A 56264-nucleotide genomic window follows, 5' to 3' on the forward strand; every position below is an offset into this window, starting at 1 on the left:
TTCCGGCCCGCGAGCAGCGGCAGGAGCGTGAGCTTGTCGAGCGCCTCGCTCGCGGAGTTCGCGTGCACGGTCGCGGCGCCGGGCACGCCGGTGTTGAGCGCGAGGACGAGGTCGAGCGCCTCGGCGTCTCGCACCTCGCCGACCACCAGTCGATCGGGCCGCATCCGCAGCGCTTCCTTGACCAGCCGACGCAACGTGATGGCGCCGGTGCCCTCGAGGCTCGCCTGCCTCCCCTGGAGCGCGACGAGGTCGGGCCCCTCCACGGCAAGCTCGAACGTCTCCTCCACCGTGATGATGCGCTGCGACGAGGCGCACGCCGCGAGCAGTGCTCCCAGAAGCGTCGTCTTGCCCGCATGCGTCGCACCGGACACGATGACGCTGCGCCCGGCCCGCATCGCGTCGCCGAGAGTTCGAGCGACCTCGGCGGGCAGCGCACCCTGTGCGACGAGAGCGTCGAGGGAGCGGTGCCCGGGAAGGAACTTGCGGATGTTGACCGACCACCCGCCCCGCACCACGTCGGCGATCGCGACGTGCAGCCGCGAGCCGTCCGTCAGCGACGCGTCGACGAAGGGCTGGCTGATGTCGACGCGGCGGCCCGTCGACTGCAGCATCCGCTCGACGAGGTCGCGCACCACGGCGTCCGTCAGCCGGAGTCCGGTGCGTTCGGCGACGCCGCCGCGGGCGATGTGCACCCCTCCTCCGCCGTTGATCCAGATCTCCTCGATCACCGGATCGTCCAGCAGCGGCTGCAGGGGGCCGTATCCGCTGACCGCGGCGATGACGTCGCGGACCGAACCCGCCTCGTCGTCGATCAGCGCCTCTCCCCGTGCCAGCGCGAGATCGTTGTGGCGACGCACCTCGGCCTCCGCGACCCGACGGGCGGCCGCGGGCTCGACCGACGGATCGGTGCCCTCGCGCCGCAGGCGGAGCCGGACGCGTTCGGCGACGGCGAGAGCGGGTGGATTCACGCCGAGCATCCTCGCAACAATTCCCCGCGCCCCGCGGAAGTTATCCACAGGGTGGTCGCGACCCGGCGCGGGTCCGCGGACTGCGGGTCGATCCCCAGAATCACGGGCCTCGCCGTTCAGTAGACTGTTGCCACCGCGCGGGAGTGGTGGAATTGGCAGACACGCAGGATTTAGGTTCCTGTGCCCCAGGGCGTGTGGGTTCAAGTCCCACCTTCCGCACCGATCGGCCGCACCCCCGCGCGTCCGACATGCCTCACCGCCGCCTATGACGATCGACGGGAACCCTCAAGTGTTCGAACTCATGCTTCACGCTCCCACAGCGTTCCTGCCGGACTGGCTCAGCCCGGCGAACATCATCGAGTGGGCGGGCCCCTGGGCTCTCCTGGTGGTGTGCTTCATCATCTTCGCGGAGACCGGTCTGCTCGTCGGGTTCCTCCTTCCCGGTGACACCCTCCTGATCATCGCTGGACTGCTCACCCACACGAACAACGTCTTCGGCGTGAACATCTGGGTGGTGTCACTGCTTATCGCGGTCTCCGCCTTCGTGGGAGGCGAAGTGGGGTATTTCATCGGACACAAGGGCGGGCCGGCGATCTTCGAACGCAAGGAGTCCGGACTCTTCAGCAAACGGAACGTCGAGCGCACCAACGCCTTCTTCGAGCGCTTCGGAGGTGTGACCGTCATCCTCGCCCGCTTCGTTCCGATCGTGCGCACCTTCGCCCCCGTCGCGGCCGGTGTCGGCCACATGCCGTGGCGCCGCTACACGCTCTACAACTTCATCGGCGCCATGATCTGGGGCTTCGGCCTCACGATGATCGGCTTCCTCATCGCCTATATCCCGTGGATCCGCGACATCGTCGTGGAGTACATCGACCTGATCCTGTTGGCTGCGGTGGCTGGTACCGCGCTCGTCACCCTGTACCACTACCTCGCCGAGCGCTACAAGGCGAGGAAGGCGGCCGCCGCCGGGGAAGACGTCACGACGGACGCCATCGAAGCGGAGGAGCTGGCGCTCGACCCCGAGGTCTTCGACCGCGCGCCCGACTTCGACGGCGACGGCAAGCACTGACGCACGACCGCACACAGAGCGGATGCGGGGCCTCGGGCCGCGGCATCCGCTCTCGTCGTCTCAGCCGGTCTTCTTCTTGGGCGCGGGCTTCTTCGAGCCCTCGTCCTTCGACGCCCGCTTCTCCTTCGACTTCGCGACGCTCGCCCGCAGGGCCTCCATCAGGTCGATGACCTCGCCGCTCGTGCCCTCCTCGGCCTCGCCGAAGGCATCCGACGCGTCGAAGCCCTCGCCCGCGTCGATCTTGGCGTCGATGAGGGTGCGGAGCTCCTTCTGGTACTCGTCGACGAACTCCTCGGGGTCGAAGTCGCTCGAGTAGCTCTCCACGAGCGACTGCGAGAGCTCGAGCTCCTTCTTCGAGATCCGCACGTCCTCCTTCAGCGCCGGGAAGTCGACCTCGCGCACCTCGTCGGCCCACAGCAGCGTCTGCAGCACCAGCACGTCGCCGCGCACCCGCAGCGCCGCGAGCCGGGTCTTCTGCCGCAGCGTGAAGCGCACGATCGCGGTGCGGTCGCTCTGCTCGAGCGTCTTGCGCAGCAGCACGTACGCCTTGGGCGACTTCGAATCGGGCTCGAGGTAGTAAGGCTTGTCGAGCGTCAGCAGATCGACCTGCTCGGTCGGCACGAACTCGACCACGTCGATCTCGCGGCTCTTCTCCGACGGCAGGGCCGCCAGGTCGTCCTTCGTGAGCACCACGGTGTGCCCGTCGTCGACGTACGCCTTGTCGATGTCGGAGTACGCCACCGTCTCGCCGCAGATCTCGCACGTGCGCTGGTAGCGGATGCGCCCGCCGTCCTTGTCGTGCACCTGGTGCAGCGGCACGTCGTGGTCCTCCGTCGCCGAGTAGACCTTGACCGGCACGTTCACGAGGCCGAAGGTCAGCGCGCCCTTCCAGATGGTTCTCATGCCCCCAGTGAACACCAGCCGCACGAGCCGCGACCAGCCCTTGACTACGCTGGCCTCATGGTCGCAGAGGGTCAGATCGTCCAGGTCGAGGGTCGCCGGCTGCGCGTCACGAACCTCGACAAGGTCGTCTACCCCGAGACCGGCACGACCAAGGGCGAGATCATCGCCTACTACTCCGCCATCGCGCCGCAGCTGCTCCCGCTCGTCGCCGGACGCCCCGTCACCCGCAAGCGCTGGGTCGAGGGCGTGGGCACCGCGGATGCTCCGGCTGACGCCTTCTTCACGAAGCAGCTCGAGCCAGGCGCGCCCGACTGGATCCCCCGCCACGCGATCGAGCACTCGGACGGCCCGAAGGACTACCCGCTGGTCGAGGACGTGCCCACCCTCGTGTGGCTGGCGCAGGTGGCGGCCATCGAACTGCACGTCCCGCAATGGCGGTTCGCCGACGACGGGCTCCCCGGTCGCCCCGACCGCCTCGTGCTCGACCTCGACCCGGGCCCCGGCGTCGGCCTCGCCGAGTGCGCGGTCGTGGCGCGCATGGCCCGCACCCTTCTGACCGGCATCGGTCTCGACCCGCAGCCGGTGACGAGCGGGAGCAAGGGCATCCACCTGTACGCCGCGCTCCCGGGGGCGCAGACCAGCGCCGAGATCTCGGCCGTGGTCAAGGAGATCGCCCGGCTGATCGAGAACGAGCATCCCGACCTCGCGACGAGCACCATGTCGAAGGCAGTCCGCGGCGGCCGCGTGTTCCTCGACTGGAGCCAGAACAACGGCAAGAAGACCACGATCTCGCCGTATTCGCTCCGAGGTCGGTCTCGCCCGTGGGTCGCTGCGCCCCGCACCTGGGAGGAGCTCGACGACCCGGACCTCGCGCACCTCGAGTTCGACGAGGTGCTCGCCCGTGCGGCTGCGGGGATTGCACCCCTCCCGACGCTCTCCGCCCCCGCGGAAGCCGCGCCGATCCCCACGGAGCCGGCGCCCCCGCCGCTGGCGCCCCGTGCCGCACCGGCGCGGCGGCGGAGTACCCGGACCGCGGCCACCCCGCTCTCCTCGGCTCCGCCGCTCGCCCCCGGCGCGACGGCCGCCGGCATCCGCCCGATGCTCGCCGAGAACGGCACCCCGGCGATCGCACGGCGCCTGAGCACGCCGTCGTGGGTGGAGGTCAAGTGGGACGGCATCCGCGCGATCGGCACCTGGGATGCCGGACGGATGCACCTGCACGCGCGCAGCGGCACCGACATCACGGCGCGCTACCCCGAGCTCACCGCGGACGGTGCGCCCTTCCTCCCCGCATCCGACGCCGTGGTCGACGGCGAGGTCGTCGCGTTCGATGCCGAGGGCCGGCCGAGCTTCTCGCTCCTGCAGAACCGGATGCACCTGACCCGGCCGCGCGAGATCGAGCGGGAGGTCGTCCGCACCCCCATCGTGTACATGCTCTTCGACCTGCTCCGCCTCGACGGACACGACCTGACCGCCCTGCCGCTGCGTCAGCGGCGGAGTCTGCTGGAAGAGCTGGTCGCCGACCTCGACGCGCCGATTCAGGTGCCGCCGGTCTTCGACGACGTCGACGCGGCCCTCGCCGCCAGCGGCGAGTTCGGGCTGGAGGGAGTGGTCGTCAAGGACCCCGCCTCCCGCTACCGTCCCGGTACACGCTCCCCCGCGTGGCTCAAGCTCAAGCACACCCGCACGCAGGAGGCGGTGATCGTCGGCATCCGCCCCGGGAAGGGCGATCGCGAGCGCACGCTCGGCTCGCTCCTGCTGGCCGTGCGCGACGAGCCCGGCAGCCCGCTGCGCTACGTCGGCCGGGTCGGCTCGGGGTTCACCGACCGCATCCTGCGCGACCTGCTCGCGCAGCTCGATCCGCTGCGGACGAACGAGCCGCCCCTCGACGGCGTCCCCTCGCCCGACGCCTCCGACGCCCAGTGGGTGCGCCCCGAGCTCGTCGGCGAGGTCGAGTTCGCCAACTGGACGCCGGACGGGGTGCTGCGGCACGCCCGCTGGCGGGGTCTGCGTCCGGACAAGTCGCCCGACGACATCGTGCGCGAGAGCTGACCTCGGCGTCAGGCGTGGTGCGGGGCGCAGTCCGGCGACTCGGCCGCCTCGATCTGGAAGGTCGAGTGCGCGACGTCGAAGTGCTCGGCGAGGCAGCCCTGCATGTCGGCCAGGAGCCGGGTCGAACGGCCGTCCGCGAGCAGCGCCGGGTCGACCGTCACGTGCGCGCTGAAGACCGGCGCCCCGCGGGTGAGCTGCCACACGTGCACGTCGTGCACGCTTCGCACGCCCTCGTATCCGAGCAGGTGGGTGCGGATGTCACTGACCGCCGTCCCCTTCGGCGCGGACTCCGACAGCACCGAGAACACCTCCCGGAGCAGCGAGACCGTTCGCGGGATGATCATCACCGCGATGAACAGCGAGGCGATGGCATCCGCCGGCATCCATCCCGTGCTCACGATCACGATCGCGGCGACGATCACCGCCGCCGAGCCGATGAGGTCGCCCATCACCTCGAGGTACGCGCCGCGCACGTTGATGCTCGTGCGCTGCGCCCGGCTCAGCAGCCACATCGAGACGGCGTTCGCGAGCAGGCCCACGACGGCGACCGCGAGCATGAGCGGCCCCGCTACCTCGGTGTCCGTGGGGTCCACGAGACGGCCGACGGCCTCGACGCCGACCCAGCCGGCGAGCAGGATCAGGATCACGGCGTTGATGAGGGCGCCGAACACCTCGGCGCGCTGATAGCCGAAGGTGCGTCGATCGTCGGCCGGGCGTGCGGCCACGGCCGCCGCGATGAGGGCGATCACCAGGGCGGAGGCGTCGGTGAACATGTGCGCCGCGTCGGCGAGGAGCGCCAGCGACCCGGTGAGGACCGCGCCCACGACCTGCACGATCATGATGGTCGCGGTGAGGCACAGCGAGATCGTCAGCAGGCGGCGATGGCTCGCCGAGCGGATGCCGTCGGGACGCGGCGCGTGGTCGTGCATGCCTTCAGGCTAGACCGGGTTCCGGCCTTCGTCGGCGGTTTCCGGCTAGTCGGGAAGGGTAACGAGAACCAGTCTCAGCACGGTGCCGCGGCGCGTGTTCAGAGCTCGGCGAGGAGGGGCACCAAGTGCTCGAAGGCCCGGGCGCGGTGGGACTGCGCCTGCTTCTCCTCGTCGGTGAACTGACCCACCGTGCGCTCCGCGTCGGCGGGCTGGCCGTCCGGGATGAACACCGGGTCGTAGCCGAAGCCGCCGTCGCCCGCGGGCTCGTGCGCCAGACGCCCCGGCCAGTTCCCGACCACGACCCGCTCGCGGCCGTCCGGGGTCACGAGGGCGATGGTCGAGGAGAAGTGCGCGGTCCGATGCGGGTCGGCAATGTCGCGCAGCTGGTCGAGCAGGAGGGCGAGGTTGGCGGCAGCATCCTTCCGCTGTCCCGCCCAGTAGGCCGAGAAGACGCCGGGGGAGCCGCCCAGCACGTCGACGCAGATGCCCGAGTCGTCGGCCACCGCCGCAAGGCCGGTATGCGCCGAGGCGGCCCGCGCCTTGATCAGCGCGTTCTCGGCGAAGGTCACGCCGTCCTCCACCGGCTCGGGACCGTCGTAGCCGACGATCTCGAGATCAGGGCGCGTGCGCGCGACGATCTGCTGGAACTCGGCGACCTTGTGCGGGTTGTGCGTCGCGAGCACGACCTTCATGGTCACTCCGCCGCCAGCGCGGCGAGCTGGCGCGTGCGCAGGTCCGCGCATCCGTTCACACCGAGATCGAGCAGCGCGTCGAGCTCGCGCTTGTCGAACGGCGCCCCCTCGGCCGTGCCCTGCACCTCGACGAACAGGCCGCGGCCCGTGACGACGACGTTCATGTCGGTCTCGGCCCGCACGTCCTCCACATATGCCAGATCGAGCATGGGCTCGCCGTCGATGATGCCCACCGAGACGGCGGCGACCGAATCCCGCAGCGGAGTGGAGTTCTTCCCGATGAACTTCTTGTCGCGACCCCACTCGATCGCATCCGCCAGCGCGACGTACGCGCCCGTGATCGCCGCCGTGCGCGTGCCGCCGTCGGCCTGCAACACGTCGCAGTCGATCACGATCGTGTTCTCGCCCAGCGCCTTCGTGTCGACCACGGCGCGCAGCGCCCGGCCGATGAGGCGGGAGATCTCGTGGGTGCGCCCGCCGATGCGGCCCTTCACGCTCTCGCGGTCGTTGCGGCTGTTGGTCGCGCGCGGGAGCATCGCGTACTCGGCGGTCACCCACCCCTTGCCCTTGCCGGTCAGCCAGCGCGGGACGCCGTTGGTGAACGAGGCGGTGCACAGCACCTTGGTGTTTCCGAAGCTGATCAGCGCGGAGCCCTCGGCGTGCGAGCTCCATCCGCGCTCGATCGTGATCTCCCGGAGCTGATCCGGGGTGCGGCCGTCGGCGCGGACGATGTCAGACATGGAGTTCCTTCGGTCGGATGCGGGGACGCCTCAGCGGCGTTCGGACAGGGATTCGGGAAGGTGGATCACGCCGGTCTGGACGAGCTGCACGTCGCGGACCTCATGGCCCATCAGGCGGTTCGCGAGCGCGGTGAAGTCGGCGGCGGAGTCTCCGGTCGCCTCGTAGACGTACCGAGCCGTCGCATCGGGCGACGCGAGCGAGTCGCCGCGCACGAGCTGGCGGTACACGTCACCGGCGGTCTCATCGTCGCTGGAGACGAGAGTGACCCCCTCCCCCATCACGTAGCTGATGGCACCGCGGAGGAACGGGTAGTGGGTGCAGCCCAGCACGAGCGTGTCGACGCCCGCGTCGCGCAACGGCGCGAGGTACTCCTCGGCGGTCGCCAGCACCTCGGGCGTCCCGGTGATGCCGGCTTCGACGAACTCGACGAAGCGCGGACAGGCGGCGGTGAAGACCTGCAGCTGCTCGTTCACCTCGAGCATGTCCTGGTAGGCCCGGGAGCCGATGGTGCCGACCGTGCCGATGACCCCGACGCGGCCGTTGCGGGTCGTGGAGACCGCCCGCCGGACGGCCGGACCGATGACCTCGACGACGGGCACGTCGTAGCGCTCGCGGGCGTCGCGCAGCATGGCGGCGGATGCGGTGTTGCACGCGATGACGAGCATTTTCACACCCTGGTCGACGAGGGTGTCGAGCACCTCGAGGGAGTAGCGCCGCACGTCGGCGATCGGCTTCGGCCCGTAGGGCGAGTGCGCGGTGTCGCCGATGTAGACGAACGATTCGCGGGGCAGCTGGGCGCGGATGGCCCGTGCCACCGTGAGCCCGCCGACACCGGAGTCGAAGATACCGATCGGCGCGTCGTTCATGACTCCCCAGCCTACTCGTGCGCAGGACCGCGGCCGCCTCGCCTCACTAAGCTGAGCGGATGACGACCTCGACGGCGCTGCTCACCGACCGCTACGAGCTCACGATGCTGGCGGCATCGCTGCGGGACGGCACGGCCTCGCGCCCGAGCGTGTTCGAGCTCTTCTCCCGCCGCCTCTCCGGCGGACGGCGATTCGGGGTGGTCGCCGGCACCGGCCGACTGCTCGGCCTGCTCCGCGACTTCCGGTTCGGCGACGACGAGCTGCGCTTCCTCCGCGACAACGACGTGGTGGATGCCGTTTCCCTGCGCTACCTCGAGGACTACCGCTTCTCCGGCACGATCCGCGGCTACCGCGAGGGCGAGCTCTACTTCCCCGGGTCCCCCGTGCTGACGGTCGAGGGCAGCTTCGCCGACGCCGTGGTGCTCGAGACGCTCGCCCTGAGCGTGCTCAACCACGACTCCGCGGTCGCGACCGCCGCGTCCCGCATGAGCCTCGCCGCGGGTGAGCGCCCGCTCGCCGAGATGGGCTCCCGGCGCGCGGCGGAGCGCTCGGCGGTCGCCGCGGCGCGGGCGGCGTACATCGGCGGCTTCGGCTCGACGAGCAACCTCGAGGCAGGCCGCACCTGGGGCATCCCGACGATGGGCACCGCCGCCCACTCGTGGACGCTGCTGCACGAGTCCGAGGAGGACGCCTTCCGCTCGCAGATCGAGAGCCTCGGCACCGGCACCACGCTCCTCGTCGACACCTACGACATCCGCACGGGCGTCGAGACCGCGATCCGCGTCGCCGGCACGGGTCTCGGCGGCGTGCGGATCGACTCGGGCGACCTGCCGATCGTCGCCGCGGACGTGCGGGCGCAGCTCGACGAGCTCGGAGCCACGTCCACCCGCATCACCGTGACGAGCGACCTCGACGAGTACGCCATCGCCGCGCTGGCTGCATCCCCGGTCGACGCCTACGGGGTCGGCACCTCGGTCGTCACCGGGTCCGGGTATCCGACGGCGAGCATGGTCTACAAGCTCGTCGCCCGACAGGATGCCGCGGGCTCCTGGATCGGCGTCGCCAAGGCCTCCGCCGACAAGGCGTCGCACGGCGGGCGGAAGGCGGCGTTCCGCACCCACGAGGACGGCGTCGCCAGTGCGGAGACCATCCTCGTCGCGGACGGATTCGAGCAGCTGGAGTCTCCGAGCATGACGGCAGACGGCCGGCCGCTGCAGGTCACGCTCGTCGACAACGGCGACATCGACGACGCGCACGAGGGCGTCCCGGGCACGGCTGCCGCGCGGGCGCACCACCTGCGGGTGCGGGAGGAGCTGCCCGTGCGCGCTCTCGCGCTGAGCAAGTCCGACCCGGCGATCCCGACGGTCTACGTCGACGTCGCCTGAGCGCGTCGGTCAGCCGACCATCGACTCGTAGATCTCCTTGCACGTGGGGCAGATCGGGAACTTCTCGGGGTCGCGCCCGGGGGTCCACTTCTTGCCGCACAGCGCGCGCACCGGCTTCCCGGTGATCGCGGACTCGAGGATCTTGTCCTTCTTCACATAGTGGGAGAAGCGCTCATGGTCGCCCGGTTCGAGGTTCTCCTCCCGGAGGAGCTCTTCCAGTTCGCGATCAAGCGTTGTCACGCCGCCCTGATCGGGGCTGTCCAGCGGAGTACTCATTCCAGGATTCTAGCCGTGACCCGGCGCGCGCGGGGCGGAGTCATGCCGTCTCGACGAACTCCATGAGCCTCGCGCCACTGCGCTCGAAGATGTACCCGCCGACCGCCGCGCCCACGGCGAAGACGCCGAGACCGACGCCGAGACCGGTCCAGAACGTCGCTGCCGAGGCGGCGTCGCCGTCGATGACCGTCGACCCGAAGAGCCAGATCGTCGGAGCGCTCACGATCACGGCTCCGAAGAAGGCCGCGGCCGGACCGTAGATGCCGTGCGAGGTCGGCCGCTGGGGCTGCTGGAACGGGCTGTCGCCCGGTCGCGACACGGCGTACGGCGCGACGGCCGACACGATGCTCGAGATCCCGAGCGCGGAGAACAGCAGGCTGGCCGCGACGCCGGTGAAGGGCAGCAGCAGGTGCCAGTCGTCGATGATCATCAGGGTCAGGGGCACCGAGATCGCGAGCACCGGGATCGCCACCAGCAGCACCGGCACCAGCCGGCCGAGACGATCGGGGAGCCCGCGGACGCCGCTCGCCACGTGCGTCCAGAGGGCGGTGGAGTCGTAGGCCACGTCGTTGTGCGGCAGCCACCCGAAGAACAGCGCCATCACGGGGACGGGCACGAGAGCCGCGATCTCCAGCGGCACGCCCGCCACGAGCAGCGGCAGCACCGTGAGCACACCGGCGATCGGGACCACGATGACGTTCACGATGTATCGCCGGTCGCGGAGCCAGTAGACGAGGCTGCGCGCCGCGATGGCGCCGAACGCGTTCGAGGGGAGCAGACCGAACCAGCCGAGGCCCGTGCGTTCGCGCGCGGCGACCGGTCGCTCGGTCGTCGTGAGGAGGAGGCGGACGAGCCAGGACCACAGCGCCCAGAGGGCGACGGCGGTCACCACCGCGACGGCGGCGCTGACCCAGGCGGCGGCCTCGTCGTCGATCGGGAACAGCGCTCCCGGAGCGGCACCGAAGGGAGTCTCCGCCATCACGTCAGTCAGAGCGAGGAGCGTGCGCGGCACGTGACCGTCCCACCGGAACGACGCGAGGAAGACGGCGACGGGGAAGGCCACGACCAGCACCGCGAGCGCGAAGATCGCCGTGAGCTCTCGCGAGCGGCGTTCGGGCAGGAGCACCGCGTTGACGGCCATGCCGATGCGCGCCACGAGGACCGTGCTCAGCATGCCGAGGAGCGTCAGCAGCACTGCGAGGGGCCACGGGGCGCCCAGCGAGACGGCGGTCGCGCACGTGGTCGCCGACACCGCGAGCACCGCGAGGCTCGGGACGCTGACGAGCGAGGCCAGAGCGAGGATCCCCGGCATCCGCCGCTCGTCCACGCCGAAGACGGCGAACCGCCGCGGATCGAGCGGGTCGGCGGCGCCGACGAGCACCGGGCCGATCAGGAAGCCGAGCATGATCGCGGCCCCGCCCAGCACCGTCACGGTGCGGGCGACCGCGAGGGGCGCGTCGGTGAGGGTGTGCACCGCGAGGCAGACGAGAACCGTGATCGCGACGACGACGACCAGGGAGACGATCGACCGCAGCCGTCGCTCCCCCCGCAGGGAACCGACCAGCAGCGCGAGCCTCAGTCGGAGAACGTGTGCAGCCACTCGAGCCCCTCCACCTCGCCGATGCCGCCGGAGAGCTCGACGAAGCGCGCCTCGAGGGTCTGCCCTGCGCGCACCTCGTCGATGGTGCCCTCGGCGAGGACTTCGCCGTCGACGATGATCGCGACCCGCGAGCACACCCGCTCGACGAGATCCATGCCGTGGCTCGAGAGGATCACCGTGCCGCCGTGGGCGACGTAGGCCCGCAGGATGTCGAGGATGACGGCCGAGGACACCGGGTCGACGGACTCGAACGGCTCGTCGAGGACGAGCACGCGCGGCGAGTGGATCATCGCACCCGCGAGCATGACCTTCTTCGTCATGCCGGCGGAGTAATCCGACACCACGCGCCCGAGCGCGTCGCCCAGGTCGAACGCGCGGGCGAGGTCGGCGGCCCGCTTCTCGATGACGTCGGAGGAGAGGCCGCGGAGGAGCCCGTAGTAGTAGAGCAGCTGGCGGCCGGTCAGCCGGTCGAAGGTGCGCAGCCGGTCGGGCAGCACTCCCATCACGCGCTTGGCCGCGAGCGGGTCGGACGCCTGGTCGATGCCGCAGATGGTCACGGAACCCGCGTCGGCGCGCAACAGGCCCGCGACGATCGAGAGGGTGGTCGTCTTGCCCGCCCCGTTCGGACCCACGACGCCGTAGAACGACCCGGCCGGCACGGTGAGGTCGATGCCGTGCACCGCGTGGTTGTCGCCGAAGTGTTTGACCAGGCCCCGGATGCGGATCGCCTCGGCGGCGGAGCCGAGGTCGGCGGAGGGAGCGGGGGCGGGGGCCGGCGCGGCCCCGACATCGGATGCCGTCGGCGCGGCAGCATCCGTGCCCTGCGGCTCGGCGGCGACGGGCTCTTCCGCGGCGGGCTCCGCGACGACAGGGTCTTCGACCACGGGCTCCGCCACGACCGGCTCTTCCGCCACGACCGGCTCTTCCGCCACGACCGGCTCTTCGACCACGGGCTCGGCGACGAGGGGCTCCTCGACGACGCGCTCCTCGACGGGCTCGGGCTCGGCGCCGACGGGCTCCCCGGCCGGCTCAGGCTCGGCGACCGGCTCGGCGATGACCGGCTCTGCAGCCACGGGCTCGGCGACGGGCTCGGCGACGACCGGCTCGGGAGTCGCGATCGGCGCTTGCGCCGAGGAATCCGCGGGGGTCTCGACCGTCGGCAGCTCGCGGATCTCGTCGATCTCGACCGGAGCCGCGGTCTGCTGTGTCTCATCCGTCAACACGGAATCGGCGGCGGTGACCGTCTCGTGCTCGGCCGCGGCGCGGGCGGCCGCCGTCTTCGCCGCCGCGGTGCGGGCCGCGGCCGTCTTGGTCGCCGCGGCGCGCGAGGCGGCCGTACGCGCGGAGGTCTTCGCCGCGGACGCCTTCGCCGCCGCGGTCTTCGCCGCCGCCGTCTTGGCCGCACTGGTCCGCGCGGCCGTGCTCTTCGCCGCGGCCGTCTTCGCGGAGCCCGTCGACGCGGCCTTCTTCGCCGCCGCGGTCTTCGCCGCCGGCGCCTTCGCACCCTCGACATCCGCGCCGGTCGACTTCGCCGCGGTCTTCGGGGTCGTCTTCGGGGCGGACGTCGTTCCCGCGGTCTTGGCCGCCGCCGCCTTCTTCGCCGCCGCGGTCCTCGCCGCAGCGGTCTTCGCCGCCGTGCCCGCGGCACCGGCGCCCGTCGTCCGGGGCGCACGCGGCGTGCTCGGCACGTCGAGGCGCGGGGCCGCCGGCTCGGCGATCAGGTCCGCCGACGGAGCCGCCTTCTCGGCCGACGCGCGCGGCGCGGCCACGGACGCCTCGACTGCGGCATCCTGCGCCGCAGGGCGCTCCGTCGCGCTCGGGGCGGCCGGAGTCCTGCTCGCCGGCGCCTTCCCGGCCGAAGCCCTCCCGGCCGGGGTCTTCGCAGCCGGGGTCTTCGCGGCAGGGGTCTTCGCGGCAGGGGTCTTCGCGGCAGGGGTCTTCGCGGCAGGCGCCTTCTTGGCTGGAGCCTTCTTCGCCGGCGTCTTCGCGTCGCGCGACGGGGTCGTGAGCTTCCCCGCCGACGCGTCGGAGGCGGTCGCGGAGTCGTCCACCTGTTCGGTGCGGTCGTCAGGGGAAGCAGTCACCGTCCTACGGTACCAACGGCGCCTGAGTGCCGCGGGCGAGCCGTCACATCCCTGTGGGAAACCGATACGCACACCCCCTGGAACCCCGTCGTCCGAGCCTGTACGTTCGGTGTGGAGACGGTCACGAAATGGCAACGGGGTCACCCGGGCCGTCTGCTTCCCAGACTCCATCGCTACCATGAAAGCGGCACGAAGAAGTGTCCGGTCGGTGAACCGGCCATGAACACACTTTCCTTTAGGAGCACTCGTGACTCTTCAGACCGTCATCCTCGCAGCCGGAATGGGCTCGCGCCTGGGCCGTGCGCTGCCCAAGCCGCTCACCGAGCTGAGCGACGGACGAACCATCATGCGCCAGCAGCACGACAACATCCGTGCCGCCTTCGGCTCCGATGCCCGGATCACCACCGTCGTGGGATACCGCGCAGAGACCATCATCGAGGCGTTCCCCACGGCGAACTACGTGCACAACGAGCGCTACGACGAGACCAACACCTCCAAGAGCCTGCTGCGCGCCCTCGCGGCGACCGGCAAGGGCGGCGTGCTGTGGATGAACGGCGACGTGGTGTTCGACCCGATGATCCTGGGCCGTGCCGCCTCGTTCATCGAGCGCGATCAGTCCTTCGTCACCGTCAACACCTCCAAGGTCAGCGACGAAGAGGTCAAGTACACCGTCACCTCCGAGGGCTACATCAAGGAACTCTCCAAGACCGTCAAGGGCGGACTCGGTGAGGCGGTGGGCATCAACTACATCTCCTCCGCGCAGAAGAAGGCGTTCATGCGCCAGCTGCAGCGCGTCGAGGACCAGGACTACTTCGAGCGCGGCCTCGAGCTCGCGATCGCCGAGGACGGCCTGCTCCTCGAGCCGATGGACGTGTCCGACCTGTACGCGGTCGAGATCGACTTCGCGGAAGACCTCGAGCGGGCGAACCTGTTCGTCTGATCGTCGTCGCACTCCCGGGAGCCGCGTCCCCCTCGTCAGGGGCGCGGCTCCCGGCGTATTCGCGGCATCCTTTCCTAGGATCGGGACATGGCGCCCAAGGTTCACAAGATCCACTCCCTGCCCGACGACTCCCCCTGGGAGAAGGGCGTCCCGCCGGTCGGATCCTCCGAGCATCCGTTCGTCGTCCGCGGCCTCGACCGCGTGCTGTCGATCCAGCGACCGCTCGTCCTGGCGCACATCCGGAGCATTCGGCTGCGCAATCCTCAGGCGTCCCCCGCGGAGATCATCCGGATCCTCGAACGCCGCTACCTCGCGGCCGTCACCTCAGGTGGCGCTGCCGTCGGAGCGACCGCGGTGGTGCCCGGCATCGGCACCGGCGTCACCCTCGCACTCTCGGGGGTGGAGACGCTGGGCTTCGTCGAATCGACCGCCCTGTTCGCGCAGTCGGTCGCCGAGGTGCACGGCATCGCGATCGCGAACCCCGACCGCGCCCGAGCGCTGGTCATGACGCTGATGCTCGGCAAGGAGGGCGTCGACCTGGTCAGCCAGCTCGCCGGACAGCTCGCCGGCCGAGGCGGCTCGCGATCGGCGTACTGGGGCGAGCTCGTGACGAAGTCGCTGCCCCGAGCGGCGGTGGGTCCGCTGGCCGACCGCCTCAAGGGCGTGTTCATCAAGCAGTTCGCCACCCGGGGCGGAGCGTCGTTCATCGGCAAGGCGCTGCCCTTCGGCGTCGGCGCCGCCATCGGCGGAGCGGGCAATCACCTGCTCGGACGCCGGGTTCTCACCACCTCGCATCGGGCGTTCGGCGCTCCTCCCTTCACCCTTCCTCCCGAGCTCGAGCCCGTGCCGGGTGCCGAGAAGGTCGAGCTGCGGATGCTCCGGGGCGCGCGCTTCGCCGGATCGGCGGTCGTCGGCGCGGCCGGAACGGCGGCCCGCGGCGTGGGCTGGGCCGGGCGCAAGGTCGGGGAGCTGACCACCCGCCGCGGGCGGCACGGGAGCGACGACGAGCTCGAGGCCGAAGGGGTGCAGGGCACCCATGAGCTCCCCCGCGACCCCGGCTCCGACTCCGCGCCGAGCTGACCGGACCGCCGGGCGGGACCGCGGACCCCGCCAAAGGATCCGGCGACCCGTTGTGCCGAGCATCCAACGGAGCGCGCCGACCCGACGCTAGGGTGGAATCCGTGACGGACAAGCCCGACCTCTTTACCACCGCCGGCAAGATCGCGGACCTGCGCGCTCGCTACACCGAGGCCGTCGTCGACGCGGAAGCGACGGCGAAGCAGAAGCAGCACGCGAAGGGCAAGATGACCGCCCGCGAGCGCATCGAGCTGCTCGTCGACCCGGGGAGCTTCGTCGAGTTCGACGAGTACGTGCGCCACCGCACCACCGCCTTCGGCATGGACCGCTCGCGCCCCTACGGCGACTCCGTGGTCACCGGCGTGGGCACCATCCACGGCCGCACCGTCGCCGTGTACTCCCAGGACTTCTCGACCTTCGGCGGATCCCTCGGCGAGGTCGCGGGCGAGAAGATCGTCAAGGTCATGGAGTTCGCCCTCGCGGGCGGCATGCCCTGCATCGGCATCCTGGACTCCGGCGGCGCGCGCATCCAGGAGGGCGTCGTCGCCCTCGGCAAGTACGGCGAGATCTTCCGCCTGAACACCCGCGCCTCGGGCGTCATCCCGCAGATCTCGATCATCATGGGCCCGGCCGCCGGCGGCGCCGTGTACTCCCCCGCCCTCACCGACTTCGTCATCATGGTCGACAAGACGAGCCAGATGTTCGTCACCGGCCCGGACGTCATCAAGACCGTCACCGGCGAGGACGTCGGCATGGAGGAGCTGGGCGGGGCCTACACGCACAACACCCGTTCGGGCGTCGCGCACTACCTCGCCGAGGACGAGGACGACGCGATCGACTACGCGCGCACCCTTCTCGGCTTCCTCCCCGACAACAACATGGCCGAGCTGCCGAGCTACGAGAGCGCGTTCGAGTTCGAGACGACGGATGCCGATCGCTCGCTGAACACGGTCATCCCCGACTCGGCGAACCAGCCGTACGACATCCACACGGTCATCGAGCACGTCGTGGACGACGGCGACTTCCTCGAGGTGCAGCCGCTGTTCGCGCCGAACATCGTGATCGGCTTCGGCCGCGTCGAGGGGCGCTCGGTCGGCATCATCGCCAACCAGCCGTCGCAGATGGCCGGCACGCTGAACATCGAGGCCGGCGAGAAGGCCAGCCGGTTCGTGCGCTTCTGCGACGCGTTCTCCATCCCGATCGTGACCCTGGTCGACGTCCCCGGCTACCTGCCCGGCACCGACCAGGAGTGGACAGGAGTCATCCGCCGCGGCGCGAAGCTGCTGTACGCCTACGCCGAAGCGACCGTCCCGCTGGTCACCGTGATCCTCCGCAAGGCGTACGGCGGCGCGTACATCGTCATGGGGTCCAAGCAACTCGGCGCCGACATCAACCTCGCCTGGCCGACTGCCGAGATCGCCGTCATGGGCGGCCAGGGCGCGGTCAACATCCTCTACCGCGGCGAGATCAAGCGCGCCGAGGAGGCCGGTGAGGACGTCGCCGCCGTGCGCACACGCCTCGCCAACGAGTACACGTACAACGTCGCCTCTCCGTTCCTGGCCGCGGAGCGCGGGGAACTCGACGGCATCATCGAGCCGGCCACCACGCGTGTCGCGATCGCGAAGGCCCTGCGCTCCCTGCGGGGCAAGCGCCAGGAGCTGCCGCCGAAGAAGCACGGGAACATCCCGCTGTGACCGAGGCCGAGCACGAGACCCCCGCTCTCGAGATCCTCCGCGGCGCGGCGACCGAGGAGGAGCTCGCGGCGTTGATCGCCGTGGTGGGCGACGCCTACGCCGAGGAGACGTCCGCCGCGGTCGCCGAGCAGCCGGTGGTGTCCGCGTGGGAACGTACGCAGCGCCCCCTTCGCACGCCGCTCCGCCGCGACATCCCGTGGGGTCGCTTCTCGCGCTGAGCCCGCCCCGAGCGGCAGGAAGACCGGGTCAATCGGTCTCGGCGGGCGGCTCGTCGGCCTCTCGCAGCAGCAGGGTGGAGGCTCTCGGCGTGAGGATGCCGTCCAGCACCACGCACGCGGCGCCCACCGCTCCGACGTCGTCGCCGACCACCGTGCCGACGACCGGCACCGATCGCAGGGCGCGGGTCGCGCTCGCCCGCTCCACGAGGGGCGGGATCACCTCCAGGTAGGTCGCCGACAGCGGCGACCAGAACGGGCCGCCGAGTACCACCCGGTCGACGTCGAGCAGATTCGACAGGTCGGCGACGAGCACCGCCGTGTGCCCGGCGGCTCGGCGCATGACCTCGACGGCCGCCGCGTCCGCGGCCTCCACCTTGGCGCAGAGCTGGGCGAACCGGGCCTCGTTCGCACGGATCTCGCTCGATCCGCGCGCCTGGTCGCTCAGGACCCCCGCGCGGATCGCGGACCGCACGATCGCCTCCGGCGTGCACGTCACGGCGACGCAGCCGCGCGAGCCGCAGCCGCACGGGGCACCCTCGGGGTCGACGACGATGTGACCGATCTCGCCCAGGTTGCGCGTGCGCCCGCGGATCACGTCGCCGTCGAGCGCGAGCGCCGCGCCGATGCCCGTCCCCAGGTACAGGAAGACGAAGGAGTCGTCGGCCGGGCCGCGTCCCGTCCACAGCTCGCCCACGGCGGCCGCCGCGGTGTCCTTCTCCAGCGCGACCGGGAACCCCGTCGCCTCCGCCAGGCGCTCACGCAGCTGCACGCGCTGCCATCCGGGAAGCAGGGGCGGCGCGACGACGGATCCGCCGTCGGCGTCCACCGGCCCCGGCGCCGCGACGCCGACGCCCGCGATGCGCCGGGGATCGACGTCGGAGGCGTCGACGACCTCTCCGACCAGCCCCGCCATGGCTTCGATCGCCGCGTCGGGCTGCCCCTCGGGCGTCTGCGCCGTGGTCCGACGCACGACCGCTCCGGCCAGATCCAGCAGCACCACCGTGATCAGCGCCGGGTCGAGGTGCACCCCCACCGAGAACCGGCTCTCGGCCACCAGGCGCAGGATCGTGCGCGGCTTGCCCGGGCCGGTGATGCGGCGTCCCGCCTCGGCGATGAGCTCCTCGTCGAGGAGACGCCGGGTGATGTTGGTGACGGTCTGGGCCGACAGCCCGGTCGCCTCGGCGAGCTCCGTCCGGCTGAGTCCCGCGGGCGAGCGCCGAATCGCCTCCACGATGACCGACTGGTTGAAGTCGCCCATCCGAGGCAGATTGGTGCCGCGCCGGATTCCCATCGTTCGATTGTCGCCTACCCGGCCGCTCCCGTGTCCCCCAAAATACCTACAGACAAGGATGCGCGCGCCCGGGAAACCGAAGGGGACGCTTCGCGTTTCGGTCGATCTCTCTGTCCCAGGGTAGACAGACAAGGGTCGGCCACCGGCGGCTGGTTTTCGGGTAACTGAGCCGCTTGGCGAGGGGCGGGCGGCTTCGCCGCCCCTCGCCCATTCTCTTCCTCGACTCCGGCTTCCACTCCCCCAGCCGGAGCCGAGGAGACGTCCTCGCTCAGCGGTCGTCGGCCACGGGCGGGATCGTGCCGTCCGAGGCGGTGCCGTCCGAGGCGCGCGGGATCTCGTGCCAGACGTCGACGGAGTCGTCATCCGGCGTCGATCCGGATCCCACGCGTCCGACCACCGTGACCGCGGTGCGATCGTCGTGAGCGGCGCGGATGATGAGGCGACCGGCGTGCGCGTCCGCGAGGACGTCGGCGAGCTCGTCGCGGATCTCGATGCGCCGCTCCTCGTCGATGCCGTCGAGGCCGCCCTCGTCGAACACCGTGACCACGGCACCGCGGCGGCGTGCCGCCTCGATGGCGTCGCGGACCGCGTCGTTCAGCAGGTCGGCGCCGCGGAGCTCGTCGCGCAGGCGCCCCTCGGCCAGACGGGCTTCGAGGCGCTCGGACTCGGTGAGCGAGCCGCGCGAGGCGACCACCCGGCTGAGCACCGGCCCCGCCACGGCCAGGGCGAACTGCGTGCGCAGCCGGCGTTCGCGCTGACGGACGAGCTGGGTGGCGTGCCAGGCCGACACGGCCTGCTGGATCTCGGCCAGCCGCTCGGTGTCGCGGATCGCGCGGTCCCAGAACATGACCAGGAGCTGGGCGACGACCACCCACATGATCGACCCGATGCCGCCGAGGTCCAACGTCTTCAGGAAGCTCATGTTCAGGGAGGCTCCGGCGATCAACAGGAGCAGGACCGCCCAGCCGATCCAGAACCGGCGGCGCACGATGCAGACGACGCTGATCAGCCCCACCGCGCCGATGTACCAGGTGGCGAACGGAAGCACCCGGTCGGCGGGAGCGAGGGCGGCGCCGACGGCCGCGGGAACGACCACGGACGCCCCCAGCGCCGCCAGCGCCGTCGACAGAGGCATCTTCACCGACGACGGCGAGCCCAGGATCGCGAGGTTGATGACCACGAGGAACACCGCGATGGCCAGCACCATCATCAGCGGCTCGCGCGGCTGGCTGATCCACCAGATGGCCCGGGCGGCGTAGTACAGGGCGAAGCCCACGGCGAGCGAGGTCGCGACACTGCGCACGGTCCGATTCACGACGGCATCCACTCCAATGTCACGACGGTGCCGTCATCGCCGGAGTCGATCCGCGCGGTGCCGGCGACGCCCGCCATACGGGCGAGGATCGACGCGCGGATGCCGAGGCGGTCCTCGCCGATCCCCTCCAGGTCGAAGCCGGGCCCGGCGTCGATCACGATGACGCGGATGCCGTCGTGCTCCTGCTCGGCGACGACGTGGAGGCCGCGGCCACCGGCGTGCGTCACGGCGTTGCCGATGGCCTGCCGGGCCGCGAGCACGAGAGCGCGGGCCACACGGCCGGGGATGACGCCCGACCCGCCGCGCTCCTCGACGACCGCGTCGACCCCGAGCTCGGACAGCGCCCGGCGCAGCTCCACCACGACCTGGGTCTGCGCGACCGGTTCGTCGCTGCCCTCCTGCGCCACGGCGGCCTCGGTGTTGGCGAGGCGGGTGAGCGCCTCGCGGGCCATGCCGACGGCCAGCTCCTTGGCGCGATCGCTCTCGGCGCGCTCGGCGGCGATGAGGGCGGCCAGCACGCTGTCGTGCATGAGCGCGGACATCGCGACGCGCTCCTCCTCCGCCGCTGCGGCGGCCGCCGCGGAGGCGTACGAGGCGACGGCGCGCCCGCGCGCGTCGTCGACGCCGGCCGCGACGGAGCGGAACATCCATCCGAGCGAGATGAGCACGAAGCCGAGGATCAGCGTGAACGAGACGTCGAAGGCTGTCGAGATCCAGAACGCCGGCGCGAAGCCGCCCTGCACGAGCCGCACGTAGCCGTAGACCAGCGGGACGGCCACGCCCACCGCGAACTGCACGCGCAACGGGAAGGCGAGCAGCGCGGCGACCACGCTCACGTTCACGAGGAAGAAGATCCACGGCTGACTGTCCGCGGAATCGCCCGCGGCGACGGTGGGCCAGGCGGCGAGCGCCACCACGTAGGCGATCGCGAAGGTTCCGGAGGCGATCCGCACGGCGCGTCCGATCGCGCAGGCGACGAGCATGGCGAGCAGCGGGACGAAGACCACGATGAGAATCGTCAGCTGACCGGCGTGCATGTCGTCGAGTGCGGCCAGGGCGGTGAACAGGGCCCACCCGCCGAGCACGGCGGACCCGATCGCGACGACGGTCGCGAGGATGCGCTCCATGCGCTTGCTCGTGAAGCGCTCGATCTCGGTCTCGGCGCTGCCCGGAGAGGGGATCTGCGTCCACGCCTCTCGGATGCTGAGCGACTCAGCGGCCACTCGATGCCCCGTCGGGCGTGACGATGCCGTCTTCCATGGCGCGCCGGAGCAGATCGACCTTGGTGGGCGCGGGGCGTCCGACCTCGACGTATTTCACGCGGATGCGCGTGATGTTCTCCTTGGCGGTCGAGTAGGCGACGCCCAGTCGCTCGGCCACGGCCTTCAGCGGCAGGCCCGCAGCGTACAGGCGCAGCACCTCCCGCTCGCGGGTCGAGAGCTGCGCATCGGCGAAGGCGCGGTCGCCGTCGACGGCGCTCGCCCACTCGACGTTGTTGAGCGCCTCGCCGTGCGCGACGGTGCGGATCGCGTCGAGCACGTCGTCGAGCGCCGACGACTTGCTCACGACTCCGGCGGCGCCGGCGGCGAGCGCCTCCCGGACCGCGGCCGGGCGGTCGGCGACGCTGTGGATCACGACGCTCGCCCCGTCGGCGACGAGGGACGTGACGTTCTCGGTGACCGTGGTCCCGTCGCCCAGCGTCAGATCGAGGACGACGACCTCGGCGGGAGCCGCCCCGGACGCCGCGCGCCAGTCGAGATACGACACGACCGTGCTCCCCGAGAAGACGATGGTCTGACCGTCGCGGGCACAGGCCGCCTCGAGTCCGAGGCGGACGGACTCGTGATCGTCGATGAGTGCGACCGTGCTCATGCCGACAGCCTAGTGACTCCCCGTCGCGCGTCGGGGAGCGACCCTCATCGGGTGAGGAGCGCGACGACCTCGAAGTGGTGGGAATGCGGGAACAGGTCGAACCCGCGGAGCCGGTCGACGTTCCATCCGAGACCCCGGAACGTGCCGAGGTCCCGCGCCAGGGCGACGGGGTCGCAGGCGACGTACGTGATCGCCTCGGGACTCAGCGTGTGGATCGCCTCGACGACCTGGCGCCCGGCGCCCGCGCGCGGCGGGTCGAGCACGACCGTGCCGGTCCGCCCGCCGCCGGTGCGCGAGGCGAGGAAGCGCTCGACGCGCGCCGTGACGGCGGTGACCTCGAGCGGGGCGAGGTTGCGCCGCGCATGCTCGGTGGCGCGGGGACTGGACTCGACGGTGACGATGTCGGTGGCGCCGAGGTCGGCGAGCGTGGCCGAGAAGAGCCCCACGCCGCCGTACAGGTCGTAGTGCGTGCGCGCGGACTCGGTGTCGACGTGATCTTCGAGCAGTCCGTACACGGCGGCGTCGAGGACGGATGCCGCGCGCGGGTGCACCTGCCAGAACCCGGTCGCATCGACCTGGAAGCGGCGGTCGCCGACGACCTCCTCGATCACCTCGGGCGTCGGGCGTCGGCGGAAGCCGCGGGCGACCCGGGCGGGACGCTCGGTCTCCGCCCGCCGGATGACGCGCACCTCGCCGTCGGCGGGCTCGACGAGCTCGATCCGGCCGGGAGCCTCACCGCGGAGGGCGAGCGCCGCCTCGGCGATCGCCGGACGGGCGAGCGGATGCGATGACACGGGGATCACGCGGTGGCTGCGCGCCGCGAACGGACCGGCCTCCCCGTCGTCCCCCACGTGCAGCGTCACCCGCGTACGCCACGCCGTGCCGTCGCCGGACTCGACGGACTCGATCTCCGGCGCCTCGAGACCGGGGCCGGCGAACCGGTCGAGGGCCTCCGAGAGGACCTGCCGCTTGAGCACGCGCTGGTGCGCGAGGTCGATGTGGCCGAGATCGGCGCCGCCGGGACGATCGGCGGGATCGCGCGCGACGTCCGCCTCCGCCCAGAAGTGCGGTCGGCGGTGCTCGCTCGCCTCGAGCACCTCCACGGTCTCGGCCCGCCAGAAGCTGCGGTTGTCGGCATCCGCCCCTCCCACGGGTGCGAGGAGACGCGCCCGGACGCGCTCACCCGGGATGGCGTCGGAGACGAACACGACGCGACCCTCGTGGCGGGCGATGAAGGTGCCGCCGTGCGCGATCCCGGTGATGTCGAGGTCGAGGAGGTCTGCGGCGGAGGAAGTCATCCTTCGAGGATACGGTGGTGGACATGCGCGTCTGCCTGGCCTCCACGTCTCCCGCCCGCCTGATGCTGCTGCGGCAGGCCGGGATCGAGCCGCTCACGCTCTCCCCCGACGTCGACGAGGACGCGGTGGCGGCGGCTGCGGCGGCGTCTCGCGGCGGCGCGCTGCCTCCCGAGGAGCTCGTGCTGCTCCTGGCGCGCGCGAAGGCCGGCGACGTCGCCGGGCGCATCGCCGCCGAGCACCCCGGGTTCGACGGCATCGTGATCGGCGGCGACTCGATGTTCGCCCTCGACGGTCAGGTCTACGGCAAGCCCTACACCGCGGAGGAGGCGACCCGGCGCTGGGCCGGGATGCGGGGAGCGACCGGCATCCTCCACTCCGGGCATTCCGTGTTCCGCGTGGCTCCGGGCATCACGCCGGTCGAGCAGACGGCCACCGCCCAGGCCTCCGTCACGTTCGCCGACGACGTCACCGACGAGGAGATCGCGGCCTACGTCGCCTCGGGCGAGCCGCTGCTCGTCGCCGGCGCCTTCACGGTCGACAGCCTCGGCGGCGCGTTCATCACGCGCGTGGAGGGCGACCCCTCCACCGTGGTCGGCATGTCGCTGTCGACGATCCGGCGACTGGCCGGGTCGCTCGGCGTCGTCTGGACCGATCTGTGGTCGAGCCCCACCGGTCGCTGAGGTCGTAGACTCCCGTCCACGTTCTCCTCTCTTTCTTGTGGGGAGTCGTCAAATGGATCGAGGGGCTTCTCGCTAGGCTGGCAACCATGCCTGCTATCGCCAAGGTGCTCATCGCCAACCGCGGCGAGATCGCCGTCCGCATCATCCGCGCCGCCCGGGACTCCGGCATCGCCTCGGTCGCCGTCTACGCCGACCAGGATCGCGACGCCCTGCACACGCGACTCGCCGACGAGGCCTACGCGCTCGGAGGCGCCACGAGCGCCGAGACCTACCTCCAGATCGAGAAGATCCTCTCGGTGGCCCGCCGCGCGGGCGCCGATGCCGTGCACCCCGGTTACGGGTTCCTCGCCGAGAACGCCGAGTTCGCGCGCGCCGTGATCGACGCGGGGCTGACCTGGATCGGCCCCTCTCCCGAGGCCATCGAGGCCCTGGGCGACAAGGTGACCGCGCGTCACGTCGCCGAGAAGGTGGGCGCGCCGCTCGCGCCCGGAACTCCCGGCCCCGTGGAGACGGCCGAGGAGGTCGTCGCGTTCGCGCAGGAGTTCGGGCTTCCCATCGCCATCAAGGCGGCGTACGGCGGCGGCGGCCGCGGTCTCAAGGTCGCCCGCGAGCTCGACGAGGTCGCCGAGCTGTTCGAGTCCGCCACGCGCGAGGCCGTCGCGGCGTTCGGCCGTGGCGAGTGCTTCGTCGAGAAGTACCTCGACAAGCCCCGTCACGTGGAGACGCAGTGCCTGGCTGATGCCGAGGGCAACGTCGTCGTCATCTCGACCCGCGACTGCTCGCTGCAGCGCCGTCACCAGAAGCTCGTCGAGGAGGCGCCCGCGCCGTTCCTCACCGACGAGCAGAACGCCCAGCTGTACGCCGCGTCCAAGGCCATCCTCCGGGAGGTCGGCTACGTGGGCGCCGGCACGTGCGAGTTCCTCATCGGCGCCGACGGCACGGTGTCGTTCCTCGAGGTGAACACCCGCCTGCAGGTCGAGCACCCCGTCTCCGAGGAGGTCACCGGCATCGACCTCGTCCGCGAGCAGTTCCGCATCGCCGCCGGCGGCGTGATCGACTACGCCGACCCGGAGCCGCAGGGCCACTCGTTCGAGTTCCGCATCAACGGCGAGGACCCGGGGCGCGGCTTCCTCCCCCAGCCGGGTCCCATCCACGTCTTCAAGACCTTCGGAGGCCCCGGCATCCGTCTCGACTCGGGCGTCACCGCCGGCGACTCCGTCTCGGGCGCCTTCGACTCGCTGCTGGCGAAGATCATCGTCACCGGCAAGGATCGCGAAGAGGCGCTGGAGCGCTCGCGGCGCGCGCTCGACGAGTTCGAGGTCGCGGGGCTTCCCACGGTGCTGCCCTTCCACCGCAAGGTCGTCCGCGACCCCGCCTTCACCGGCGAGGACGGCGGCTTCGGCGTCTACACGCGCTGGATCGAGACCGAGTTCGACAACGACATCCCGGCGTGGGACGGCGAGCTGGAGGCCCCGGCGCCCGGCACCGGCCGGCACACCGTGGTCGTCGAGGTGGGCGGCAAGCGCCTCGAGGTGAGCCTGCCCGACCGCGTCGCCGTCGCCGCAGGCACCGCCGGCCGACCGGCCGTGGTGCCCCCGTCGCGCCGCAGCCACGCCACGACCGCGAATGCGGGCGCCTCGGGCGACGCCGTGAAGTCGCCCATGCAGGCGACGGTCGTCAAGGTCGCCGTGGCGGAGGGCCAGCAGGTCGTCAAGGGCGACCTCGTCGTGGTGCTCGAGGCCATGAAGATGGAGCAGCCGCTGCAGGCGCACAAGGACGGCGTGGTCGGCAACATCAACGCGGATGCCGGAGCCACCGTCTCGGCCGGGCACCAGCTGCTCACCATCAGCTGACCGGCCGCAGAGCACGAGAGAGGCGCCCCACCCGTGAGGTGGGGCGCCTCTCTCGTGCGGGCCGGATCAGGAGATGTTGAACAGGTGCATCGCCCGGCTGGCGTCGGTGATGCTGCTCGACAGCGACGGATAGGCCGCGAACACCCGCGAGACCTGATCCACGGTGAGTCGCCGCTCGACCGCGATGGCGATCGGGTAGATCAGCTCGGACGCCTTGGGCGCGACGATCACGCCGCCGATCACCGTGCCCGAGCCCTTGCGGGCGATGAGCTTGACGAAGCCGTCCTTGATGCCCATCATCTTGGCGCGCGGGTTGGCGGCGAGCGGCAGCTTGTAGACCATGCCGTCGGCCACGCCGTCCTCGACGTCCTTCTCCGAGTAGCCGACCGTGGCGATCTCGGGGGCGGTGAAGATGTTCGACGTGATCTTGATGAGGTCGAGCGGGATCACGATGTCGCCGAGGGCGTGGAACACGGCCGTCCGCCCCTGCATCGACGCGACCGACGCCAGGGGGAAGAAGTTCGTGCAGTCGCCGACCGCGTAGATGTTGGGCACCGACGTGCGCGCGACCTTGTTCACCCGCACGTGGCCGGTCTCGGTCAGCTCGACCCCGGCCTCGGCGAGGCCGATGTCGGCGGTGTTCGGGATCGAGCCCACGGCCAGCAGGCAGTGGCTCCCCTCGATCGTCCGGCCGTCCGAGAGCGTCGCGATGACGCCGTCGGCGGTCGCCTCGACCCTGTCGGCCCGCGACTTCGACAGCACGGTCATGCCGCCGCGCTTGAAGACCTTCTCGAGCACGCGCGCGGCATCCTGGTCCTCGCCGGGGAGCACCTGGTCGCGGCTGGAGATAAGGGTGACCTGGGCCCCGAGGTTCATGTACGCCGAGGCGAACTCGGCGCCGGTCACGCCGGAGCCGACCACGATGAGGTGCTCGGGAAGCGCCTTCATGTCGTACAGCTGGGTCCAGGTGAGGATGCGGCGCCCGTCGGGCTTCGCGGAGTCCAGCTCGCGCGGGCGCGACCCCACGGCGACGACGATCGTGTCGGCCTCGACCCGGTCGAAGTCGGTGCCGCCCTGCCCCGTCGAGACGACGATCGCGTCCGGTCCCTCGAGACGGCCGTGACCCGAGAGCACGCGCACCCCGGCCTCGAGGAGCGTCGCCCGCATGTCCTCGGACTGCTGACCGGCCAGCGCCATCAGGCGCTTGTTGACGGCCGCGAGGTTGATGGCGATCTCGGGCTTCAAGGGCGTTCCCTTCTCGCCCTTCGCGTAGAACTGCACGCCCAGGTCGGTCGCCTCGGAGATCGCGACCGCGGCGTCGGCCGTCGCGATGAGGCTCTTGGACGGCACGACGTCCGTGAGGACGGCCGATCCGCCGACCCCCACGCGTTCCACCAGCGTCACCTCGGCTCCGAGCTGGGCGGCCGCGATGGCCGCCTCGTAACCGCCGGGACCGCCGCCGAGCACGGCGACGCGCTGAGTGCGCTCGAAAGGAGTGGAAGTCGAAGACATGATCCCCATTCTTCCGCAATCCTGGCAGCCGAGCCTGCACCTTCCTAGAGTGGAATCCATGTCCGAGACCTACACCCACCCCCTGGACGACCCGAACGCGCAGCCGTTCGAGGTCGCCGCCACCGCCGCCGCCGACATCGCCCGGCTGACCGGCGTCGAGAAGCACGACATCGCCCTCACGCTCGGCAGCGGCTGGGGCAAGGCCGCGGACCTCATCGGCGAGACCGTCGCGACCATCCCCGCGACCGAGGTCACCGGGTTCTCCAAGCCCGCTCTGGAAGGGCACGTCGGCACGCTGCGCAGCATCCTCACCCCCGGCGGCAAAAGGGTCCTCGTCATCGGCGCCCGCACGCACTACTACGAGGACCACGGCGTCCGCCGGGTCGTGCACTCGGTCCGCACCGCGGCGGCGACCGGGGCGTCGATCATGGTGCTCACGAACGGCGCCGGCGGCATCCGCGAGACCTGGAAGCCCGGGCAGCCGGTGCTCATCAGCGACCACATCAACCTCACCGCCGATTCCCCGCTCGAAGGCGCGACCTTCGTCGATCTGACGGATCTGTACGCCCAGCGCCTGCGCGACATCGCCCGCACGGTGGACCCGAGCCTGGACGAGGGCGTGTACACGCAGTTCCGGGGCCCGCACTACGAGACGCCCGCCGAGGTGCAGATGGCCAAGCACATCGGCGGTCACATCGTCGGCATGTCGACCGCGCTCGAGGCGATCGCGGCGCGCGAGGCGGGCATGGAGGTGCTCGGATTCTCGCTGATCACGAACCTCGCCGCCGGGATCCAGAAGACCCCGCTCAGCCACGCCGAGGTCATCGAGGCCGGCCGCGAGGCGGAGCCGGTGATCTCGGCCCTGCTGGCCCGCGTGGTCGAGGCGCTGTGAGCGACGAGCGGCTCGCCCAGGCGCGCGCCTGGATGCGACAGGACCCCGATCCGCAGACCCGCGACGAGCTCGCCGGTCTGGTGACGCGCGCGGCCGGCGGAGACGCGGCCGCCGCGGCCGAGATCGACGACCGCTTCCGCGCACGCCTGGCCTTCGGCACGGCGGGGCTGCGGGGCGAGCTGGGCGCGGGCAGCAACCGCATGAACCGCGTGCTCGTGACGCAGGCGGCGGCGGGGTTCGCGGCCTACCTGCGCAGCCGCGCGGGCGGGGCCACGCCGACGGTCGTGATCGGCTACGACGGCCGCCGCAACTCCCGCGTGTTCGCGACCGACTCGGCCGAGATCTTCGCGGGGGCGGGGCTGCGCGCGATCCTGCTGCCCCGTCTGCTGCCGACGCCGGTGCTCGCCTTCGCCGTGCGCCACCTGGGCGCGGACGCCGGGGTCATGGTCACGGCGAGCCACAACCCGCCGAACGACAACGGCTACAAGGTCTACCTGGGCGGAGCGGATGCCGGCTCGCAGATCGTGGCGCCGGCGGATGCCGAGATCGCCGCGTTCATCCAGCGCGTCGCCGATGCCGGCGACATCTCGGTGCTCCCGCGCTCGACCGGCTACGAGACCGCGTCCGAGGCCGTCGTCGACGCGTACGTCGCTGCGACCGCGGCCGTCGCGCCGGCGCCCGCCGGCGCCGCCGGACTGCGCTGGGTCTACACGGCCATGCACGGCGTCGGGTGGGAGACCTTCGCGCGCATCGTCACGGAGGCGGGCTACCCCCGCCCCGCCGTGGTGCACGAGCAGCTGGCCCCGGACGCCACGTTCCGCACCGTCGCGTTCCCGAATCCGGAGGAGCCGGGGGCGATGGACCTGGCCTTCGAGCGGGCCCGGCGCACCGGCGCCGAGTTCATCCTCGCGAACGACCCCGACGCCGACCGGCTCGCGGTCGCGATCCCCGACGCACAGGTCCCCGGCGGATGGCGCCGTCTGACCGGCAACGAGGTGGGCCTGCTCCTGGGCGCCCGCGCCGCGCGGGCCGCCGCCGGGACGCCCGGCGCCTCGCTCGCCTGCTCACTCGTCTCCTCGCCGGGGCTGGGGGCGGTGGCCGCGCACCACGGACTCGACTTCCACGAGACGCTCACGGGGTTCAAGTGGATCTCCCGGGCGCCGGGCATCGTGTTCGGATTCGAGGAGGCCCTGGGCTATCTCGTCAACCCGGAGACCGTGCGCGACAAGGACGGCATCTCCGCCGCTGTCGCCGTGCTCGGCCTCGCCGCCGAGGCGCGCGAACGAGGCTCCTCCCTGGCCGATCTCCTGACCGAGCTCGGCGACACCTACGGTCACTTCTCCAGTGGTCAGGTCTCGGTGCGCGTCGACGACCTCTCGATCATCGGACGGGTGATGCTGGCTCTGCGCACCCTGCCGCCGCAGCACATCGCCGGCCGCGCGGTCGCGTCGGCGGAGGACCTGCTGCGCGCCGAACCCGGTCAGCCCTCGGGCGACGTGCTGCGCTATCGACTCGCCGACGGATCCCGCGTGATCGTACGGCCGAGCGGCACCGAGCCCAAGCTCAAGGTCTACATCGACGCCCGCGCCGAGTCCGCCGAGCTGGCGCGGGCGGCCGTCGCCGACCTGGAGGCCGGAGTGCGGGAGCTGCTCGCCGAGCGTTCCTGACCCGCGGTCGCCCGGAGGCATCCGCTCCGCGCGGGCCCTCCCGGGCGACCTCCGGCTAGCATCGGAGCATGCCGACCCGACACGTGATCATCACCGCGCACAACGGCGTGCACGCGCGACCCGTGGCCGAGCTCGTCCGTCTCGCCCAGGCGCACGGCGCCCCCGTCTCCCTGCGCACCGCCGAGGGGACGCGCGTCGATCTCCGGAGCGTCCTGGCGGTGATGGACCTCGCCCTCGGCGCGGGAGACGCCGTGGACCTCGAGACGGCCGACGCGCCCGGGGCCGACCGCCTGCTCGACACGCTCGTGCGGGTGCTGTCGCCCGGCCGCTGAGTCAGCCGTCGATCACGGCCACGAGCTCGTCGAGGAACGCCTCGAACGTGGTCGCCCGGCGGACGATGCGCTGCACGCTCTCGCGCTCGCTGAAGACCTCGACGAGCTGCTCGAAGACGGTCTGGAAGGCTGCGCGGTCGCCCTCGCTGAACGCGGCGAGCGCGACGACCTGCACGCGTCCGTCGGCCCAGGCGGCGGAGCCGTCCGCGACGCCGATGGCGATCGCCGTGCGCGCGGCCGTCATCTGCAGGGCGTGCGGGACGGCGAGCGCATCCGTGAACGCCGTCGACGACATCCGCTCCCGGGCGATGGTGTTCTCGACGTAGTCGTCGTCGATCACGCCGGTGCGCACCAGGAGCGCGCCCAGGCGACGGATGATCGCCTCCTCGCCCTCATCGGGCAGGGGGTGCAGGAAGGCCTCGGCGTCGAAGTACTGCGACAGCTCCTCGCGCAGATGCGTGAGCCGTCGCCCGCGCCGCAGCCGGCCCGCGGCCTGCTGCACCCGCTCCACGTCGGCATCCGAGAAGAACGGATGGATGCGCACGAAGCGGTCCCCCGTCTCGCCCGGCTCGATCGTGCTGAGCACGAGGTCGGTGTCGAAGGAGGACCAGTCGGGGTCGACGCTCGTGACGACGCTCGTCACCTCGATGGAGGCCCCGAGCGAGCGCGCGACGCTGGAGCGCAGCAGCTCGTGCAGCTCGTAGTACCCCGGGCAGACGATCGTGGCGGTCAGGATCGACGCGGCCTTGCGGCTGCGCTCGAGCCGACCCCCGACGTGCATCGCGATGTAGGCGATCTCGTCGTCGTGCAGAGGCGTTCCGAGCCGGTCGTGCAGTCCGGAGGCGATCGAGACGGCGACCTCGAAGATCATCGGGTAGGAGGTCTTGAGGGAGCGCGTGAGCGGGTTGCGGGCGTAGGCCTGCCCCTGGGATCGCCGGAGAAGGTTCTGCACGTGCAGCGCCAGGCGCAGCACGAACGCATCCTCCAGGAGGTCGACGTCGTACTCGGCCGCGGCGCGGCCCAGCTCGGCGCGGACCGCCTCCTCGACGCGCGGCTCGACCCCGCTGCGCGCCACCTCGCGCGTCGTCTCGGCCCCGGGGGCGACGACGCGGGTGAGCACGAGCGAGGCGAGGTGGCGGCTGTCGCCGTCTCCCAGATCGACGCCGAAGTGCTCCGTCGCCAGGCGCGAGATGACGGCGCCGACGCGCGGGATCTCCTCCGGCCCGCTCTCGCTCTCCGCACGGATCGCGTAGCCGGCCGCGACCCGGTCGGCCGCGATCGCGATGTGCAGCAGGACGTCGGAGATGGCCAGCTCGTTGACGAAGTAGCCGAGCGCGCCCAGCTCGCCCACCAGCGCCGACTTGAAGGGGCCGACGGCGTGCGCGGCGACGCCGTTGCCCGCGAGCGCGCGGCGGAACGTCTCGGGGTGGAACGACGCGGCATCCATCTCGTCGTGCGCGAGCCGGCTGATCAGCCGCCGCTGCTCCTCCTCCGTGCCGCGCAGCCGGATGACCTCCCGGTCGCGCTCGAGCACGAGGGCGGTGCCCTCGAGGAGACCACGGACCCGGGCGAGATCGGCCTCGAGCGTGGCCTCGCTCACGTGCATCCGCTCGGCGGTGACGTAGACGTCCAGCCCGTCAGGCTCGTCGAGGAGCCTGCGGACCAGGGCGTGCAGCCGGTCCCGCGGCGTGGAGTCGCCCCCGGATCGGGCGCGGAGCGCATCGCGGGCGCTCGGTCCGGCGCGGTACCCCGCGGGCCCGGACTCGACCGCGTCGCCGTCGACCCGCGCGTTGAGCGCCGCGACATAGGAGCGGATGCTGCGCGGCGTCACCCCGACGTGGTCGGCGAGCGTGGCGGCGGTGAGCCAGGAGTCCTGACGCAGGAGGGCGGTGAGGAGCTGGTCCTGGCGCTGACGCGACATGGTCCTCCCTCTCCTGCTGCTGTGCGCGACCGCTCTGTCCGCCGCCTTCCCATGATGTCAGTGATCCGGACGCGCGGGGCGCGGAAGCGAGGTTCCGGAGGGGCGGAAAGGAACCTGTTGGCGACGCGCCGAGCGGGTTTCCCAGACTGTTCTCAGGAAGGTGGCATCGATGAGGATCCTCGTGGTGTGCGGCGCGGGAGCGTCGAGCACGTTCGTCGCGCAGAGGCTGCGACGTGCGGCGGCCCACGCGGGCCTCGACTGGGATGCCGCCGCCGGGACGGAGAACTCCGTCTTCCCCGGGGCTCAGGACGTCGTGCTGCTCGGACCGCATCTCGCGGACCGGGTGGATGCCGTCCGCGACAGCGCCGGGGCGCCGGTCGCCCTTCTGCCCGCGGACATCTTCGCCGACCGCGACGGAGATCGGACGCTCGCCCTCGTGCGCGCGCTGGTCGCCGACGCGGAGACCACCCCGAAAGGAACACCATGACCGTTTCACGCACCGTTCGGATCGGCTCCTCCCACGGGTTGCACGCCCGCCCCGCGAAGCTGTTCGCGCAGGCCGCGAAGGACTCCGGCATCCCCGTGACCATCGCCAAGGACTCCGGCAAGGCCGTCAATGCCGCCAGCATCCTCGGTGTGATCGCCCTCGCGATCGAGCACGGCGATTACGTGACGCTCAGCGCCGACGGCGACAACGCCGAGGGCGTGCTCGACACGCTCACCGAGCTGCTCACCACCGACCACGACCAGGACGCGGCCGGATGAGCGAGCTGCGCGGAGTGGGGATCGGACTCGGCGTCGCCCAGGGTCCGGTCGTCCGCATGACCGAGGCGCTGCCCGCACCGGACCGGACGCCGAGCAGCCTGGGCGCCGATGCCGAGCGCGCGCGGGTGCGCGAGGCCGTGGCCGTCGTCGCGCAGGAGCTGACCGCCCGCGGCGAAGCCGCCGGGGGCTCGGCGCAGGAGGTGCTCGAGGCACAGGCGATGATCGCCGAGGACCCGACCCTCCAGGACGAGGTCGACGCCCGGATCGACGAGGGCTTCACCGCGGAATGGGCGGTGCACGACGCGTTCGCCGGCTTCCGGGCGACCCTCGAGGCGGTCGGCGGCTACCTCGGCGAGCGCGCGGCGGACCTCGATGACATCGCGCAGCGGGTGCTGGCGCGGCTGCGCGGGGTGGACGCCCCCGGTGTGCCCGACCCGGGCCACCCCTTCGTCCTCGTCGCGCGCGATCTCGCGCCCGCCGACACCGCCCTGCTCGATCTCGGTCAGGTCCTCGCCCTGATCACGGTCGACGGCGGGCCCACCTCGCACACCGCGATCCTCGCGCGCGAGAAGGGCATCGTCGCCGTCGTGGGAGCCGCGGACGCGGCCGCCCTGGCGTCCGGCCAGACGGTGATCGTCGACGCCGCCGCCGGCACCGTGACCACCGACCCCACCCCAGAGGAGAAGGAGCGGGCCGCCCAGCGCGCCGCCGCCCGTCTCTCGGCGGACGCCGCCCCGCCGACGCCCGGCGCCCTGGCGGACGGCACCGCGATCCCCCTGCTGGCGAACCTCGGCAAACCGGCCGACGCCGCCGACGCGGTCGCCCGCGGTGCGGAGGGCGTGGGTCTGTTCCGCACGGAGTTCCTGTTCCTCTCGGCCGCCCAGGCACCGACCGTCGCGCAGCAGCGCGAGTCCTATCGCGAGCTCCTCGACGCCTTCCCCGGCAAGAAGGTGGTGGTGCGTCTGCTCGACGCGGGCGCCGACAAGCCGCTCGCCTTCCTCAACGACGCCCACGAGGAGAACCCCGCTCTCGGCCTGCGCGGCCTGCGGGCTCTCCGCGCCAGCGAGGACATCCTGCGCGAGCAGCTGACGGCCCTCGCCGAGGCGGATGCCGTCACCGAGGCGGACCTCTGGGTCATGGCGCCGATGGTCACGACCGTCGAGGAGACCGCGTACTTCACCGGCCTGGCGCGCGAGTACGGCCTGAAGACCGCCGGCGTTATGGTCGAGGTGCCCGCGAGCGCGCTGCTCGCCGACCGGGTGCTCGCGCACGCGGACTTCGCCTCGATCGGCACGAACGACCTGACGCAGTACACGATGGCGGCCGATCGCCTGCTCGGTTCCGTCGCAGGGTTCCAGGATCCCTGGCATCCCGCCGTGCTGCGCCTGGTGCGCGAGGTGGGAGCCGCCGGCGCCCGCCTCGGCAAGCCGGTCGGCATCTGCGGCGAGGCCGCCGCCGATCCGCTCCTGGCCGTTGTGCTCGTGGGCCTCGGCGCCACGAGTCTCTCGATGGCCCCCTCTGCGCTGGCGGACGTCCGTCACGCGCTCTCCGAACGCACGCTCGACGAGGCCCGCAACCTCGCCGAGCAGGCACTGGCGGCCGATGACGCCGCCGGTGCGCGCCAGGCCGCGGTCGAAGCATCCGCGGCGCTCCCCCCTCACCAGAAAGAGACGACATCATGACGACGACGTCACCGGCCCCGGCGAAAGCCAGCGGGCTCCGAACGGGCGTGCAGCGTTTCGGCACGTTCCTCTCCGGCATGATCATGCCCAACATCGCGGCGTTCATCGCGTGGGGCTTCATCACCATGCTGTTCATCCCCGCCGGGTTCTTCGGCGCCGACAGCCCCTTCGGCTGGCACTGGGCGCCGGTCGCCGAGATCATCGGCGGCGGCGGCGACTCGGCCGCGATCGGCTGGCAGGGTGCGATGACCGCACTGTCCGAGGGCGACGGAGGCAACTTCCTCGGCTACGTCGGCCTCGTGGGCCCGATGGTGACCTACCTGCTGCCCCTCCTCATCGCCAACACCGCAGGCCGCATGGTCTACGGCGAGCGCGGTGGCGTCGTGGCGACGATCGCCACGATGGGTGTCATCGTCGGCACGAACATCCCGATGTTCCTCGGCGCCATGATCATGGGCCCGATCGCCGCCTGGCTGACCAAGCAGATGGACCGCCTGTGGGACGGCAAGATCCGCCCCGGCTTCGAGATGCTGGTGAACAACTTCTCCGCCGGCATCCTCGGCATGATCCTCGCGATCGTCGGCTTCTTCGCCTTCGGTCCGGTCATGCTGGGCATCAGCACGGTCCTGGGTGCGGCGGTCGACTGGCTCGTGTCGCTCAACCTGCTCCCGCTCGTGTCGATCATCGTGGAGCCCGCCAAGGTGCTCTTCCTGAACAACGCCATCAACCACGGCGTGTTCACGCCCCTCGGCATCGAGCAGGCCGCCGAGACCGGCAAGTCGATCCTGTTCCTCATCGAGGCGAACCCCGGACCGGGCATCGGCCTCCTGCTCGCGTTCACGTTCTTCGGCGTCGGCGCGGCGAAGGCCTCGGCTCCCGGTGCGGCCGTGATCCAGTTCTTCGGCGGCATCCACGAGATCTACTTCCCGTACGCGCTGAGCAAGCCGACCACCATCCTCGCGCTGATCGCGGGCGGCGCCGCCGGCGTCACCACGAACATGATCCTCGGCGGCGGTCTCGGCTTCCCGGCGGCCCCCGGCAGCATCATCGCCGTGACCGCCGCGGCCGTCGGCTCCGGCATCGGCAACCTGCTGGTCGTCTACCTGTCGGTGCTCATCGCCGCGGCCGTCACGTTCGTCATCACCGCCGTGATCCTGCGCGCCTCGCGCAAGCGCGACCTCGAGGCCGAGGGCGACACCTTCGGCGCCGCGATCGCTCAGACCGAGGCCAACAAGGGCAAGTCGTCGGCAGCAATGGATGCGCTGCGCACCTCGTCGGCCGCGGCCGGCGGCAGCGCCGTCGCGACGGACCGCCGCATCTCGAACGTCGTGTTCGCGTGCGACGCCGGCATGGGCTCCTCGGCCATGGGCGCGAGCGTCCTCCGCAACAAGTTCAAGAAGGCGGGCATCGAAGACGTCACCGTCACCAACCAGGCGATCGCGAACCTCGACGGCACCGCCGACCTCGTGATCACGCAGCAGCAGCTGACCGACCGTGCGAAGGCGCAGTCGCCGAACTCCGTCCACGTCTCCGTCGACAACTTCATGAATTCCCCGAAGTATGAAGAGGTCGTCGAGATGGTGCGCGAGCAGCGCGACGCCGACGCGTGACAGACCCCGGTGGGCGGATGCTGCGGCATCCGCCCACCGGACCATTTCTCAGAAAGGAAGCACCATGAGCGTTCTCACCCTCGACCAGGTCCGCATCCACTCCGGCGGGGCGACCCAGGAGGCCGCGCTGCAGGAGGCGACCGACATCCTCGTGTCGGCGGGAGCGGTCACGCCGGCGTACGTCGACGCGATGCGGCAGCGGGAGGAGACGGTGTCCACGTTCATGGGCAACGGCCTCGCGATCCCCCACGGCACGAACGACACGAAGGACGCGATCCTCGCCTCCGCGCTGTCGGTGGTGCGCTACGACGGCGGCGTGGACTGGGCGGGCGAGCTGGTGACCTTCGTGGTCGGCATCGCCGGTCGGGGCGACGAGCACCTCGAGATCCTGTCGCAGATCGCGATCCTGTTCTCCGATGAGGACGACGTCGCCAAGCTGGCCGCGGCGCAGACGGCGGAAGAGCTGTACGCGCTGCTCTCGGCGGTGAACGAGGCATGAAGGCCGTCCAGTTCGGCGCCGGCAACATCGGCCGCGGCTTCGTGGGACTGCTGCTCCACGAAGGCGGGTACGACCTCGTCTTCTCCGACGTCGCCGACGCGCTGGTCGACGCGATCAACGGCGTGGACGAGTACACCGTCCACGAGGCGGGTCCCGGCGGCGTCGACCGGGTCGTCACCGGCTTCCGGGCCGTGAACAGCCGTGTGGACCCGGATGCCGCCGCCGACGAGGTCGCGACCGCCGACGTCGTGACCACCGCCGTCGGCCCCACGGTCCTCCGGTTCGTGGCGCCCACGATCGTCGCGGGGCTCACCCGTCGCTCTCCCGACGCGGGACCGCTGACGATCATGGCCTGCGAGAACGCGATCGGCGCCACCGACCTGCTGCGCGCCGAGATCGAGGCATCCGCCGGAGCCGACGCCCCCGCGTTGCTGGCGCGCGCCGTGTTCGCCAACACCGCGGTCGACCGCATCGTGCCGGCGCAGCCCGAGGGCGCGGGCGTCGACGTGACCGTCGAGCCCTACTTCGAGTGGACCATCGAGTCCGGTCCGTTCGCCGGCCGCCTCCCCCGCATCCCGGGCGCCCACTTCGTCGACGATCTCGCGCCCTTCATCGAGCGCAAGCTCTTCACGGTCAACACCGGGCATGCCGCGACGGCCTACTTCGGCGCGCGCGCCGGCATCGAGCGCATCTCCGACGCCCTGGCGGAACCGCCGATCGCCGCGGCGGTGAGCGCGGCGCTGGAAGAGACCTCCGCCGTCCTGGCGCGCGTCCACGGGCTCGACCCGGCAGACCTGGCCGAGTACCGCCGGACGATCCTCGACCGCTTCCGCAATCCCGCCCTCGTGGACACCGTGCAGCGGGTCGGCCGCCAGCCGCTGCGCAAGATCTCCCGGCACGAGCGCTTCATCGGACCGGCGGCGCTGGCCGCCGAGCACGGTCTGCCGACCGAGGCCCTCGTCGGCGCGGTCGCGGCGGCGCTGGACTTCGAGGATGCCGACGACCCGCAGGCGATCGAGCTGCAGCAGCTGCTCCGTACGGAGGATGCCGTGGCGCTCACGACCCGCACCACGGGCCTCGAGCCCGAGCATCCGCTCTTCCCCGCGGTGCAGGCCGTCTTCGACGCGCGGAAGGGCGCGCTCGGTTCCGCCTGACCGAGCGGCTCCGGCGCCCCCGCATCCCGGTACCATCGGGATGCGGGGGCGTTCTTTTCGGGCACGACGGCGTGCGGGGGCAGCATGGACACATACGCGGTGATCGGCGCGGGCCCGTCCGGCCTGGCCGCCGCTCGGGCGCTCACGACGCTCGGCATCCCCGTCGACGGCTACGAGGCCTCGCACGACGTGGGCGGACTCTGGGACATCGGCAACCCGCGCAGCTCGATGTACGAGTCGGCGCACCTCATCTCCTCGCGGACGACGACCGAGTTCCGCGAGTTCCCGATGCGGTCCGACGTCGACTACCCGGGCCACCGCGAGCTGCACCGGTACTTCCGGGACTACGCGGAGCACTTCGGCCTGAGGCCCCTCTTCCGCTTCGGCACCCGGGTGACCCGCCTCACGTTCCGGGACGGCGGCTGGGACGTCACCGCCGTCGGGCCCGACGGGGAGGAGACCCGCTGGTATCGCGGCGTCGTCCTCGCCAACGGCACGCTCGCCGAGCCGAACGTCCCCCCGTTCCGCGGCGAGTTCGCCGGGGAGGTGCGGCACACCAGTGCCTACCGCTCGCCCGACATCCTCGCCGGCAAGAGGATTCTGATCGTCGGCGCGGGGAACTCGGGGTGCGACATCGCGGTGGATGCCGTGCACCATGCCCGCTCCGTCGACCTGAGCGTGCGGCGCGGCTACTACTTCGTGCCCCGCTACCTCTTCGGACGCCCCAGCGACACGCTCAACCAGGGCCGCCCCCTCCCCGCACGGCTCAAGCAGGCCGTCGACTCCCGCGTGCTCCGCGCGTTCACCGGGGACCCGGCGCGCTTCGGGTTCCCGAAGCCCGACTACCGCATCTACGAGTCGCACCCGATCGTGAACACGATGATCCTCAACCATCTCGGACAGGGAGACCTGCGGATCCGCCCCGACGTGGAGCGCTTCGACGGCTCCGCGGTGCGCTTCCGCGACGGGTCGGCGGACGACTACGACCTCGTCCTGCTGGCCACGGGGTACCGGCTCGACTACCCGTTCGTCGACCGGGCGCACCTGCACTGGCGCGGGGCGGCTCCGCGCCTCTTCCTGCACATGTTCCCCCCGTCGTTCAACGGCCTCTTCGTCCTGGGCATGATCGAGGCCTCGGGCATCGGATGGCAGGGGCGCTACGAGCAGGCGCAACTGCTGGCCGCCTACCTCCGCGCCGTGGAGACCGATCCGACGCGCGCCGCGCGCTTCCGCGCGCGGGTGACGGGATCTCCGTGGCCCGATCTGTCGGGCGGCTACCGCTACCTCGCCCTGGACCGGATGGCGTACTACGTCAACAAGGATGCGTATCGCACCGCCCTGCGGCGGGAGCAGCGCGCGCTCGACGCCTCCGTCTGACGCGTCAGCCGATGCGCGAGATCAGCGCCTCGAGGCCCATGCCGTAGTCGACGCGCACGACGGGCAGGGCGAGCTTGTCCGTGCCGATCTCGACGTACCCGGGCTCGATCGTGCGCGCCATCTCGAACCCGGCCTGCGCGACGCCCTGCTTGGCGGTGTCGTTGAAGTGCCCGAAGGGGTAGGCGACCACTTCGGAGACGCCCAGCACCTGCGCCGAGGTCGTGAGGTCGGCGGCGATCTGATCGGCGGTCCAGTTGACCATCCGGCCCTTGCCGTTCTCCCCCGCCTGGTGCATGTCGTGCGTGTGCGACCGCCGCAGGACGAAGGGCGACGGCGCCGGGTCCTGACGGTAGGCGGTGATCATGAAGGACGTCGCCAGCAGCCCGTGCGCGTCGATCACGGGCACCGCGAGATCGAACCACGTCTGATCCGCGTCGTCGTCGGTGATGATGACCGACCGGGCGGGAAGCGAGAGGCGTCCGTCGATGAAGGCGCTCAGCTCGTCCCACGTGGGCAGGTAGAAGCCCGTCGTCGCGATGTGGTTCATCTGCGCCTCGAAGTCCCCGATGTACGCGTAGTTGCCGCGCAGCCAGCCCGGCTCCCCCTCCGGATCCGCCGTGAACTGGTGGTACATCAGGATCGGCACCTTCACCCCTGCCGCCGCATTCGCCTCCGGAGTGGTCCAGGCGCCGAACAGCGCCACCTCCCGGTCCGTGCAGGCCACGAGATCGGCGCCGTTGACACGCGCGGCGACCGTCTGCGCCGCGGCATCCTCCGCGGTCGCGAACCAGCCCGCGAAGACGCGGCCGTCCTGCACCGGGATCGGCAGGCCCTGGTACAGCGACCCTTCCGACTGGAGCTGCAAATCGAGCGCGATCCCGTCCCCTGAGAACGAGACGGCGCACGCCGCGGGGTCGCCGGAATCCGCGACCAGCTGCTGCGCGGGTGTGAGCGGATGCTCGAGCGACGGACCCCCGGCGCGCGGTGCGGTGCTCTCGGGTTCGCGGGTCAGCCACACGAAGGACGTCGCGCCGGCGCCGCCCACGACGACGAGCGCAGCCACGAGGGCGCCGATCCAGCCCCTGCGCCGCCGTCCCCGGACCATGCCGGTCAGGCCTCGAAGCCGTCGGCGATCATCTCCACGAGTTCTTCGCGCTCCTCGACGGGCAGGAAGGTCGCGGCCGCCGCGTTGAACTGGAACGTCTCGAGATCCTCCAGGTCGTACTCGAAGGCCTCGACCAGCAGTGCGAGCTCGCGGGTGAGGGAGGTGCCGCTCATCGTCCGGTTGTCGACGTTCACCGTGACGGAGAAGCCGAGCTGGTACAGGAGGTCGAACGGGTGGTCGGCGAGCTCCGTGCCCCAGGCCGCGATCGCGCCGGTCTGCAGGTTCGACGACGGCGACAGCTCCAGGGGGATCTCGCGGTCGCGCACCCAGCGCGCCAGTTCGCCGAACTGCACCTGCACCTCGTCGCCCTCGCGGGTGACCACCTCGAGGTCCTCCGCGATGCGCACGCCGTGGCCCAGGCGCAGGGCGCGGCCGTCCAGCAGGGCGGAGCGGATCGAGTCGACCCCGGCCGCCTCGCCGGCGTGCACCGTCACGGGGAAGAAGTTCTCCGCGAGGTAGTCGAACGCCTCGCGGTAATTCGAGGAGGGGAATCCGTCCTCGGGACCGGCGGTGTCGAAGCCGACGACGCCCCTCCCCCGGAAGTCCACGGCCAGCTCGGCGATCTCGCGCGCGCGGTCGTGCTGCCGCATGGCGGAGAGCAGCTGGCCGACGCGGATGCTCTGACCCGCGCGATCCGCCGCGTCCTCGCCTTCCTCGATGCCCTGCTGGACGGCCTCGACCGCCTGCTCCAGCGTCAGCCCCCCGGCAAGGTGCTGCTCGGGCGCCCAGCGCATCTCGCCGTAGATCACGCCGTCGGCCGCCAGGTCCTGCACGAACTCGCGTGCGACCCGGGTCAGCGCCTCGCCGGTCTGCATGACCCCCACCGTCAGGTCGAACGATCGGAGGTACTCCACCAGCGATCCGGAGTCGCTCTGCTTCGCAAACCACCGCGCGAGCGAGCGGGCGTCGCCGTGGGGCAGCTGCAGGCCCGCGGCATCCGCCAGCTCGACGACCGTCGCCGGGCGCACGGCGCCGTCGAGGTGGTCGTGCAGCGACACCTTGGGCAGGCGGCGCAGGGAGAGTCCCTGGACCTTGACGTCGCCGTTCGCATCGATCGCCATGGGGATCCTCTCAATCGCAGAAGTCGTCAGCGGGTGACCGCCGTGTTCAGGGTAGCGTCCGCGCCCTCACGCCGTGATGCGTTCCCGCACGATCGGCCCGCGCGCCGGGGGCAGCTCATCGGATTCCTCGGCAGGCCGGATGTCCCACGCACCCTCCAGCGCCTCGATCGCGCGGGGGAAGCGCGCCTCGTCGGCGGCCGACAGCGTGAACAGCGGCTGTCCCGCGGTGACCCGGTCGCCCGGCTTCGCGTGCAGATCGATGCCCGCCTCGAACACCACAGGGTCCTCGGCACGCGCGCGGCCGGCGCCGAGGCGCCACGCCGCGATGCCGAAGGGCAGCGCGTCCATCCGCGTCATCACGCCGTCGGCCGCGGCCGTCACGACGTGGGTCTCGCGGGCACGGGGCAGCTCGGCATCCGGATCCCCGTCCTGCGCGCGGATCATGGCCTTCCAGTGATCCATCGCCCGGCCGTCGTCCAGCGCGGCCTCCACGTCGGCATCCGGCTGTCCGGCCAGGGCCAGCATCTCGCGGGCGAGGGCGACGGTCAGTTCGCGGACATCGGCGGGGCCGCCGCCGGCGAGGACCTCCACCGACTCGCGGACCTCGTTGGCGTTGCCGATCGCGAGCCCGAGCGGGACGTTCATGTCGGTCAGCAGCGCCGTGGTCGCGACGCCCGAGTCGGTGCCGAGGGCGACCATCGTGCGCGCGAGCTCGCGGGCGCGGTCGATGTCCTGCATGAACGCGCCCGAGCCGAATTTCACGTCGAGCACGAGGGCGTCGGTGCCCTCGGCGATCTTCTTGGACATGATGCTCGAGGCGATCAGCGGGATGGCCTCGACCGTCCCCGTCACGTCGCGCAGCGCGTAGAGCTTCTTGTCGGCCGGGGCGAGTCCGGAGCCCGCGGCGCAGATGACGGCGCCGACGTCGCCCTGCATCTGGGCGAACATCTCCTCGTTGCTCAGCGCCGCCCGCCAGCCGGGGATGGACTCCAGCTTGTCGAGCGTGCCGCCCGTGTGGCCGAGACCGCGACCGCTCAGCTGCGGCACCGCCACGCCGAACGCGGCGACGAGCGGGGCCAGCGGCAGGGTGATCTTGTCGCCCACACCTCCGGTCGAGTGCTTGTCGACGGTCCTCTTGCCGAGGGAGGCGAAGCTCATCCTCTCCCCCGACGCGATCATGGCGTCGGTCAGCACGCGGATCTCGTCGCGCTCCATCCCGCGCTGGAAGACCGCCATCGCGAACGAGGCCATCTGGGCATCCGAGACGTAGCCCCGCGTGTAGGCGTCGACCATCCAGCGCAGCGCCGGCTCGGGAACGACCCCGCCGTCGCGCTTCGCCCGGATGACGTCGACCGCGTCGAACGGCTCCACGCTCATGCGATCACCTCGGGACCCTGCGCCTGGCGGAGGGCGCGCGGCCCGAAGGCGTCGGGCAGCACCTCGTCGATCGTCCGGATGCCGGAGACGGTCTCGAGCAGCATGCCCGGCATCGCGTGCTCCGACAGCAGCTGACGGCAGCGTCCGCACGGCATGATCGTCTCGCCGTCGTTGTTCACGCACACGAACGCGACGAGCTGTCCTCCGCCCGACATGTGCAGGTCGCCGACCAGCGCGCACTCGGCGCAGAGCGTGACGCCGTAGGACGCGTTCTCCACGTTGCAGCCCGCCACGATCCGGCCGTCGCCGACCAGCGCGGCCGCCCCCACCCGGTAGCGCGAATAGGGTGCGTACGCACGTTCCATCGCGGAGGTGGCGACCTGACGCAGCTCGTCCCAGTCGATGTCGGTCATCTCGTTCGTTCTCCTCGTGGTGCTAGGACTTGATGTACGGCTTGCCGCTCGCCGCCGGCCCGCGGATCTGCCCGGCGAAGCCGGCGACCGCGAGCAGCGTGACCAGGTACGGCAGCATGAGCATGAACTCACCGGGGATCGGCGTCTTGAGGATCGACAGCAGGTTCTGCATGTTCGTCGCGAAGCCGAACAGCAGCGCTGCGAGCGTCGCGCGGATCGGGTCCCAGCGTCCGAAGATCACGGCCGCGAGGGCGATGAAGCCGAGGCCCGCCGTCATCTCTTTGCCGAACTGCGGCACCGAGACGAGCGTGAAGTACGCGCCGCCGATGCCCGCGATGGCGCCGGCCAGCAGGACGTTCCAGAAACGGGTCGGGTTCACCTTGATGCCCACGGTGTCGGCCGCCTGCGGGTGCTCGCCCACGGCGCGCAGACGCAGGCCCCAGCGCGTGCGGTAGAGCCCCCACGCCACCACGCCGACCGTGAGGAACATCAGGTAGCCGATGAACGTCTGGCTGAACAGCACCGGCCCGATGATCGGGATGTCGCTGAGGACCGGGATCTCGATGCGGTCGAAGCGGACCGGCGTGTTGAGCTCCGCCTCGTTCGGGGCGAGGAGCGCGCCGTACAGGAAGCCGGTCAGGCCGGTCACCAGCACGTTGAGCACCACGCCGACGATCACCTGCTCGACGAGGTACTTGATCGCGAAGGCGGCGAGGACGCTGGCCACCAGCACGCCACCGAGCATCGCTCCGAGGAGACCCACGAACGGATTGCCCGTGATGCTCGACAGCAGGGCGGCCGAGAAGGCGCCGAGCAGCAGCTGACCCTCGATGGCGACGTTGACCACGCCGGCGCGCTCCCCGATGACGCCGCCGAGGGCGCCGAAGACGAGGGGCACAGAGAGGGAGACCGCGCCGAACAGCAGGCTCGTGACAGGCACCAGTCCGCCGGCGGCGGCCCAGACGAGGAACCCGAACACGGCGAGCACCCCGAACACCACGACCAGCCAGAGCTGCGGCTTCCGGTACGTGGCGACACGCAGGAACGCGCCCACCGTGAGGACGGCGAGGACCGCCACCATCAGCCAGCTCGTGAGCGCGGTCGGGAGGGCCACGTCCGGCAGCGCGAACGCGGCCGACGGGTCTCCCAGCCGGAAGGTGCTCGTGCCGTCGCGCGGCACGGTGAGGAAGAGCAGGGCCAGCAGGGCCGTGGCGACCGCCAGCGCGATCGGCGTCTTCCAGTGGCGCTCCCGGACGGTCGCGAGCTGCACCGTTCCGTCGACCGCCTGGGTCTGTGCGAGGGCCATCATGCCATCACCGCCTTCTTCGCCGCCTTGGCTCTCGCCTTGGCCGCCTTCTCGGCGTCGGACTTGGGAAGGAAGAACACCGTGCGCAGCAGCGGCGGCGCGGCGATGAACAGCACGACGAGCGACTGCACGACGAGCACGATGTCGACGGGGATGTCCTGCGCCTGCATCGAGAAGGATCCGGCCTTCAGAGCGCCGAAGAGGATGCCGGCGGCGAAGGTGCCCCACGCGCGGCTGCGCCCGAGCAGGGCGACCGTGATCGCGTCGAAGCCGATGCCGGCGTCGATGGTCTCGGTGATGCCGGTGGTCACGGCGCCCTGGATCTGGTTCATCCCGGCCAGGCCCGCCAGGGCCCCGGCGAACAGCATGGCGTAGACGTACACGCGCTGCACGCTGATGCCCGCGGCGCGGGCGGCGTGCGGGTTCTCCCCCACCGCGCGCATGCGCATGCCCAGCGCGGAGCGCTCGATCAGCCACCAGACGAACAGGGTCGCGATCACGACGATGACGAATCCCAGGTCGAGCAGGGGGAACTTCGGTCCGAGGAGCTCGGGGAACTGGGCGCTCTCCGGCGTCGCGTACCCCAGGGCCTGGTTCGTGCCCGGCTTCTGCAGCAGGCCCGGGGTGCGGATCATCCAGAGCAGCAGGTAATAGGCCACGTAGTTGAGCATGATCGTGAGGATCACCTCATGGGCGCCGGTGCGGGCCTTGAGCAGACCCGCGATACCGCCCCACAGCGCGCCTCCGGCGATGCCCGCGATCAGCGTCACGGGAATGTGTAGCCAGAACGGGAGGTCGAGGTTGAACGTGAGCAGACCCGCGACGCCGACGCCGATGAGCATCTGACCGCGGGCGCCGATGTTGAACAGGCCGACGCGGAACGCGAGGGCGACGCCGAGACCGGCGGCGATCAGCGGCGCGGCGAACCCGAGCGTGTTCGTCAGCGGCCGGATCTGCGCCGCGAAGTCGGCACCGCGGGCGTTGAAGATCGCGCCGCGGAACAGGGCCTCGTAGCCGTTGTACACGGCGTTCCATGCGGCCACCAGGGTGTCGGACGGGCGGGCGAAGAAGTACCCCGCCGCCGCCTGCACGTCGGCGTTCGTGAAGGCGATGAGCACGCCGCCGACGACGAGGGCGAGGAGGATCGCGAGGATCGTCGTGACCGCGCTGCCGCGCAGCAGCTCCTTCAGGAGGAGGTTCGCACGCGGAGGCGCCTCCGTCGCGGTCCCGGTCGAACGGGGCGGCTGCTCGGGCGGCAGCCCCTTCGTGTCGTCGCCTGCTCCGGGCACTGCTCCGCTCATGCGGCAGCCTCCGCATCGGCCGCTCCGGCCATCATGAGTCCGAGCGTCTCCCGGGGGGTGTCCCCGGGGACGATTCCTACGATCGTGCCGCGGTACATCACGGCGATCCGATCGGCGAGCGCGGCGACCTCGTCGAGCTCCGTCGACACGACGACGACGGGGATGCCGGCGTCGCGCGTCTCGATGATCCGCTTGTGGATGAACTCGATCGACCCGACGTCGACGCCTCGCGTGGGCTGGGCCGCCACGAGGAGACGCAGTTCGCGGCTCATCTCGCGCGCGATCACGACCTTCTGCTGGTTGCCGCCCGAGAGTGTTCCCGCGGGGGTGTTCGGACCCTGCGTGCGGATGTCGTACTCCTCGATGCGGGCCCGCGCGAAGTCGTCGAGGGCGGACCGGTTGATGGTCCCCCCTCGGCTGAAGGCCGCGTCGTCCGTCCGGTCGAGGATGAGGTTCTCGGCGACCGAGAAGCCCGCGACGATGCCGTCCTCGGTGCGGTCCTCGGGGACGAATCCGACGCCGGCATCGAGGATGGCGCGCACGCTCTTGCCGACGAGCGGCGTGCCGTCGAGCGCGATCGTGCCCTCCACGCGCGGCGCGAGGCCCACGAGCGCCTCCACGAGCTCGGTCTGCCCGTTGCCCTGCACACCGGCGATGGCGAGGACCTCGCCGGGCCGCACGGAGAAGTCGACGCCGTCGACCACGATCCCGCCGGTGGCGGTCAGGACCCGCAGGCCCTTCACCTCGAGGCCGCCCTCGCCGAGACGCGGCGCGTTCTTCTGCACCGTGAGCTCGACCGCGCGGCCGACCATGAGCGAGGCCAGCTCGGAGTTGGATGCCGTCGGCGAGGCCTCTCCGACGATCTTGCCGAGGCGCACGATCGTGATGGTGTCGGCGACCTCGCGCACCTCGCGCAGCTTGTGGGTGATGAAGACGATGGCGGTGCCCTCGGCGCGCAGCTGGCGCATGATGGCCATGAGCTCGTCGGTCTCCTGCGGCGTCAGCACCGCGGTGGGCTCGTCGAACACCAGCACCTGCGCGTCGCGAGAGAGCGCCTTGATGATCTCCACCCGCTGCTGGACGCCGACCGGCAGGTCGCCGACGAGGGCGTCCGGATCGATGTCGAAGCCGAAGCGGGCGGCGACGGAGCGCACGTGCTCGCGCGCCTGCGCGATGTCGAGGGTGCCGAGTCCCTTGGTCTGCTCGTGGCCGAGCATCACGTTCTCGGCGACGGTGAAGACGGGCACGAGCATGAAGTGCTGGTGGACCATCCCGATTCCCGCGGCCATGGCGTCGCCCGGCCCGCGGAAGTGCTGGACCACGTCGTCCAGGAGGATCTCGCCCTCGTCGGCCTGATACAGGCCGTACAGCACGTTCATGAGCGTGGACTTGCCCGCGCCGTTCTCGCCGAGCAGAGCGTGGATCTGCCCCGGCTCGACCACCAGATCGATGTGGTCGTTGGCGACGAGGCTACCGAACCGCTTGGTGATGCCGCGAAGTTCGAGCTTCATATCTGAACCCTATCCAGAAGTCTTGGAGGATGATCCGGCGCGACGCACGTCGTCGTGCCCGTGCCGGAGATGTCTCGTCCGCCCACGGCACGGGGCGAGTGGCCGTCGTGCTGCCACTCGCCCCGTGCGTGGAACGGTTCCTGCTTACGGCGAGTTCGGGGACTCGACCGTGATGTCACCGGCGATGATCTGCTCCTGCAGGGCGCCGATCTCGTCCATCAGGCCCTCGGGGAGCTCGCCCTCGAAGCTGCCGAAGCCGGAGAGCTTGACGCCCTCGTTCTCGAGCGTGCCGATGTAGGGAGCCGGGTCGAAGTCGCCCTCCGACGCCGCGATGGTCGCGTCGTGGACGGCCACGTCGATCGCCTTCATGATCGAGAACAGCGTCACGTCCGCGACGCTCGGGTCGGCGACGGCGAGGTCGCTGTCGACGCCCACGAGGAGCGTGTCCTTGCCGCTGTCGGCGATCGCCGCAGCCGCGCTCTGGTAGACCGGGCCGCCGACGGGGAGGATGACGTCGACGCCCTGGTCGAGCACGCCCTGCGCGGTCTGCTTGGCGGTGTCGTTCGCGTCGAAGCCGCCCGTGAACGAGCCGGTCTGCGAGGCGACGTCCCAGCCGACGACCTGGACGGCGCCGGACTTGTCCTCGTTGTACTTCTCGACACCGAGCTGGAAGCCGTCCATGAACACGGCGACCGACGGGATCTGCATGCCGCCGAAGGTGCCGACCTTGTTCACGCCGCTCTGAGCCGACCAGGCCGCCGAAGCGTAGCCGCCGAGGTACGCGGCCTGGGCCGTGTCGAAGACGAGAGGCTTGATGTTGGGCGCGTCGACCTCGCCGTCGAAGTCGTTGTCGGCCCAGTCGTCGATGATCGCGTAGTCGATCTCGGGGTTCGCGAGCGCGGACTCGACGGTCGCCGCAGACAGCTTGAAGCCGACCGAGACGATGAGCGAGCAGCCCTCCGAGACGGCGGTCTCGAGGTTGGGCGCGTAGTCGTTGTCGTTCGCGGACTCGAACTCGAGCGGCTTGACGCCGATCTCCTCGGCAGCGCTGTCCATGCCCTCCTTGGCGGACTGGTTGAACGACTTGTCGTTCCATCCGCCGGCGTCGGAGATGAGGCAGGGAAGGAAGTCGGATGCCGCGTCGCCGCCGGCGTCTCCGCCCGATTCGGCGGGAGCCTGGCCACAGCCGGCGAGTGCGAAGATGACTCCCGCGGCGACCGTGGCGCCGAGGAGCTTCTTGGTGGTGGAGATGGTCAACTCATGCCTCCCTGAACGATCCCGCGGCCCTCGCGGATCGATCAAAGTTACCCAGTGTTTCAGTGTTTGCGTATACCGCCGACCCGCGCGCGGGTGAATGGTTACAAACTCGAAATCAAGCGACGCATGAGCAGCGGGCCCTGCTCATCAGAGCACATCGTCGCGTCCGGTGAGCTTGAGCGACTCCACGACGCCCTTCACCCGCTGGGCGTTCTCCACCGTCGTGACGAGCAGCGCATCGGGGGTGTCGACCACCACGATGTCCTTCACGCCGACCAGGCTGATGACCCGCGAGGTCTGGCTCACGAGGATCCCGCTCGCGGCATCCGTGAGCACCCGGGCCTTCGGCCCGAGGACCGCGAGATCGTTCTTGCGGCCGTTCGTGATGAGCTTCGTCAGGGACGCGAAGTCCCCCACGTCGTCCCAGTCGAAATGACCGGGCACGACCGCGAGACGGCCCCGGCGGGCGGCGGGCTCCGCCACCGCGTAGTCGATCGCGATCTTCCTCAGCCGCGGCCAGATGCGGTCGACGGCCGGCCCCCGCCTCTCGCGGTCGTCCCAGGCCTCGGCCAGCTCCACCAGGCCGGCGTGCAGCTCGGGCTGGTTCTCGGCCAGCTCCTCCAGCAGCACCTGCGCCTTCGCGATGAACATGCCCGCGTTCCACAGGTACGAGCGATCCGCGATGTACGCCCTCGCGGTCTCCAGATCGGGCTTCTCCACGAAGCTCTCCACGAGCGCGGCCTCGCGCGCACCGTCGACGACCAGCTCGGGTCCCATCTTGATGTAGCCGAAGCCGACGGCCGGCTCGGTCGGCGAGATGCCGATCGTGCAGATGTAGCCCTCACGGGCGACCTCGACGGCATCCCTGACCGCGAACTCGAACACCCGGGTGCCGCGGATCACGTGATCGGCGCTGAAGGAGCCGATGATCACGTCCGGATCCCGCCGGTGCAGCACGGCGGCGGCGAGCCCGATGGCCGCCGCGGACTCCCGGGGTTCGGACTCGAGGAACACGTTGAGGTCGGCGATGCCGGGAAGCTGCGCCTCGACGGCGGCCCGGTGCGCGCGTCCGGTCACGACGGCGATGCGGTCGGGTCCGGCGAGGGGAAGCAGCCGATCCCAGGTGTCGCGCAGGAGCGAGTGCCCCGACCCGGTGAGGTCGTGCAGGAACTTCGGTGCGTCCGCGCGGGAGAGCGGCCACAGTCGGCTCCCGATCCCGCCGGCGGGGATCACGGCGTAGAAGTCGTCGATCTCTTGCGTCATGCCCGACAGCGTAGTCCGCCGCCGCTCCCCCGCCCGGAGTCGGCCGCGCCCACAAGATGCGCTCAAGACGACCCCGGTAAGGTTCGCCTTCGTCGCTCCGCCCCTGAGGACGGGAATAGGATGGAACCCGTTCGGGCATGCCCGGCGCTTCGACGGGGTCACTCCTCGATGAACACCGCGCACGCGACCGACGCACATCGATCCAGGGAGGACGACCGTGTCCACAAGCGCTCGCTTGACACCGTCGATTTCGGAAACCACGTCCAAGACCCCGCGCGGCACCCTCTACCGGGGCCGCGAAGGCATGTGGTCGTGGGTGCTTCACCGCATCACCGGAGTCGCCATCTTCTTCTTCCTGTTGGTGCACGTGCTCGACACGGCGCTCATCAGGGTGTCGCCCGAGGCGTACGACGCCGTGATCGGCACGTACAAGAACCCCGTCATGGCGATCGGCGAGGTCGTCCTCGTCGCGGGCATCGTCTTCCACGCCATGAACGGCCTGCGGATCATCGCGGTCGACTTCTGGAAGAAGGGCGCCCTCTACCAGCGCCAGCTCTTCTGGGGCGTCCTGGCCGTCTGGGTCGTCATCATGGCCGGCTTCGTGCCGCGTCACCTCATGCTGGCGTTCGCCGGCTTCACGGGAGGGGGGCACTGATGACCGCTCAGACCATCGCGGCACCGGCTCGTCGTCGGCGCGGCATCAACCTCGAGAAGTGGGGCTGGGTCTTCATGCGCGCCTCGGGCGTCGTGCTCGTGGTGCTGATCTTCGGCCACCTCTTCATCAACCTCATGGTCGGCGAGGGCATCCACGCCCTGGACTTCGCGTTCATCGCCGGCAAGTTCGCCACGCCGTTCTGGCAGTGGTGGGACGTCGTGATGCTGTGGCTCGCCCTCATCCACGGCGCGAACGGCATGCGCACCATCGTCAACGACTACGTCTCGAACCGCACCGCACGCAAGACCCTGCAGTGGGCGCTCGGCCTCTCCGCCGCCCTGCTGATCCTGCTCGGCACCCTCGTGGTGTTCACGTTCGACCCGTGCCTGGGCGTCACCGAGTCGAGCACGCTGTGGGACATGTGCCAGTCGCAGGGCAACTGATAGAGAAGGCTAGGAAGAATTGACTACCCCGACGCAGGATTCCGTCGTCCGTGACGGCGTGCACTACCACCAGTTCGACATCGTCATCGTCGGCGCCGGAGGCGCCGGCATGCGGGCGGCCATCGAGGCCGGTCCCGGCGCCCGCACCGCGGTGATCTCCAAGCTCTACCCGACCCGCTCCCACACCGGTGCGGCGCAGGGCGGCATGGCTGCGGCGCTCGCCAACGTCGAGGAGGACTCCTGGGAGTGGCACACCTTCGACACCGTCAAGGGCGGCGACTACCTCGTCGACCAGGACGCGGCGGAGATCCTCGCCAAGGAGGCCATTGACGCGGTCATCGACCTCGAGAACATGGGTCTGCCGTTCAACCGCACCCCTGAGGGCAAGATCGACCAGCGACGCTTCGGCGGCCACACGGCCGAGCACGGCAAGTCGCCCGTGCGGCGGGCCTGCTACGCGGCCGACCGCACCGGTCACATGATCCTCCAGACGCTGTTCCAGAACTGCGTGAAGCTGGGCATCAACTTCTTCAACGAGTTCTACGTGCTCGACCTGATCACGGTGAAGGACGCCCTGGGGCAGACTCAGATCGCCGGCGTGGTCGCCTACGACCTCGCCACCGGCGAGCTGCACGTCTTCCAGTCCAAGGCCGTGATCTTCGCCACCGGCGGCTTCGGCAAGATCTTCAAGACGACCTCGAACGCCCACACCCTCACGGGCGACGGCGTCGGCATCGTCTGGCGCAAGGGCCTCCCCCTCGAGGACCTCGAGTTCTTCCAGTTCCACCCGACCGGTCTCGCCGGGCTCGGCATCCTCCTCACCGAGGGCGCCCGCGGCGAGGGCGCGATCCTGCGCAACGCCTCCGGCGAGCGGTTTATGGAGCGCTATGCGCCCACCATCAAGGATCTCGCCCCCCGCGACATCGTCGCGCGCTGCATGGTCCAGGAGGTCGCGGAAGGGCGCGGCGCCGGTCCGCACAAGGACTACGTGCTGCTCGACTGCACGCACCTGGGCGCCGAGGTGCTCGAGACCAAGCTCCCCGACATCACCGAGTTCGCGCGCACCTACCTGGGCGTCGACCCCGTGGTCGAGCCGGTGCCCGTGATGCCGACCGCGCACTACGCGATGGGCGGCATCCCGACGAACAACAACGGCGAGGTGCTCGCCGACAACGACACCGTCGTCCCCGGCCTGTACGCCGCGGGCGAGTGCGCCTGCGTCTCGGTGCACGGCGCCAACCGCCTCGGCACCAACTCGCTCCTCGACATCAACGTCTTCGGCAAGCGCAGCGGCCGCAACGCGGTCGAGTACGTCAAGACCGCCGAGTTCGTGCCGCTCCCCGAGAACCCCGCCGGGTTCGTCTCGGGGATGCTCGAGGACCTGCGGAACAACCAGGGCACCGAGCGCATCGCCGTGCTGCGCAAGACGCTGCAGGACGAGATGGACAAGGGCGCGCAGGTCTTCCGCACGCACGACTCGCTCCAGCACGTGCTCGGCGTCATCGCCGATCTGCGCGAGCGGTACAAGAACGTGCACGTCGACGACAAGGGCCACCGCTTCAACACCGACCTGCTCGAGGCCGTCGAGCTGGGCTTCCTGCTCGACATCGCCGAGGTCGTCGTCTACGCGGCGCAGAACCGCGAGGAGAGCCGCGGCGGTCACATGCGCGACGACTTCCCGAAGCGCGACGACGACAACTACATGAAGCACACCATGGCCTACCTCACGGGCGACCCCCACTCGTCCGACCCGAGCGACCACATCAAGCTCGACTGGAAGCCGGTCGTCTTCACCAGGAACGATCAGGGCGAATTCAACTATCCGCCGATGGAGAGGAAGTACTGAGCATGTCGAACGCCATCGCCGAAGCCCCCGCGGAGACCACCGACGACACGGGCGTCCAGTCCTTCATCGTCACGTTCAACATCCGCCGCTTCGACCCCGAGATCGACGCCGAGCCGCACTGGGTGGACTACGACGTCGAGCTGTACTCGACCGACCGCGTCCTCGACGCGCTGCACAAGATCAAGTGGGAGGTCGACGGGTCGCTGACCTTCCGCCGGTCCTGCGCCCACGGCATCTGCGGCTCCGACGCCATGCGCATCAACGGGCGCAACCGTCTCGCCTGCAAGACGCTGATCAAGGACCTCGACATCTCGAAGCCCATCTACGTCGAGGCGATCAAGGGCCTGCCCCTCGAGAAGGACCTCGTCGTCGACATGGAGCCGTTCTTCGCGTCGTACCGCGACGTGCAGCCGTTCCTCGTCGCGAACTCCGTGCCCGAGAAGGGCAAGGAGCGCGTACAGTCCATCGCCGACCGCGAGATCTTCGACGACACCACCAAGTGCATCCTCTGCGCCGCGTGCACCTCGTCGTGCCCCGTGTTCTGGACCGACGGCCAGTACTTCGGCCCGGCGGCGATCGTCAACGCGCACCGCTTCATCTTCGACTCGCGCGACGACAACGCGGCCGTGCGTCTCGACATCCTCAACGACAAGGAGGGCGTGTGGCGCTGCCGCACGACCTTCAACTGCTCCGAGGCGTGCCCGCGCGGCATCGAGGTCACGAAGGCCATCGCCGAGGTCAAGCAGGCGGTCCTGCGCGGCCGTCCCTAACCGCAGCACGGCTCAGGCGCGAACGGGCGTCCTCTTCGGAGGGCGCCCGTTCCGCGTCTCCGGCCGCCCGGGCACGGCGACCGCGCGGATGCCGTCGGGCGCCCCCGCTCGGTAGGGTGATCCCGTGTCCCGCTCCCCTCTCCGCGCACGGCTCGAGACTCCTCTCGAGCGGGTCACGGAGCTGAGGGACCGCACCCTCGCCGCGTTCCCCGTGCGGGTGTGGCGCAACTTCTCGTTCAGCAACGGCTTCCTGCTGTCGGCCGGCATGAGCTACTACGTGCTGTTCGCGCTGTTCGCGCTGCTGTACGTGGGCTTCGCCGGCGCGGGCCTCTGGCTCGGAGGCAGCGAGGTCGCGATCGACGCGCTCGTGCGGCTGACGAACACATACCTGCCCGGGCTGATCGCCCCGGACGGGCTCTTCACGGTCGACGACGTGACCCAGATCGCCCGCGACGCCACCGGCGTGCTCGGCGTCACGGGCGCGATCGCGGTGGGCGTGGCGCTGTGGACGGCGGTGAGCGCGGTCACCTTCACGCGACGCGCCGTCCGCGATCTCTTCGGGCTGGCCTTCGACCCGCGCGCCTACTGGCTGCTCAAGACCCGTGACTTCTTCGCGGCGACGGTCTTCGGCGGTGCGATGCTCCTGGGCGCCGTGCTCATCTCGCTGAGCGTCTGGGCCCTGGAGCAGGTCTTCCTCCTGTTCGACTGGAGCACCGAGTCGTGGTTCTTCTCCTTCGGGGCGCAGCTGGCCTCGATCGCGGTGGCCTTCGCCCTCGACGCCGCGGCGCTGGCGATGCTGGTGCGGTTCCTCACCGGCACGCAGCTGCGCTGGCGCTTCATCTGGCCGGGCGCCGTGCTCGGGGGCGGCGCGCTCGTGGTGCTGCAGCTCGGCGCCGGACTGCTGCTGTCGCACGTCCCCCGCAATCCCCTGCTCGCTTCCTTCACCGTCATCATCGGCCTGCTGCTGTGGTGCCGCTGGCTGGCGATCGTGGTGCTCGTGGCGGCATCCTGGATCGCGGTGACGGCCGACGACCACGACCAGCCGCTCGAGCACGAGGACGCGGCGACGGAACGCCGGACCGAGGCACGTGCGCTGCTCGTCGCCGCACAGGTGGGCCTCCGGCGCGCGCAGGAGGCGGATGCCGGCGCGCCCTGGTTCCGGCGCCCGGCGACGCGCCGCGCCCTCGCCGCCGCCCACCGCGTGCTCGCCGACGCCGAAGCGGAGGCCGCGTCGGCCGAGCGGGGCGCGTCCCCCGTCCGCCGGGACGGCGATGTCGGACCCCGCGCCTAGGCTGGAGCACATGCCTCATCTGCGTATCGCCTCGGTCAACGTCAACGGGATCCGGGCGGCTGCCCGCAACGGCATGAGCGCCTGGCTCGATGCCGCCGACGTCGACATCCTCACCCTCCAGGAGGTGCGCGGCCAGGACTCCCACGTCGAGGCCGCCCTTCCGGGGTGGTCCTTCGTCCACGACGAGGCGAGCGCCAAGGGCCGCGCGGGCGTGGCCATCGCGAGCCGGGTCCCGGCACTCGCGTCGCGCACGGAATTCGGACCCGAGGACTTCGATGCGAGGGGCCGGTGGATCGAGGCGGACTTCCTCCTCGGGGATCAGCCGCTGACCGTGGTGAGCGCCTACGTGCACTCGGGCGAGGCCGACACCCCCAAGCAGGACGAGAAGTGGAAGTTTCTCGACGCCTTCGGCCCCCGCCTGGTGGAGCTCGGCGCCGACGACGCGCTGGCCCTGGTCACAGGAGACCTCAACGTCGGCCACCGGGAGCTCGACATCAAGAACTGGCGCGGCAACCGCAAGAAGGCCGGGTTCCTCCCCCGCGAGCGTGCGTACTTCGACCGCTTCCTGGGCGAGGCGGGTGCCGAGGTGACCGCGGTCGACGGCACGGTCGGCACCGGGCTGGGCTGGGTCGACGTCGGACGCCGGGCGCACGGCGAGGTCGAGGGCCCGTACACCTGGTGGTCGATGCGGGGCCAGGCCTTCGACAACGACTCCGGATGGCGGATCGACTACCACCTGGCCACGCCGGCCCTCGCCGCACGCGCGTCGGGCTATCACGTGGCGCGGGCTGCGGCGTACGACCAGCGATGGAGCGATCACGCCCCCGTGGTCGCGGACTACAGCTACTGAGCTCCCGGCCCGACGTGCCGGTACCACCCGCGGTACTCGAGCACCGTGCCGAGCACGGGGTTGCGGGCCCGCATGTCGATGGTGCGTCGACGGTTCTCGGCATCCCATCCGTCCACCAGGCTGACATGCACCCCGAGCGGCCCGCGCAGAGCGAGGCGTCGTCCGCCGAGGCGGAGGGCGACGCGGCGCGTCTCCATCCGCAGGAAGCCCTCCTCGGTCACGCTGCACTCCTCGATCAGTTCGACGCGCCCGCGCGCCCCGAGGAGGTTGCGGACCAGCCCCGGGCGCACGCTCGCCGTCACGCGATCGACGATGTACTGCGTCGATCCCCGGAAGCGGAACTCCCGCGTGCTGTCGAGCACCGCGCGTCCGGAAGCCGACCGCCCGGACCGGGTCGTCAGCGTGAACGGGACGTCATGGCCTCGGCGCGTCACCAGCATCCGCGGCCCGACCACCGGCAGGGCCAGCCCGCCGAGGCGCCCGAAGCGGCTGCCGGCCACGACGAAGACGCCCTCGGCCCGGTCCTCCTCGCCCGACGCGC

Annotated in this window: 51 protein-coding genes and 1 tRNA gene (2 of these 52 only partly in view); 26 read left to right on the top strand and 26 right to left on the bottom strand. The window is 71.1% G+C overall.

Going from position 1 to position 56264, the window contains the following annotated elements:
- On the bottom strand, positions 1 to 968 hold the 5' portion of the coding sequence (locus tag AB3M82_RS12895; RefSeq protein WP_412958340.1) for a TadA family conjugal transfer-associated ATPase. The gene continues 229 nt to the left of window position 1, outside the view; only the first 968 of its 1197 coding nucleotides appear in the window; its start codon is at positions 966 to 968; its stop codon lies off the left edge, out of view.
- Between the two features lie 137 nt (positions 969 to 1105).
- Here AB3M82_RS12895 and AB3M82_RS12900 point away from each other — a divergent pair.
- Positions 1106 to 1187 (top strand) — tRNA-Leu (locus AB3M82_RS12900).
- A gap of 82 nt (positions 1188 to 1269) precedes the next feature.
- Positions 1270 to 2037: a DedA family protein gene (locus AB3M82_RS12905; protein WP_412958341.1), complete on the top strand. Its 768-nt coding sequence runs from the start codon at positions 1270 to 1272 to the stop codon at positions 2035 to 2037.
- Between the two features lie 60 nt (positions 2038 to 2097).
- On the opposite strand, the gene ku is transcribed toward AB3M82_RS12905, so the two are convergent.
- Entirely contained in the window at positions 2098 to 2940 is an 843-nt protein-coding gene (gene ku / locus AB3M82_RS12910; RefSeq protein ID WP_412958342.1) for a non-homologous end joining protein Ku, read from the bottom strand.
- A gap of 57 nt (positions 2941 to 2997) precedes the next feature.
- Here ku and ligD point away from each other — a divergent pair, with 57 nt between their 5' ends.
- The gene (gene ligD, locus AB3M82_RS12915; protein WP_412958343.1) at positions 2998 to 4992 is read left to right on the top strand and encodes a non-homologous end-joining DNA ligase; all 1995 of its coding nucleotides are present in this window, start codon (positions 2998 to 3000) and stop codon (positions 4990 to 4992) included.
- 8 nt (positions 4993 to 5000) lie between these two features.
- Here the strand turns inward: ligD and AB3M82_RS12920 are convergent, their stop codons facing one another.
- The 4 genes from AB3M82_RS12920 to murI all read right to left on the bottom strand — a co-directional run bounded on the left by AB3M82_RS12920 (position 5001) and on the right by murI (position 8220).
- Positions 5001 to 5921 carry a cation diffusion facilitator family transporter gene (locus tag AB3M82_RS12920; protein ID WP_412958344.1) on the bottom strand — a complete coding sequence of 307 codons (921 nt, stop codon included), beginning with the start codon at positions 5919 to 5921 and terminating at the stop codon, positions 5001 to 5003.
- Positions 5922 to 6019: 98 nt separating this feature from the next.
- On the bottom strand, positions 6020 to 6613 hold the full coding sequence (rdgB, locus tag AB3M82_RS12925) for an RdgB/HAM1 family non-canonical purine NTP pyrophosphatase (RefSeq protein WP_412958345.1): 594 nt from the start codon (positions 6611 to 6613) through the stop codon (positions 6020 to 6022).
- A gap of 2 nt (positions 6614 to 6615) precedes the next feature.
- Complete coding sequence (gene rph, locus AB3M82_RS12930) at positions 6616 to 7353, bottom strand: ribonuclease PH (protein WP_412958346.1); 738 nt, start codon at positions 7351 to 7353, stop codon at positions 6616 to 6618.
- A gap of 30 nt (positions 7354 to 7383) precedes the next feature.
- Positions 7384 to 8220, bottom strand: coding sequence for a glutamate racemase (gene murI, locus AB3M82_RS12935; RefSeq protein ID WP_412958347.1), 837 nt, complete (start codon positions 8218 to 8220; stop codon positions 7384 to 7386).
- A gap of 59 nt (positions 8221 to 8279) precedes the next feature.
- On the opposite strand from murI, the gene AB3M82_RS12940 reads away from it, so the two are divergent.
- Complete coding sequence (locus tag AB3M82_RS12940; protein ID WP_412958349.1) at positions 8280 to 9605, top strand: nicotinate phosphoribosyltransferase; 1326 nt, start codon at positions 8280 to 8282, stop codon at positions 9603 to 9605.
- Positions 9606 to 9614: 9 nt separating this feature from the next.
- Here the strand turns inward: AB3M82_RS12940 and AB3M82_RS12945 are convergent, their stop codons facing one another.
- From AB3M82_RS12945 to AB3M82_RS12955, 3 genes are read right to left on the bottom strand one after another with little or no spacing between them, the layout of a single operon-like run.
- On the bottom strand, positions 9615 to 9881 hold the full coding sequence (locus AB3M82_RS12945) for a DUF3039 domain-containing protein (RefSeq protein ID WP_045256059.1): 267 nt from the start codon (positions 9879 to 9881) through the stop codon (positions 9615 to 9617).
- A 40-nt stretch (positions 9882 to 9921) separates the two neighbouring features.
- Positions 9922 to 11481 carry a hypothetical protein gene (locus AB3M82_RS12950; protein WP_412958351.1) on the bottom strand — a complete coding sequence of 520 codons (1560 nt, stop codon included), beginning with the start codon at positions 11479 to 11481 and terminating at the stop codon, positions 9922 to 9924.
- Complete coding sequence (locus AB3M82_RS12955) at positions 11457 to 13565, bottom strand: ABC transporter ATP-binding protein (RefSeq protein WP_412958352.1); 2109 nt, start codon at positions 13563 to 13565, stop codon at positions 11457 to 11459. The genes AB3M82_RS12950 and AB3M82_RS12955 overlap by 25 nt, the downstream gene beginning before the upstream one ends.
- A gap of 247 nt (positions 13566 to 13812) precedes the next feature.
- Between AB3M82_RS12955 and AB3M82_RS12960 the strand changes: the two genes are divergently transcribed.
- The 4 genes from AB3M82_RS12960 (at position 13813) to AB3M82_RS12975 (ending at position 17494) form a co-directional block, all read left to right on the top strand.
- A complete protein-coding gene (locus AB3M82_RS12960) occupies positions 13813 to 14505 on the top strand; it encodes a phosphocholine cytidylyltransferase family protein (protein ID WP_412958353.1) in 693 nt (230 codons plus the stop codon).
- 87 nt (positions 14506 to 14592) lie between these two features.
- Positions 14593 to 15585, top strand: coding sequence for a hypothetical protein (locus tag AB3M82_RS12965; protein WP_412958354.1), 993 nt, complete (start codon positions 14593 to 14595; stop codon positions 15583 to 15585).
- Between the two features lie 101 nt (positions 15586 to 15686).
- Entirely contained in the window at positions 15687 to 17276 is a 1590-nt protein-coding gene (locus AB3M82_RS12970) for an acyl-CoA carboxylase subunit beta (RefSeq protein ID WP_412958355.1), read from the top strand.
- On the top strand, positions 17273 to 17494 hold the full coding sequence (locus AB3M82_RS12975) for an acyl-CoA carboxylase subunit epsilon (protein ID WP_412958356.1): 222 nt from the start codon (positions 17273 to 17275) through the stop codon (positions 17492 to 17494). The genes AB3M82_RS12970 and AB3M82_RS12975 overlap by 4 nt, the downstream gene beginning before the upstream one ends.
- A 28-nt stretch (positions 17495 to 17522) precedes the next feature.
- Here the strand turns inward: AB3M82_RS12975 and AB3M82_RS12980 are convergent, their stop codons facing one another.
- The 5 genes from AB3M82_RS12980 to AB3M82_RS13000 all read right to left on the bottom strand — a co-directional run bounded on the left by AB3M82_RS12980 (position 17523) and on the right by AB3M82_RS13000 (position 23270).
- Positions 17523 to 18785: an ROK family transcriptional regulator gene (locus AB3M82_RS12980; protein ID WP_412958357.1), complete on the bottom strand. Its 1263-nt coding sequence runs from the start codon at positions 18783 to 18785 to the stop codon at positions 17523 to 17525.
- Positions 18786 to 19053: 268 nt separating this feature from the next.
- Positions 19054 to 20100, bottom strand: coding sequence for a hypothetical protein (locus tag AB3M82_RS12985; RefSeq protein ID WP_412958358.1), 1047 nt, complete (start codon positions 20098 to 20100; stop codon positions 19054 to 19056).
- Positions 20097 to 21323, bottom strand: a complete 1227-nt coding sequence (locus tag AB3M82_RS12990) for a sensor histidine kinase (protein ID WP_412958359.1) — start codon at positions 21321 to 21323, stop codon at positions 20097 to 20099. Before AB3M82_RS12990 ends, AB3M82_RS12985 begins: the two co-directional genes overlap by 4 nt.
- Positions 21313 to 21972, bottom strand: a complete 660-nt coding sequence (locus tag AB3M82_RS12995) for a response regulator transcription factor (protein WP_412958360.1) — start codon at positions 21970 to 21972, stop codon at positions 21313 to 21315. The genes AB3M82_RS12990 and AB3M82_RS12995 overlap by 11 nt, the downstream gene beginning before the upstream one ends.
- 44 nt (positions 21973 to 22016) lie before the next feature.
- A complete protein-coding gene (locus AB3M82_RS13000; RefSeq protein ID WP_412958361.1) occupies positions 22017 to 23270 on the bottom strand; it encodes a class I SAM-dependent RNA methyltransferase in 1254 nt (417 codons plus the stop codon).
- Positions 23271 to 23293: 23 nt separating this feature from the next.
- Here AB3M82_RS13000 and AB3M82_RS13005 point away from each other — a divergent pair, with 23 nt between their 5' ends.
- Entirely contained in the window at positions 23294 to 23950 is a 657-nt protein-coding gene (locus AB3M82_RS13005) for a Maf family protein (RefSeq protein ID WP_412958597.1), read from the top strand.
- Between the two features lie 86 nt (positions 23951 to 24036).
- Positions 24037 to 25803: an acetyl/propionyl/methylcrotonyl-CoA carboxylase subunit alpha gene (locus AB3M82_RS13010; RefSeq protein ID WP_412958362.1), complete on the top strand. Its 1767-nt coding sequence runs from the start codon at positions 24037 to 24039 to the stop codon at positions 25801 to 25803.
- Between the two features lie 66 nt (positions 25804 to 25869).
- On the opposite strand, the gene AB3M82_RS13015 is transcribed toward AB3M82_RS13010, so the two are convergent.
- Positions 25870 to 27315 carry an NAD(P)H-quinone dehydrogenase gene (locus tag AB3M82_RS13015; protein WP_412958363.1) on the bottom strand — a complete coding sequence of 482 codons (1446 nt, stop codon included), beginning with the start codon at positions 27313 to 27315 and terminating at the stop codon, positions 25870 to 25872.
- A 58-nt stretch (positions 27316 to 27373) separates the two neighbouring features.
- Between AB3M82_RS13015 and AB3M82_RS13020 the strand changes: the two genes are divergently transcribed.
- The 3 genes from AB3M82_RS13020 (at position 27374) to AB3M82_RS13030 (ending at position 30206) form a co-directional block, all read left to right on the top strand.
- Entirely contained in the window at positions 27374 to 28207 is an 834-nt protein-coding gene (locus AB3M82_RS13020) for a purine-nucleoside phosphorylase (RefSeq protein WP_412958364.1), read from the top strand.
- Between the two features lie 32 nt (positions 28208 to 28239).
- Positions 28240 to 29874: a phospho-sugar mutase gene (locus AB3M82_RS13025; RefSeq protein ID WP_412958598.1), complete on the top strand. Its 1635-nt coding sequence runs from the start codon at positions 28240 to 28242 to the stop codon at positions 29872 to 29874.
- A 68-nt stretch (positions 29875 to 29942) separates the two neighbouring features.
- Positions 29943 to 30206 carry an HPr family phosphocarrier protein gene (locus AB3M82_RS13030; protein WP_412958365.1) on the top strand — a complete coding sequence of 88 codons (264 nt, stop codon included), beginning with the start codon at positions 29943 to 29945 and terminating at the stop codon, positions 30204 to 30206.
- 1 nt (position 30207) lies between these two features.
- Here AB3M82_RS13030 and AB3M82_RS13035 read toward each other — a convergent pair whose 3' ends face one another.
- On the bottom strand, positions 30208 to 32127 hold the full coding sequence (locus AB3M82_RS13035) for a BglG family transcription antiterminator (RefSeq protein WP_412958366.1): 1920 nt from the start codon (positions 32125 to 32127) through the stop codon (positions 30208 to 30210).
- A 169-nt stretch (positions 32128 to 32296) separates the two neighbouring features.
- Here AB3M82_RS13035 and AB3M82_RS13040 point away from each other — a divergent pair, with 169 nt between their 5' ends.
- From AB3M82_RS13040 to AB3M82_RS13070, 7 genes are all read left to right on the top strand, one after another.
- Positions 32297 to 32614, top strand: a complete 318-nt coding sequence (locus AB3M82_RS13040; RefSeq protein ID WP_412958367.1) for a PTS sugar transporter subunit IIB — start codon at positions 32297 to 32299, stop codon at positions 32612 to 32614.
- Positions 32611 to 32892: an HPr family phosphocarrier protein gene (locus tag AB3M82_RS13045; RefSeq protein WP_412958368.1), complete on the top strand. Its 282-nt coding sequence runs from the start codon at positions 32611 to 32613 to the stop codon at positions 32890 to 32892. The genes AB3M82_RS13040 and AB3M82_RS13045 overlap by 4 nt, the downstream gene beginning before the upstream one ends.
- Positions 32889 to 34574: a phosphoenolpyruvate--protein phosphotransferase gene (ptsP, locus tag AB3M82_RS13050; protein ID WP_412958369.1), complete on the top strand. Its 1686-nt coding sequence runs from the start codon at positions 32889 to 32891 to the stop codon at positions 34572 to 34574. The genes AB3M82_RS13045 and ptsP overlap by 4 nt, the downstream gene beginning before the upstream one ends.
- Entirely contained in the window at positions 34571 to 36184 is a 1614-nt protein-coding gene (locus AB3M82_RS13055; protein ID WP_412958370.1) for a PTS mannitol transporter subunit IIBC, read from the top strand. Before ptsP ends, AB3M82_RS13055 begins: the two co-directional genes overlap by 4 nt.
- Positions 36185 to 36248: 64 nt before the next feature.
- A complete protein-coding gene (locus AB3M82_RS13060; RefSeq protein ID WP_412958371.1) occupies positions 36249 to 36683 on the top strand; it encodes a PTS mannitol transporter subunit IIA in 435 nt (144 codons plus the stop codon).
- Positions 36680 to 37837 carry a mannitol-1-phosphate 5-dehydrogenase gene (locus AB3M82_RS13065; RefSeq protein ID WP_412958372.1) on the top strand — a complete coding sequence of 386 codons (1158 nt, stop codon included), beginning with the start codon at positions 36680 to 36682 and terminating at the stop codon, positions 37835 to 37837. Before AB3M82_RS13060 ends, AB3M82_RS13065 begins: the two co-directional genes overlap by 4 nt.
- Positions 37838 to 37921: 84 nt before the next feature.
- The gene (locus AB3M82_RS13070) at positions 37922 to 39214 is read left to right on the top strand and encodes a flavin-containing monooxygenase (protein WP_412958373.1); all 1293 of its coding nucleotides are present in this window, start codon (positions 37922 to 37924) and stop codon (positions 39212 to 39214) included.
- Between the two features lie 4 nt (positions 39215 to 39218).
- Here the strand turns inward: AB3M82_RS13070 and AB3M82_RS13075 are convergent, their stop codons facing one another.
- The 9 genes from AB3M82_RS13075 to AB3M82_RS13115 all read right to left on the bottom strand — a co-directional run bounded on the left by AB3M82_RS13075 (position 39219) and on the right by AB3M82_RS13115 (position 49868).
- A complete protein-coding gene (locus tag AB3M82_RS13075) occupies positions 39219 to 40277 on the bottom strand; it encodes a polysaccharide deacetylase family protein (protein WP_412958374.1) in 1059 nt (352 codons plus the stop codon).
- A gap of 47 nt (positions 40278 to 40324) precedes the next feature.
- On the bottom strand, positions 40325 to 41440 hold the full coding sequence (locus tag AB3M82_RS13080) for an adenosine deaminase (protein WP_412958375.1): 1116 nt from the start codon (positions 41438 to 41440) through the stop codon (positions 40325 to 40327).
- A gap of 66 nt (positions 41441 to 41506) precedes the next feature.
- Positions 41507 to 42817: a thymidine phosphorylase gene (locus tag AB3M82_RS13085; RefSeq protein ID WP_412958376.1), complete on the bottom strand. Its 1311-nt coding sequence runs from the start codon at positions 42815 to 42817 to the stop codon at positions 41507 to 41509.
- A complete protein-coding gene (locus tag AB3M82_RS13090) occupies positions 42814 to 43230 on the bottom strand; it encodes a cytidine deaminase (RefSeq protein WP_412958377.1) in 417 nt (138 codons plus the stop codon). The genes AB3M82_RS13085 and AB3M82_RS13090 overlap by 4 nt, the downstream gene beginning before the upstream one ends.
- A gap of 22 nt (positions 43231 to 43252) precedes the next feature.
- Positions 43253 to 44536: an ABC transporter permease gene (locus AB3M82_RS13095; protein ID WP_412958599.1), complete on the bottom strand. Its 1284-nt coding sequence runs from the start codon at positions 44534 to 44536 to the stop codon at positions 43253 to 43255.
- Positions 44536 to 45837 carry an ABC transporter permease gene (locus AB3M82_RS13100; RefSeq protein ID WP_412958378.1) on the bottom strand — a complete coding sequence of 434 codons (1302 nt, stop codon included), beginning with the start codon at positions 45835 to 45837 and terminating at the stop codon, positions 44536 to 44538. The genes AB3M82_RS13095 and AB3M82_RS13100 overlap by 1 nt, the downstream gene beginning before the upstream one ends.
- Positions 45834 to 47348 carry an ABC transporter ATP-binding protein gene (locus tag AB3M82_RS13105; RefSeq protein ID WP_412958379.1) on the bottom strand — a complete coding sequence of 505 codons (1515 nt, stop codon included), beginning with the start codon at positions 47346 to 47348 and terminating at the stop codon, positions 45834 to 45836. The genes AB3M82_RS13100 and AB3M82_RS13105 overlap by 4 nt, the downstream gene beginning before the upstream one ends.
- A 144-nt stretch (positions 47349 to 47492) precedes the next feature.
- Complete coding sequence (locus AB3M82_RS13110; protein WP_412958380.1) at positions 47493 to 48605, bottom strand: BMP family lipoprotein; 1113 nt, start codon at positions 48603 to 48605, stop codon at positions 47493 to 47495.
- A gap of 147 nt (positions 48606 to 48752) precedes the next feature.
- Complete coding sequence (locus tag AB3M82_RS13115; RefSeq protein ID WP_412958381.1) at positions 48753 to 49868, bottom strand: mannose-1-phosphate guanylyltransferase; 1116 nt, start codon at positions 49866 to 49868, stop codon at positions 48753 to 48755.
- A gap of 217 nt (positions 49869 to 50085) precedes the next feature.
- Between AB3M82_RS13115 and sdhC the strand changes: the two genes are divergently transcribed.
- The 6 genes from sdhC to AB3M82_RS13145 all read left to right on the top strand — a co-directional run bounded on the left by sdhC (position 50086) and on the right by AB3M82_RS13145 (position 55723).
- Complete coding sequence (sdhC, locus tag AB3M82_RS13120; protein ID WP_412958382.1) at positions 50086 to 50523, top strand: succinate dehydrogenase, cytochrome b556 subunit; 438 nt, start codon at positions 50086 to 50088, stop codon at positions 50521 to 50523.
- On the top strand, positions 50523 to 50966 hold the full coding sequence (locus tag AB3M82_RS13125) for a succinate dehydrogenase hydrophobic membrane anchor subunit (protein ID WP_412958383.1): 444 nt from the start codon (positions 50523 to 50525) through the stop codon (positions 50964 to 50966). The genes sdhC and AB3M82_RS13125 overlap by 1 nt, the downstream gene beginning before the upstream one ends.
- Before the next feature lie 19 nt (positions 50967 to 50985).
- The gene (gene sdhA, locus AB3M82_RS13130) at positions 50986 to 52812 is read left to right on the top strand and encodes a succinate dehydrogenase flavoprotein subunit (protein ID WP_412958384.1); all 1827 of its coding nucleotides are present in this window, start codon (positions 50986 to 50988) and stop codon (positions 52810 to 52812) included.
- A 2-nt stretch (positions 52813 to 52814) separates the two neighbouring features.
- A complete protein-coding gene (locus AB3M82_RS13135) occupies positions 52815 to 53582 on the top strand; it encodes a succinate dehydrogenase iron-sulfur subunit (protein ID WP_412958385.1) in 768 nt (255 codons plus the stop codon).
- Between the two features lie 124 nt (positions 53583 to 53706).
- Entirely contained in the window at positions 53707 to 54873 is a 1167-nt protein-coding gene (locus AB3M82_RS13140) for a YihY/virulence factor BrkB family protein (RefSeq protein ID WP_412958386.1), read from the top strand.
- Positions 54874 to 54883: 10 nt separating this feature from the next.
- A complete protein-coding gene (locus AB3M82_RS13145) occupies positions 54884 to 55723 on the top strand; it encodes an exodeoxyribonuclease III (protein WP_412958387.1) in 840 nt (279 codons plus the stop codon).
- Here AB3M82_RS13145 and AB3M82_RS13150 read toward each other — a convergent pair.
- On the bottom strand, positions 55717 to 56264 hold the 3' portion of the coding sequence (locus tag AB3M82_RS13150) for a DUF4166 domain-containing protein (protein WP_412958388.1). 82 nt of this gene lie beyond the right edge of the window; 548 of the gene's 630 nt are visible here — the last part of the coding sequence; its start codon lies off the right edge, out of view — the gene reads right to left on this strand; the stop codon is at positions 55717 to 55719. The genes AB3M82_RS13145 and AB3M82_RS13150 overlap by 7 nt on opposite strands.

The organism is Microbacterium californiense (assembly GCF_047246625.1).
In the GTDB taxonomy this organism is placed as follows: Bacteria; Actinomycetota; Actinomycetes; order Actinomycetales; family Microbacteriaceae; genus Microbacterium.

Coding starts and splice junctions, on each gene's coding strand:
- AB3M82_RS13085 (WP_412958376.1), bottom strand. CDS start 42,817: ATGAGCGTGGAGCCGTTCGACGCGGTCGACGTCATCCGGGCGAAGCGC.
- AB3M82_RS13115 (WP_412958381.1), bottom strand. CDS start 49,868: ATGACGCAAGAGATCGACGACTTCTACGCCGTGATCCCCGCCGGCGGG.
- AB3M82_RS13060 (WP_412958371.1), top strand. CDS start 36,249: ATGAGCGTTCTCACCCTCGACCAGGTCCGCATCCACTCCGGCGGGGCG.
- AB3M82_RS12965 (WP_412958354.1), top strand. CDS start 14,593: ATGGCGCCCAAGGTTCACAAGATCCACTCCCTGCCCGACGACTCCCCC.
- AB3M82_RS12980 (WP_412958357.1), bottom strand. CDS start 18,785: ATGGGAATCCGGCGCGGCACCAATCTGCCTCGGATGGGCGACTTCAAC.
- AB3M82_RS13055 (WP_412958370.1), top strand. CDS start 34,571: ATGACGACGACGTCACCGGCCCCGGCGAAAGCCAGCGGGCTCCGAACG.
- AB3M82_RS13145 (WP_412958387.1), top strand. CDS start 54,884: ATGCCTCATCTGCGTATCGCCTCGGTCAACGTCAACGGGATCCGGGCG.
- AB3M82_RS13125 (WP_412958383.1), top strand. CDS start 50,523: ATGACCGCTCAGACCATCGCGGCACCGGCTCGTCGTCGGCGCGGCATC.
- AB3M82_RS13030 (WP_412958365.1), top strand. CDS start 29,943: ATGCCGACCCGACACGTGATCATCACCGCGCACAACGGCGTGCACGCG.
- rdgB (WP_412958345.1), bottom strand. CDS start 6,613: ATGAAGGTCGTGCTCGCGACGCACAACCCGCACAAGGTCGCCGAGTTC.
- rph (WP_412958346.1), bottom strand. CDS start 7,353: ATGTCTGACATCGTCCGCGCCGACGGCCGCACCCCGGATCAGCTCCGG.
- AB3M82_RS13100 (WP_412958378.1), bottom strand. CDS start 45,837: ATGAGCGGAGCAGTGCCCGGAGCAGGCGACGACACGAAGGGGCTGCCG.
- AB3M82_RS13015 (WP_412958363.1), bottom strand. CDS start 27,315: ATGTCTTCGACTTCCACTCCTTTCGAGCGCACTCAGCGCGTCGCCGTG.
- AB3M82_RS12995 (WP_412958360.1), bottom strand. CDS start 21,972: ATGAGCACGGTCGCACTCATCGACGATCACGAGTCCGTCCGCCTCGGA.
- AB3M82_RS13005 (WP_412958597.1), top strand. CDS start 23,294: ATGCGCGTCTGCCTGGCCTCCACGTCTCCCGCCCGCCTGATGCTGCTG.
- AB3M82_RS13065 (WP_412958372.1), top strand. CDS start 36,680: ATGAAGGCCGTCCAGTTCGGCGCCGGCAACATCGGCCGCGGCTTCGTG.
- ligD (WP_412958343.1), top strand. CDS start 2,998: ATGGTCGCAGAGGGTCAGATCGTCCAGGTCGAGGGTCGCCGGCTGCGC.
- ku (WP_412958342.1), bottom strand. CDS start 2,940: ATGAGAACCATCTGGAAGGGCGCGCTGACCTTCGGCCTCGTGAACGTG.
- AB3M82_RS13000 (WP_412958361.1), bottom strand. CDS start 23,270: ATGACTTCCTCCGCCGCAGACCTCCTCGACCTCGACATCACCGGGATC.
- AB3M82_RS13135 (WP_412958385.1), top strand. CDS start 52,815: ATGTCGAACGCCATCGCCGAAGCCCCCGCGGAGACCACCGACGACACG.
- ptsP (WP_412958369.1), top strand. CDS start 32,889: ATGAGCGAGCTGCGCGGAGTGGGGATCGGACTCGGCGTCGCCCAGGGT.
- AB3M82_RS12905 (WP_412958341.1), top strand. CDS start 1,270: ATGCTTCACGCTCCCACAGCGTTCCTGCCGGACTGGCTCAGCCCGGCG.
- AB3M82_RS12940 (WP_412958349.1), top strand. CDS start 8,280: ATGACGACCTCGACGGCGCTGCTCACCGACCGCTACGAGCTCACGATG.
- murI (WP_412958347.1), bottom strand. CDS start 8,220: ATGAACGACGCGCCGATCGGTATCTTCGACTCCGGTGTCGGCGGGCTC.
- AB3M82_RS13080 (WP_412958375.1), bottom strand. CDS start 41,440: ATGGCGATCGATGCGAACGGCGACGTCAAGGTCCAGGGACTCTCCCTG.
- AB3M82_RS13025 (WP_412958598.1), top strand. CDS start 28,240: ATGCGACAGGACCCCGATCCGCAGACCCGCGACGAGCTCGCCGGTCTG.
- AB3M82_RS12945 (WP_045256059.1), bottom strand. CDS start 9,881: ATGAGTACTCCGCTGGACAGCCCCGATCAGGGCGGCGTGACAACGCTT.
- AB3M82_RS13095 (WP_412958599.1), bottom strand. CDS start 44,536: ATGGCCCTCGCACAGACCCAGGCGGTCGACGGAACGGTGCAGCTCGCG.
- AB3M82_RS13045 (WP_412958368.1), top strand. CDS start 32,611: ATGACCGTTTCACGCACCGTTCGGATCGGCTCCTCCCACGGGTTGCAC.
- AB3M82_RS13105 (WP_412958379.1), bottom strand. CDS start 47,348: ATGAAGCTCGAACTTCGCGGCATCACCAAGCGGTTCGGTAGCCTCGTC.
- AB3M82_RS13020 (WP_412958364.1), top strand. CDS start 27,374: ATGTCCGAGACCTACACCCACCCCCTGGACGACCCGAACGCGCAGCCG.
- AB3M82_RS13070 (WP_412958373.1), top strand. CDS start 37,922: ATGGACACATACGCGGTGATCGGCGCGGGCCCGTCCGGCCTGGCCGCC.
- AB3M82_RS13090 (WP_412958377.1), bottom strand. CDS start 43,230: ATGACCGACATCGACTGGGACGAGCTGCGTCAGGTCGCCACCTCCGCG.
- AB3M82_RS13040 (WP_412958367.1), top strand. CDS start 32,297: ATGAGGATCCTCGTGGTGTGCGGCGCGGGAGCGTCGAGCACGTTCGTC.
- AB3M82_RS13035 (WP_412958366.1), bottom strand. CDS start 32,127: ATGTCGCGTCAGCGCCAGGACCAGCTCCTCACCGCCCTCCTGCGTCAG.
- AB3M82_RS12920 (WP_412958344.1), bottom strand. CDS start 5,921: ATGCACGACCACGCGCCGCGTCCCGACGGCATCCGCTCGGCGAGCCAT.
- AB3M82_RS13010 (WP_412958362.1), top strand. CDS start 24,037: ATGCCTGCTATCGCCAAGGTGCTCATCGCCAACCGCGGCGAGATCGCC.